The 57,058-nt window shown below is 71.0% G+C and carries 52 protein-coding genes (1 of these 52 cut by a window edge); 32 read left to right on the forward strand and 20 right to left on the reverse strand.

What is annotated here, in order from left to right:
* Window positions 1-237: 237 nt before the first annotated feature.
* Window positions 238-1,188, reverse strand: a complete 951-nt coding sequence (gene galU / locus ACFYXF_RS29310) for a UTP--glucose-1-phosphate uridylyltransferase GalU (RefSeq protein WP_389353947.1) — start codon at window positions 1,186-1,188, stop codon at window positions 238-240.
* 537 nt (window positions 1,189-1,725) lie between these two features.
* Here galU and ACFYXF_RS29315 point away from each other — a divergent pair.
* From ACFYXF_RS29315 to ACFYXF_RS29325, 3 genes are all read left to right on the forward strand, one after another.
* Window positions 1,726-3,633 carry an RICIN domain-containing protein gene (locus ACFYXF_RS29315; protein WP_389353949.1) on the forward strand — a complete coding sequence of 636 codons (1,908 nt, stop codon included), beginning with the start codon at window positions 1,726-1,728 and terminating at the stop codon, window positions 3,631-3,633.
* A 67-nt stretch (window positions 3,634-3,700) separates the two neighbouring features.
* On the forward strand, window positions 3,701-5,332 hold the full coding sequence (locus ACFYXF_RS29320; RefSeq protein ID WP_389353951.1) for a carboxylesterase/lipase family protein: 1,632 nt from the start codon (window positions 3,701-3,703) through the stop codon (window positions 5,330-5,332).
* A gap of 102 nt (window positions 5,333-5,434) precedes the next feature.
* A complete protein-coding gene (locus ACFYXF_RS29325; protein ID WP_389353953.1) occupies window positions 5,435-6,085 on the forward strand; it encodes a DedA family protein in 651 nt (216 codons plus the stop codon).
* Window positions 6,086-6,145: 60 nt separating this feature from the next.
* Here the strand turns inward: ACFYXF_RS29325 and ACFYXF_RS29330 are convergent, their stop codons facing one another.
* Complete coding sequence (locus ACFYXF_RS29330; RefSeq protein WP_389353955.1) at window positions 6,146-6,673, reverse strand: gamma carbonic anhydrase family protein; 528 nt, start codon at window positions 6,671-6,673, stop codon at window positions 6,146-6,148.
* Window positions 6,674-6,780: 107 nt separating this feature from the next.
* Here ACFYXF_RS29330 and ACFYXF_RS29335 point away from each other — a divergent pair, with 107 nt between their 5' ends.
* On the forward strand, window positions 6,781-7,548 hold the full coding sequence (locus ACFYXF_RS29335; protein WP_389353957.1) for an acyltransferase: 768 nt from the start codon (window positions 6,781-6,783) through the stop codon (window positions 7,546-7,548).
* 106 nt (window positions 7,549-7,654) lie between these two features.
* Here ACFYXF_RS29335 and ACFYXF_RS29340 read toward each other — a convergent pair whose 3' ends face one another.
* A complete protein-coding gene (locus tag ACFYXF_RS29340) occupies window positions 7,655-8,512 on the reverse strand; it encodes an EamA family transporter (protein WP_389353959.1) in 858 nt (285 codons plus the stop codon).
* Window positions 8,513-8,654: 142 nt separating this feature from the next.
* Between ACFYXF_RS29340 and ACFYXF_RS29345 the strand changes: the two genes are divergently transcribed.
* Together ACFYXF_RS29345 and ACFYXF_RS29350 are read left to right on the forward strand one after the other, a co-directional pair.
* Entirely contained in the window at window positions 8,655-9,227 is a 573-nt protein-coding gene (locus tag ACFYXF_RS29345; RefSeq protein ID WP_369032585.1) for an XRE family transcriptional regulator, read from the forward strand.
* Window positions 9,228-9,270: 43 nt separating this feature from the next.
* Window positions 9,271-9,834, forward strand: a complete 564-nt coding sequence (locus tag ACFYXF_RS29350) for a YbaK/EbsC family protein (protein ID WP_389353961.1) — start codon at window positions 9,271-9,273, stop codon at window positions 9,832-9,834.
* 29 nt (window positions 9,835-9,863) lie between these two features.
* Here the strand turns inward: ACFYXF_RS29350 and ACFYXF_RS29355 are convergent, their stop codons facing one another.
* Entirely contained in the window at window positions 9,864-11,099 is a 1,236-nt protein-coding gene (locus ACFYXF_RS29355) for a 4-hydroxybenzoate 3-monooxygenase (protein WP_389353963.1), read from the reverse strand.
* 145 nt (window positions 11,100-11,244) lie between these two features.
* On the opposite strand from ACFYXF_RS29355, the gene ACFYXF_RS29360 reads away from it, so the two are divergent.
* From ACFYXF_RS29360 to ACFYXF_RS29375, 4 genes are all read left to right on the forward strand, one after another.
* Entirely contained in the window at window positions 11,245-12,723 is a 1,479-nt protein-coding gene (locus tag ACFYXF_RS29360; protein ID WP_389354553.1) for an alginate lyase family protein, read from the forward strand.
* A gap of 217 nt (window positions 12,724-12,940) precedes the next feature.
* On the forward strand, window positions 12,941-13,453 hold the full coding sequence (locus ACFYXF_RS29365; RefSeq protein WP_389353965.1) for an SgcJ/EcaC family oxidoreductase: 513 nt from the start codon (window positions 12,941-12,943) through the stop codon (window positions 13,451-13,453).
* 130 nt (window positions 13,454-13,583) lie between these two features.
* Window positions 13,584-14,168, forward strand: coding sequence for a DinB family protein (locus tag ACFYXF_RS29370; RefSeq protein ID WP_389353967.1), 585 nt, complete (start codon window positions 13,584-13,586; stop codon window positions 14,166-14,168).
* A 193-nt stretch (window positions 14,169-14,361) separates the two neighbouring features.
* Window positions 14,362-16,860, forward strand: coding sequence for an AAA family ATPase (locus ACFYXF_RS29375; RefSeq protein ID WP_389353969.1), 2,499 nt, complete (start codon window positions 14,362-14,364; stop codon window positions 16,858-16,860).
* Between the two features lie 12 nt (window positions 16,861-16,872).
* Here the strand turns inward: ACFYXF_RS29375 and ACFYXF_RS29380 are convergent, their stop codons facing one another.
* From ACFYXF_RS29380 to ACFYXF_RS29395, 4 genes are all read right to left on the reverse strand, one after another.
* Window positions 16,873-18,555, reverse strand: a complete 1,683-nt coding sequence (locus ACFYXF_RS29380) for a hypothetical protein (protein ID WP_389353971.1) — start codon at window positions 18,553-18,555, stop codon at window positions 16,873-16,875.
* Window positions 18,556-18,896: 341 nt separating this feature from the next.
* Window positions 18,897-19,436: a hypothetical protein gene (locus ACFYXF_RS29385; RefSeq protein WP_389353973.1), complete on the reverse strand. Its 540-nt coding sequence runs from the start codon at window positions 19,434-19,436 to the stop codon at window positions 18,897-18,899.
* Entirely contained in the window at window positions 19,433-20,935 is a 1,503-nt protein-coding gene (locus ACFYXF_RS29390; RefSeq protein WP_389353974.1) for an ATP-binding protein, read from the reverse strand. Before ACFYXF_RS29390 ends, ACFYXF_RS29385 begins: the two co-directional genes overlap by 4 nt.
* Window positions 20,932-21,624 carry a response regulator gene (locus ACFYXF_RS29395; protein WP_389353976.1) on the reverse strand — a complete coding sequence of 231 codons (693 nt, stop codon included), beginning with the start codon at window positions 21,622-21,624 and terminating at the stop codon, window positions 20,932-20,934. Before ACFYXF_RS29395 ends, ACFYXF_RS29390 begins: the two co-directional genes overlap by 4 nt.
* 187 nt (window positions 21,625-21,811) lie before the next feature.
* Here ACFYXF_RS29395 and ACFYXF_RS29400 point away from each other — a divergent pair, with 187 nt between their 5' ends.
* Genes ACFYXF_RS29400 through ACFYXF_RS29415 form a run of 4 tightly spaced genes read left to right on the forward strand, consistent with a single transcriptional unit; the run spans window position 21,812 to window position 26,263 of the window.
* Entirely contained in the window at window positions 21,812-22,771 is a 960-nt protein-coding gene (locus tag ACFYXF_RS29400) for a hypothetical protein (protein WP_389353978.1), read from the forward strand.
* The gene (locus tag ACFYXF_RS29405) at window positions 22,768-24,249 is read left to right on the forward strand and encodes a peptidoglycan-binding protein (RefSeq protein ID WP_389353980.1); all 1,482 of its coding nucleotides are present in this window, start codon (window positions 22,768-22,770) and stop codon (window positions 24,247-24,249) included. Before ACFYXF_RS29400 ends, ACFYXF_RS29405 begins: the two co-directional genes overlap by 4 nt.
* Window positions 24,246-25,016 carry an ABC transporter ATP-binding protein gene (locus tag ACFYXF_RS29410; RefSeq protein ID WP_389353982.1) on the forward strand — a complete coding sequence of 257 codons (771 nt, stop codon included), beginning with the start codon at window positions 24,246-24,248 and terminating at the stop codon, window positions 25,014-25,016. The genes ACFYXF_RS29405 and ACFYXF_RS29410 overlap by 4 nt, the downstream gene beginning before the upstream one ends.
* The gene (locus ACFYXF_RS29415; RefSeq protein WP_389353984.1) at window positions 25,013-26,263 is read left to right on the forward strand and encodes an ABC transporter permease; all 1,251 of its coding nucleotides are present in this window, start codon (window positions 25,013-25,015) and stop codon (window positions 26,261-26,263) included. The genes ACFYXF_RS29410 and ACFYXF_RS29415 overlap by 4 nt, the downstream gene beginning before the upstream one ends.
* A gap of 58 nt (window positions 26,264-26,321) precedes the next feature.
* Here the strand turns inward: ACFYXF_RS29415 and ACFYXF_RS29420 are convergent, their stop codons facing one another.
* Entirely contained in the window at window positions 26,322-27,179 is an 858-nt protein-coding gene (locus tag ACFYXF_RS29420) for a helix-turn-helix transcriptional regulator (RefSeq protein WP_389354555.1), read from the reverse strand.
* A 153-nt stretch (window positions 27,180-27,332) separates the two neighbouring features.
* Between ACFYXF_RS29420 and ACFYXF_RS29425 the strand changes: the two genes are divergently transcribed.
* Together ACFYXF_RS29425 and ACFYXF_RS29430 are read left to right on the forward strand one after the other, a co-directional pair.
* On the forward strand, window positions 27,333-28,283 hold the full coding sequence (locus ACFYXF_RS29425; protein ID WP_389353986.1) for an NADP-dependent oxidoreductase: 951 nt from the start codon (window positions 27,333-27,335) through the stop codon (window positions 28,281-28,283).
* Window positions 28,284-28,824: 541 nt separating this feature from the next.
* Window positions 28,825-29,736 carry a hypothetical protein gene (locus ACFYXF_RS29430; RefSeq protein ID WP_389353988.1) on the forward strand — a complete coding sequence of 304 codons (912 nt, stop codon included), beginning with the start codon at window positions 28,825-28,827 and terminating at the stop codon, window positions 29,734-29,736.
* Window positions 29,737-29,888: 152 nt separating this feature from the next.
* Here the strand turns inward: ACFYXF_RS29430 and ACFYXF_RS29435 are convergent, their stop codons facing one another.
* Complete coding sequence (locus ACFYXF_RS29435; RefSeq protein ID WP_389353990.1) at window positions 29,889-30,923, reverse strand: Gfo/Idh/MocA family protein; 1,035 nt, start codon at window positions 30,921-30,923, stop codon at window positions 29,889-29,891.
* Between the two features lie 250 nt (window positions 30,924-31,173).
* On the opposite strand from ACFYXF_RS29435, the gene ACFYXF_RS29440 reads away from it, so the two are divergent.
* Complete coding sequence (locus tag ACFYXF_RS29440) at window positions 31,174-31,392, forward strand: hypothetical protein (protein ID WP_389353992.1); 219 nt, start codon at window positions 31,174-31,176, stop codon at window positions 31,390-31,392.
* On the opposite strand, the gene ACFYXF_RS29445 is transcribed toward ACFYXF_RS29440, so the two are convergent.
* On the reverse strand, window positions 31,389-31,802 hold the full coding sequence (locus ACFYXF_RS29445) for a CoA-binding protein (RefSeq protein ID WP_389353994.1): 414 nt from the start codon (window positions 31,800-31,802) through the stop codon (window positions 31,389-31,391). The two genes, ACFYXF_RS29440 and ACFYXF_RS29445, sit on opposite strands and share 4 nt — an antisense overlap.
* A 176-nt stretch (window positions 31,803-31,978) precedes the next feature.
* On the opposite strand from ACFYXF_RS29445, the gene mftR reads away from it, so the two are divergent.
* Window positions 31,979-32,572: a mycofactocin system transcriptional regulator gene (mftR, locus tag ACFYXF_RS29450; RefSeq protein ID WP_389353996.1), complete on the forward strand. Its 594-nt coding sequence runs from the start codon at window positions 31,979-31,981 to the stop codon at window positions 32,570-32,572.
* 324 nt (window positions 32,573-32,896) lie between these two features.
* Here the strand turns inward: mftR and mftG are convergent, their stop codons facing one another.
* Window positions 32,897-34,462 carry a mycofactocin system GMC family oxidoreductase MftG gene (gene mftG / locus ACFYXF_RS29455; RefSeq protein ID WP_389353998.1) on the reverse strand — a complete coding sequence of 522 codons (1,566 nt, stop codon included), beginning with the start codon at window positions 34,460-34,462 and terminating at the stop codon, window positions 32,897-32,899.
* A 43-nt stretch (window positions 34,463-34,505) separates the two neighbouring features.
* Between mftG and mftA the strand changes: the two genes are divergently transcribed.
* From mftA to ACFYXF_RS29510, 11 genes are all read left to right on the forward strand, one after another.
* Complete coding sequence (mftA, locus tag ACFYXF_RS29460; protein ID WP_389354000.1) at window positions 34,506-34,643, forward strand: mycofactocin precursor MftA; 138 nt, start codon at window positions 34,506-34,508, stop codon at window positions 34,641-34,643.
* A gap of 8 nt (window positions 34,644-34,651) precedes the next feature.
* Window positions 34,652-34,948 (forward strand): mycofactocin biosynthesis chaperone MftB, encoded by a 297-nt coding sequence (mftB, locus tag ACFYXF_RS29465; protein WP_389354001.1) that lies wholly within the window; start codon window positions 34,652-34,654, stop codon window positions 34,946-34,948.
* On the forward strand, window positions 34,945-36,189 hold the full coding sequence (gene mftC, locus ACFYXF_RS29470; RefSeq protein ID WP_389354003.1) for a mycofactocin radical SAM maturase: 1,245 nt from the start codon (window positions 34,945-34,947) through the stop codon (window positions 36,187-36,189). Before mftB ends, mftC begins: the two co-directional genes overlap by 4 nt.
* Window positions 36,182-37,384 carry a pre-mycofactocin synthase MftD gene (gene mftD, locus ACFYXF_RS29475; RefSeq protein WP_389354005.1) on the forward strand — a complete coding sequence of 401 codons (1,203 nt, stop codon included), beginning with the start codon at window positions 36,182-36,184 and terminating at the stop codon, window positions 37,382-37,384. The genes mftC and mftD overlap by 8 nt, the downstream gene beginning before the upstream one ends.
* A 2-nt stretch (window positions 37,385-37,386) precedes the next feature.
* Window positions 37,387-38,118 (forward strand): mycofactocin biosynthesis peptidyl-dipeptidase MftE, encoded by a 732-nt coding sequence (mftE, locus tag ACFYXF_RS29480; protein ID WP_389354007.1) that lies wholly within the window; start codon window positions 37,387-37,389, stop codon window positions 38,116-38,118.
* A gap of 223 nt (window positions 38,119-38,341) precedes the next feature.
* Entirely contained in the window at window positions 38,342-39,802 is a 1,461-nt protein-coding gene (mftF, locus tag ACFYXF_RS29485) for a mycofactocin biosynthesis glycosyltransferase MftF (RefSeq protein ID WP_389354009.1), read from the forward strand.
* Between the two features lie 124 nt (window positions 39,803-39,926).
* The gene (locus ACFYXF_RS29490; protein WP_389354010.1) at window positions 39,927-41,108 is read left to right on the forward strand and encodes a hydroxylase; all 1,182 of its coding nucleotides are present in this window, start codon (window positions 39,927-39,929) and stop codon (window positions 41,106-41,108) included.
* Entirely contained in the window at window positions 41,105-41,677 is a 573-nt protein-coding gene (locus ACFYXF_RS29495; RefSeq protein ID WP_389354012.1) for a flavin reductase family protein, read from the forward strand. The genes ACFYXF_RS29490 and ACFYXF_RS29495 overlap by 4 nt, the downstream gene beginning before the upstream one ends.
* A 101-nt stretch (window positions 41,678-41,778) precedes the next feature.
* Window positions 41,779-42,456 carry a hypothetical protein gene (locus ACFYXF_RS29500; RefSeq protein ID WP_389354014.1) on the forward strand — a complete coding sequence of 226 codons (678 nt, stop codon included), beginning with the start codon at window positions 41,779-41,781 and terminating at the stop codon, window positions 42,454-42,456.
* A gap of 173 nt (window positions 42,457-42,629) precedes the next feature.
* A complete protein-coding gene (locus tag ACFYXF_RS29505) occupies window positions 42,630-43,025 on the forward strand; it encodes a hypothetical protein (RefSeq protein WP_389354016.1) in 396 nt (131 codons plus the stop codon).
* Window positions 43,022-43,966 (forward strand): hypothetical protein, encoded by a 945-nt coding sequence (locus ACFYXF_RS29510; protein ID WP_389354018.1) that lies wholly within the window; start codon window positions 43,022-43,024, stop codon window positions 43,964-43,966. The genes ACFYXF_RS29505 and ACFYXF_RS29510 overlap by 4 nt, the downstream gene beginning before the upstream one ends.
* 9 nt (window positions 43,967-43,975) lie before the next feature.
* On the opposite strand, the gene ACFYXF_RS29515 is transcribed toward ACFYXF_RS29510, so the two are convergent.
* The 5 genes from ACFYXF_RS29515 to ACFYXF_RS29535 all read right to left on the reverse strand — a co-directional run bounded on the left by ACFYXF_RS29515 (window position 43,976) and on the right by ACFYXF_RS29535 (window position 50,647).
* Window positions 43,976-47,254, reverse strand: a complete 3,279-nt coding sequence (locus tag ACFYXF_RS29515) for a CHAT domain-containing protein (RefSeq protein ID WP_389354020.1) — start codon at window positions 47,252-47,254, stop codon at window positions 43,976-43,978.
* Window position 47,255: 1 nt separating this feature from the next.
* The gene (locus tag ACFYXF_RS29520) at window positions 47,256-47,768 is read right to left on the reverse strand and encodes a hypothetical protein (protein ID WP_389354022.1); all 513 of its coding nucleotides are present in this window, start codon (window positions 47,766-47,768) and stop codon (window positions 47,256-47,258) included.
* 139 nt (window positions 47,769-47,907) lie between these two features.
* The gene (locus ACFYXF_RS29525) at window positions 47,908-48,690 is read right to left on the reverse strand and encodes an SDR family NAD(P)-dependent oxidoreductase (RefSeq protein WP_389354024.1); all 783 of its coding nucleotides are present in this window, start codon (window positions 48,688-48,690) and stop codon (window positions 47,908-47,910) included.
* A gap of 13 nt (window positions 48,691-48,703) precedes the next feature.
* Window positions 48,704-49,468: an SDR family NAD(P)-dependent oxidoreductase gene (locus ACFYXF_RS29530; protein WP_389354025.1), complete on the reverse strand. Its 765-nt coding sequence runs from the start codon at window positions 49,466-49,468 to the stop codon at window positions 48,704-48,706.
* Between the two features lie 24 nt (window positions 49,469-49,492).
* Complete coding sequence (locus ACFYXF_RS29535; protein ID WP_389354027.1) at window positions 49,493-50,647, reverse strand: acyl-CoA dehydrogenase family protein; 1,155 nt, start codon at window positions 50,645-50,647, stop codon at window positions 49,493-49,495.
* 120 nt (window positions 50,648-50,767) lie between these two features.
* On the opposite strand from ACFYXF_RS29535, the gene ACFYXF_RS29540 reads away from it, so the two are divergent.
* Together ACFYXF_RS29540 and ACFYXF_RS29545 are read left to right on the forward strand one after the other, a co-directional pair.
* Complete coding sequence (locus tag ACFYXF_RS29540) at window positions 50,768-51,940, forward strand: thiolase family protein (protein ID WP_389354029.1); 1,173 nt, start codon at window positions 50,768-50,770, stop codon at window positions 51,938-51,940.
* A 5-nt stretch (window positions 51,941-51,945) separates the two neighbouring features.
* On the forward strand, window positions 51,946-52,707 hold the full coding sequence (locus ACFYXF_RS29545) for an enoyl-CoA hydratase-related protein (protein WP_389354031.1): 762 nt from the start codon (window positions 51,946-51,948) through the stop codon (window positions 52,705-52,707).
* A gap of 146 nt (window positions 52,708-52,853) precedes the next feature.
* Here the strand turns inward: ACFYXF_RS29545 and ACFYXF_RS29550 are convergent, their stop codons facing one another.
* Genes ACFYXF_RS29550 through ACFYXF_RS29560 form a run of 3 tightly spaced genes read right to left on the reverse strand, consistent with a single transcriptional unit; the run spans window position 52,854 to window position 56,367 of the window.
* The gene (locus tag ACFYXF_RS29550; protein ID WP_389354034.1) at window positions 52,854-53,585 is read right to left on the reverse strand and encodes an ABC transporter ATP-binding protein; all 732 of its coding nucleotides are present in this window, start codon (window positions 53,583-53,585) and stop codon (window positions 52,854-52,856) included.
* The gene (locus ACFYXF_RS29555) at window positions 53,582-54,427 is read right to left on the reverse strand and encodes an ABC transporter ATP-binding protein (RefSeq protein WP_389354036.1); all 846 of its coding nucleotides are present in this window, start codon (window positions 54,425-54,427) and stop codon (window positions 53,582-53,584) included. The genes ACFYXF_RS29550 and ACFYXF_RS29555 overlap by 4 nt, the downstream gene beginning before the upstream one ends.
* Window positions 54,424-56,367 carry an ABC transporter permease gene (locus ACFYXF_RS29560; protein WP_389354038.1) on the reverse strand — a complete coding sequence of 648 codons (1,944 nt, stop codon included), beginning with the start codon at window positions 56,365-56,367 and terminating at the stop codon, window positions 54,424-54,426. Before ACFYXF_RS29560 ends, ACFYXF_RS29555 begins: the two co-directional genes overlap by 4 nt.
* A 218-nt stretch (window positions 56,368-56,585) precedes the next feature.
* On the opposite strand from ACFYXF_RS29560, the gene ACFYXF_RS29565 reads away from it, so the two are divergent.
* Window positions 56,586-57,058, forward strand: partial view of an ABC transporter substrate-binding protein gene (locus ACFYXF_RS29565; protein ID WP_389354040.1) — the beginning only. 781 nt of this gene lie beyond the right edge of the window; the window shows 473 of its 1,254 coding nt (coding positions 1-473); it begins with the start codon at window positions 56,586-56,588; its stop codon lies off the right edge, out of view.

Here is a 57,058-nt window from a genome sequence, read left to right on the forward strand (position 1 = left end):
CCGCCGCCCCTACCCGTCCCATCCTTCTGGGGGCTGCGCCCCCCGGCCCCCCTTTCGGCCTGAACGGCCTCGTCCTCAAACGCCGGACGGGCTGGGTGGGGGCCCTCCGTCCTCAAGCGTCGGTCGGGCTGGGTGGGGGCCCTCCGTCCTCGAACGCCGGACGGGGTGGAGGGTGGCTCTCGGTCCTCGAACGTCGGCCTGGCTGAAAAGGCGCGCCGGCCGGGCCGGCGGAGTCTTTCAGGCCGCGAGTCGGTCTCCGTCCCCGGTTTTGGTGGAGTGGTCGCTTTCGTCCTTCAGGTCTGTTACGAACTCCTTGAGCCAGGACACGAATTCGGGGCCCAGGTCCGGGCGGGTGCAGGCCAGGCGGACGACCGTGCGCAGGTAGTCCGCCTTGTCGCCCGTGTCGTAGCGGAGGCCCTTGAAGACGATGCCGTGGACCGTGTCGCCGGCTGCCAACTCCTGGAGGGCGTCGGTCAGTTGGATCTCGCCTCCTCGGCCCGGCGGGGTGCGCTCCAGGACTTCGAAGACGGCCGGGTCCAGGACGTAGCGGCCGATCACGGCGTATCGGCTCGGTGCGTTCTCGAGGGACGGCTTCTCCACCAGGCCCGTCACGCGTACGACCCCGTCCTCGTCGGTCGGTTCCACGGCCGCGCAGCCGTAGAGGTGGATCTGCGCCGGGTCGACCTCCATCAGCGCGACGACGCTGCCTCCGTACCGGGCCTGTACGTCCAGCATCGAGGCGAGCAGGGTCTCGCGCGGGTCGATCAGGTCGTCGCCGAGGAGGACCGCGAAGGGCTGGTCGCCCACGTGGTTGCGGGCGCAGAGCACCGCGTGGCCGAGGCCCAGCGGGTCGCCCTGGCGGATGTGGTGGATGTTCGCCAGGCGGGCCGGATCGCGCACCGCGTCCAGCCGTACGGTGTCGCCCTTCGCGGCCAGCGCCTGTTCGAGCTCCGCCGCGTTGTCGAAGTGGTCCTCGATGGCTCGCTTGTGGCGTCCGGTGACCATCAGGATGTCGTCCAGTCCGGCCGCGGCGGCCTCCTCGACGACGTACTGGATGGCGGGCTTGTCGACGACCGGCAGCATCTCCTTCGGCGTCGCCTTCGTCGCGGGGAGGAAGCGGGTGCCGAGGCCGGCGGCCGGGACGACCGCCTTGCGGACGGTCCTGGGTGTGGTGTGGGGGACGATCATGCGGCTCATGCTGGCGCACGGGGATGAGAAACCCCCGAAGGAATGGTGGGAGCGGCCTGTGGGCCTGCCGTGGGTCGTTCACAGGTCGGCTTCCGCCGCCTACAGCTCTTACCGGGCCGGAAGTTGAAGATTGTGTGTGCCATCGGGGCGCTCATGCACACAACTTGGTGGCCGCCGGGGGTTCGATTTCGAATGCCGGTGCGGATACCGGTGGTAACACATCTGAATTCCCTTCGTTTTGAACTTCGGTCACTCGAACTCCTTGTTTCCTGTGAGACGTGTGTGCGAGTGTGAGCCTCCTCGCGCGGGGGCGGAGGTCAGACCCCCTTTTCCCCGCTCGGGATTACGTGCCGGTCGACCCGAAGTCCCGCAGGTGACGAGTCGTAGGTACGAACCAATCAGGCACCTGCTTTCCGGTGGATGTGCAATTCGCTCGCGCCGTCCTGCGGCTTGGAAGGAATTGGTTCTGTGCAATCCCCTCACCCACCGCGCCCGCCCTACCCGCCTCGTCCTGGCGCGAGCCCCGGGGAATCCGATATGAACCTCGCCGCGCGACTGCGCGGGCGGGCGGAGGGCGAGAGCGCGTACGCCGTCGCGCTGCTGCTGGCACGGCACTGGCAGGCGACGTACGACTACGCGGCCATCTGTCTCGCGGCCGAGGGGGACCTCGCCACCATGGCGGCCACGTCGGCCTTTCACCGGGTGCTCGGACGGCTGGAGCGCAGCGAGTCGAATCAGGCCGTGCGGCCCCAACTCCTCGTCGCGGTACGGGAAACGGTCCGCGAGTGGTCCGCCGAGGACGGAATTTCGGTACTGCTTCCGGAACTCCGCAAACCCACCGGCGCGCGTGGGCTACGCGCGGCGAGAGCCCGGACATCCGAAAAGCGGCAACTCGCCGAGCGGTCATTCGGCGTCCTGCCGAGAGCGGCCCAGTGCCTGCTCTGGCACACCGAGGTCGAGGCCGAGCCCATTTCCGTACCGGCCGGTCTGCTGGGAGTCGACTCCGGAAGCGCTTCGACAGCGCTGGAGCAGGCACGCGAGCAATTCCGGACCGCTCTTGTACACGCGCATCGCGAACTCGCGCCGACGAAGGAATGCCGCTTCTACAACCGTCTCCTCGACGTCCCGATCCGACGCGGCGGCGCCCTGCTGCCCGATGTCGAACAGCATCTGCTGGCGTGCCGTCACTGCCGGCACGCGGCCGAGCAACTCAGCCATTTCGAGGGCGAACTCGGCACGCTGCTCGCCGAAGCCGTGCTCGGCTGGGGAGCCCGCCGTTATCTCGACTCCCGCCCGGGCCGCGGCGGCCCGGGCGCCTTCCCCCGCAAGCAGGCCCGCCGGGGCGGTGGGCGTCCCGGCAGCGGTGGCCGCCATCGCCTCATGGCCCATCTCCCGCTGCCCGACGAGCGGTTCGGCCTCCCGAAGCGACGCACGCGGGCCGTGGCCGTCGGGGTCGGTGCCCTGTCCCTCGCGCTGCTGGCGACCGTGCTCACCGCCCGTAACTGGGCGGACGAGAGCACGGTGCCGATGGCCACCTGGGGCGCGGCGAGCGGATACTCGGCCGATCCGGGCTCCGCGTCCCCGGGTTCCACCGCTCGGGGCCAGGACTCCCGGCCACCGAGCGGTGACACGCCCTCGGCCACGGCCGCCGCCTACCCCGGCATGGCCGAACGCGGCAGGCTGCGCCACGTCGCCACGGGCCTGTGCCTGGACATCCGGGGCGGCCGGGTCGTGGCCGGCGCCGACACCCGGCTGGCCGTGTGCTCGTCGGCCGTGACCCAGCAGTGGTCGTACGAGTACGACGGCCTCCTGCGCAGCCTCGCCGACCCCAGCCTGTGCCTTGACTCGCATGCTGCCGACGGGGACGTCGTCCTCACGGCCTGCGTCGGCTCCGACGCGGCGGACGCCGACGAGGTCCGCTACGACCTCACCGTCCAGGGCGAACTGCTGCCCCGCTGGCGCGAGGAACTGGTCGTTGCGCCCGTCTCGCTCCGCGCCGGCGCGGACGTCGTCGTCAGGACGAGGTCCGGGGCGGCGGGGGAGACCTGGACGCTCGACTCCGAGTCGTCCGCGTCCGACGACTCCACCAAGAAGGGCGACGAGGCGAAGGACGGCAAGAACGGCAAGGACGACGAGGGTGCGAAGGGCGGGGAGGCCGGGCAGCAGGGGTCCAAGTCCGATGCAGGGAAGGGGAGTTCGGGGTCGACCGGGTCGCCCGCGCCGACCCCCACACCCACGCCTTCGGCCGAGGCCACTTCCGACGAGCAGTTCGAGACCCGCTACGTCGTGGACGACTGCTGCGACGAGCCCGCCCCGGACCCCGCCCCCGCGACGGCCGCAGCGCCGCAACCGCTGGACGCGGTGGAGCCCGTCGTCGCCTCGGTCGTGCAGACGGTCGGCTCGATCACGGGGGCTGTCGGGTCGCTCCTCGGCCCAGGTGATTGACACGAGTCACTGTCGGCCCTAGTTTCCCCGGCGCGATCACCTTCCCCCACAGAAGGAGCGACGGCCCATGACCGACATCGATCACTGGGACGAACGGGAACGGGAACGGGGCGGAGGTGGTCGCGGGCCGCGCCGGCTGGCGGTCGGGCTCCTGGCCGTCGCCGCCCTGCTCGTGGCCCCCGTCCCGGCGGCGCAGGCCACGCAGGGCGGAGGGACCCTCGTCCGTACCGACGCGGGCTGGGTACGAGGTGAAGTCACCGCCGAGGGACGGCAGTTCCTCGGCATCCCGTACGCCGAGCCGCCCGTCGGCGCCCTCCGCTGGCGGGCCCCGCAGGCGGTCGAACCGTGGCAAGGGGTGCGTACGGCGGGGGAGTTCGGCAACAGGTGCGTACAGATGTCGAGTTGGGACCCGGGCTACGAGCAGCCGAGCCACACCGAGGACTGTCTCGACCTCAATGTGTACGTCCCACCAGGCGCCGCACGCACTCCCGTGCTGGTCTGGCTGCACGGCGGCGGGCTCACCGCGGGCGCCGGTGAGGACGTCGTGCCGGACACCTTCGCCCGGCGTACCGGAGCGGTCGTCGTGACCGTCAACTACCGCCTCGGAGCGATGGGGTTCCTCGCCACGGACGCCCTTGACGGCGAGGCGCGCGACGGGGTCTCCGGCAACTTCGGCATGCTCGACCAGCAGGCGGCCCTGCGCTGGGTACGGGCCAACATCGGCCGTTTCGGGGGCGATCCGGGCCGGGTGACCATCGCCGGCGAGTCGGCCGGCGGCCGTTCGGTGTGCACGCAGCTGGCCTCGCCGACCTCAACGGGCCTGTACCGGGCGGGGATCGTGCAGAGCGGCGCGTACAACGACTGCTCGGCGCGACCGCACACGTCGGCGACGGCACAGGGCGCGGCCTTCGCCGAGAGGCTCGGCTGTACCGGTGCCGGGGCCCTCGGCTGCCTGCGGTCCAAGTCGGCCGCCGAGATCCTGGCCGCGCAGGGCGGCTTCGACTGGGCCCCGGTGACCGGCGGGGCCTTCCTGCCCGTGCAGCCCTTGGAGGCGTTCGCGAACGGGGCCGCCGCGCGGGTGCCGGTGCTCAACGGCGCCAACCGGGACGAGGGCAGGATGTTCGCCTTCGCCGCCTTCGACGCAAACGGCACCCCGCTCACCACCGAGCGGTACCCCACGGTCATGCGGGCGGCCTTCGGCGACCGCGCCCTGGCGCGCTACCCGCTGTCGGCGTACCCCTCGCCGAGCATCGCCTACGGCACCGCCCAGGGCGACGGACTGTTCGCCTGCCCCGCGCTCCGGCTCGACACGGTGCTCGCGAAGCGCGGTCCGGTCTACACGTACGAGTTCGCCGACCGGACCTCACCGCCCTTCGCCTCGCTGCGGAACCTGGGTACGGACTTCGACTTCGGGGCGACGCATGTGAACGAGGTGCAGTACCTCTTCAAGCACTTCGGCCTGGAGTCGCCGTTCGACGCCGAGCAGCGGGTGCTGTCGCGGCAGATGGTCCAGTACTGGGGGTCCTTCCTGCGGGGTGGTGTCCCGCGTGCGGAGGGGCAGCCCGCGATGCCGGATCGCCCTGGTCTGGTGCTCTCGCTGCGGACTGGGGCGGTGGGCGGGAATGTCCTGAGCGGGGATATTGGGCGGGAACATCAGTGCGACCTGTGGGACTCGGCGGCGGCCTCGGTGTCACCGTGACCCGGTAGGCTTCCCGGCGGGCGCCCGTGGGCGGGCGCCCGCCGGGAACGCGGAAGAACGCAGACGTACCGGGCGTACGGCGAGATCGGAAGGAAACCGGCGTTGCACGTGCAGGAGTGGCTGGAGACGATCCCGGCGGTCAGTATCTACGCGCTGGTGGGACTGGTCATCGGGCTGGAGAGCCTGGGCATTCCGCTGCCGGGCGAGATCATCCTGGTCTCCGCCGCGCTGCTCGCCTCCCAGCACGGTGAGATCAATCCGTTCGTCCTCGGCGCGTGTGCGAGTGCCGGCGCGATCATCGGTGACTCGATCGGTTATGCCATCGGGCGCAAGGGTGGGCGGCCGTTGCTGGCCTGGCTCGGCGGGAAGTTCCCCAAGCACTTCGGGGAGGGGCACATCGCGACCGCGGAGCGGTCGTTCGAGAAGTGGGGGATGTGGGCCGTCTTCTTCGGGCGGTTCGTTGCTTTGCTGCGGATCTTCGCGGGGCCCCTCGCGGGGGTGCTGCGGATGCCGTACTGGAAGTTTCTGATCGCCAATGTGCTGGGTGGGATCGTCTGGGCGGGTGGGACCACCGCCGTCATCTACTACGTCGGGGTTGTCGCCGAGTCGTGGTTGAAGCGGTTCTCTTGGCTGGGGTTGGTGTTGGCGGTGTTGTTCGGTCTTACGTCGATGCTGGTGCTGAAGCGCAAGGCGAAGAAGATGGGTGCTCCGCGGGAAGCCGAAGTGGAGAGCGCCGTGGGGGCTTCTGAGTGAGTTTGGGCGCGGGCCGTTCGTGGCTTGTCGCGCAGTTCCCCGCGCCCCTGGGTAAGCCGCCTACTCGTGGGATTTCTTATGGGCCTTGGCCAGCTGTGCGTAATGCGTGCCGTTCAAGGTGACTCCCTGTTGTTCCTCCGCCGTCAGTTCTCGGCGTACCTTCGCTGGTACGCCTGCCACCAGTGAACCCGGGGGGATCTGCATGCCCTGGGGGACCAGGGCCTGGGCTGCTACCAGGGAGCCTGTGCCGATTACCGCGCCGTTCAGGACTGTGGCGCCCATGCCGATCAGGCAGTCGTCCTCGACCGTCGCGCCGTGGACGACCGCGTTGTGGCCCACGGAGACGCGTTCGCCGATCGTGACCGGGAAGCCCGGGTCGGCGTGCAGGGTGCAGTTGTCCTGGATGTTGCTGTCGGCGCCTACCGAGATCCGTTCGACGTCGCCGCGCAGTACCGCGCCGTACCAGACGCTCGCGCCCGCCTCCAGGGTCACGTCCCCGATCACCGTGGACGTGGGTGCCACGAAGGCATCCTCGTCCACTTTCGGTTCCCTGTCGCCGATGCCGGTGATCAACGCCCTGTGCGTCATCTCGCCTCCTGGTCCTGGATTACCCCAGACCGTACGCCACCTCCGTGGGGTGAAGATCACAGGTCCCGCGCATGCTGGGCCCGGTCGGCCGTGAGTACGGTGAGCGGGTGCCCAAGCCCAAGAACACGTTCTCGTCATGGCGGCGTCGGCTGGCGCAGCGCGCGGTGCACGCGGGCTGGGCCTGGGTGCAGCGCACGGGTTCCGTGACCGCCGAGAACCCCGGGCGGCTGGCCTTCCGGGCGATGGGAACAGGTACCAGGCTCGCCTTCCCGCTGGGCACGGTCTTCGGTGAACCCTGGATCGAGCTGGGATCGCACTGCATCGTCGGGGAGCAGGTGACCCTGACGGCCGGGCTGATGCCCGACCTCGACATGGGCCCGGACGCGATCCTGCGCATCGGCGACGGAGTCGTCCTCGGCCGGGGCAGTCATGTCATCGCCGACACGACGGTCACGATCGGCAGCGACTGCTACTTCGGGCCGTATGTGTATGTAACGTCCACCAATCATTCGTACGACGATCCGCACGAGCCCATCGGCAAGCAGTGGCCGCGCATGGAGCCGGTGGAGATCGGCCCGGGCTGCTGGATCGGGACCGGTGCGGTGATTCTGCCGGGGGCGCGGATCGGGCGGAACGTGGTGGTGGCGGCCGGTGCGGTGGTGCGTGGGACGGTGCCGGACCACGCCGTGGTGGCGGGGGCTCCGGCGAAGGTTGTGCGGCGGTGGACGCCGGAGGGTGGGTGGCGGCCGCCGTTGCGGACGCCGGCGCCGATTCCGATTCCCGATGGGATCACTCCGGAGCAGTTGCGGGCGTTGGCGGAGTTGGATGCGGGGGCGGCGGCGAGGTTGGCGGAGCTGGATGCCGAGGAGTATTGACGCTGTGGGTTCGGTGTGAGGCTGCGGGTTCGGTGGGGGCTGGGCGCGCAGTTCCCCGCGCCCCTGACGAGGCGCCCCTTCGGGGCTGCCTCGTCAGGGTGCTCGTTCAGCCTGTCGCCAGTAGGAGTGTGCCCACCAGGGCCAGGCCCGCTCCCGTTGCCTGGATCGCGCGTAGGCGTTCGCTCAGGAAGCCGCGTGCCGCGAGGGCGGTGACCACCGGGTAGAGGGAAGCGAGTACGGCGGCCACCGTGACCGGGCCGTGTTGGGCCGCGATCGAGTAGGTGCCGTTGGCGGCGACGTCGGCCAGGCCGACGAAGGCGAGTGCCGGGAGGGACTGCCAGGGGAAGCCGCCCGCCGGGAGGGCCGCGCCGCCCCGGCGGACCGAGACGTACAGCGCGGTGCCGCCGACGGCCACGTTCGTCACGCGCTGCACGAAGAGCGCGAGGAACAGGCCGGTGAGGGTGGTCGACGCCTCCGCGATCAGGGCGAACACCGTGCCGAAGCCGAACGCCGCGAGGAGGGTCAGGAGGATCGCCTGCCGTTGTACGGGCGCGCCCCTGAGCTGCGGTCCGCCCGCGAGGACGACGCCGACGACGGCGACCGCGATCCCCGCGAACTGGATGAGCCCGGGACGCTCGCCGAGGAAGAGCCCGACGCTGATGGGGACGGCGACGCCGAGTGAACCGAGCGGGGAGACGACCCCCATCGGGCCCAGAGCGAGGGCCTTGTAGAAGGAGAGGAGGGCCACCGGTCCGACGAGACCCGCTGCGAGCGCGAACCACAGCCGGGGACCGGCCTCGCTCAAGCCGCCGGTGAGGACCACGATCGTGCCGAGCACGACCGCCGCGATCGACTGCGAGACCACGACCACCGTCAACGCGGACATGCGCCTGGTCAGGAGGCCGCCGCCGAAGTCGGCCAGCCCCCAGAGGAGGCTGGTGGCCAGGGCGAAGAATGCGGTCATCGGGACGCCTCGCAGTACAGTGGAGTGAACGATTCGGTTCACCACACAGTAGTGCAGTGAAGTGAACTCTGTCATTCATAATGTTGTACTAGTAGTCTCGTGCCTAGTCTTGTGCTCAGAATCTTGTCCTCAGGGTGGAACGTTGTCGGATCTCGACCTGCTGACCCAGTCGCTGGCGCGCAGCGTGAAGCGCTGGCGCGCCGAGCGCGGTTTCACCCTGGAGACGCTCGCCGCGCGGGCCGGGGTCAGTCGCGGGATGCTCATCCAGATCGAGCAGGCCCGCACCAACCCCAGCCTCGGCACGGTCGTGAAGATCGGCGACGCGCTCGGCGTCAGCATCACCACTCTGCTCGACTACGAACAGGGGCCGAAGGTCCGTATCGTCCCCGCCGACCAGGCCGTACGGCTGTGGCACACCGACGCCGGGAGCTACAACCGGCTGCTCGCGGGCACCGAGGCGCCGGGCCCGCTGGAGCTGTGGGACTGGCGGCTCATGCCCGGCGAGAGCAGCCCGTCCGACCCGCACCCCGCGGGCACGTTCGAGATCCTCCATGTGACGGCGGGCGAACTGACGCTCACGGTCGACGGGGTCGAGCACCGGGTCCCGGCGGGCGCGAGCGCCACCTTCGAGGCCAACGTCCCGCATACGTACGGCAATGACGGCGCCGTTCCGCTGGAGATGATGATGTCTGTGTCGGTCCCGCCGGTGAGCTGAGACACCGGGTGAGGGGGCCGTCCCTGGCTGTTAGCGTGCCGTCATGCGTGCACCCATCGGAGACTTCGACACGGCCACCCCCGCTCCCGACTGCCTCGACGAACTCGTCAGTCCGGTCGCCGACGCCGTACGCCGGTGGGCCGGCAGTACTCCCGCCGACCAGATCGTGTACGTCGACACCGACCCGGAGTGGGCCGACACCGCCGTCTTCGTGGAGCACTACGGGCGGGAGCTGCTCGAACAGTCGGCGAACTGTGTGGTCGTGGCTGGCAGGCGCGGTGGCGAGACCACCCTCGCCGCATGTCTCGTCCTCTCCACCACCCGGGTCGATGTGAACGGGGTGGTGCGTCGCCAACTCGGCGCCCGTAAGGCCTCGTTCGCGCCGATGGACACGGCTGTGGGGGAAAGCGGGATGGAGTACGGGGGCATCACACCGGTCGGACTACCGGAATCCTGGCCCCTGTTGGTCGACTCGGCCGTCGTCGACCTTCCCTGGGTGCTCGTCGGGAGTGGTCGTCGGCGCGGCAAGCTGCTGGTGCCGGGTAAGGCGTTCACCGAGCTGCCGGGTGCGGTGGTGCTGGAGGGGCTCGGGCTGGGCGTCAACTGACGTCAGGGGGCGCGGCTGGTGAGCCCCTGTCAGTGGTCGGCGTCCCTGCCGATGTACACGTCGGCGAACGCGGCCGCCGCTGCAGGGGAGTTGAGGATCCGGCGAAGGCGAGCGAGGGTCGTGCCGGAGCGGAACGGGTCGCCCGACGATGCCCCGTGGTAGATGTCCGACAGCCACAGGGAGAACTCCTGGTACTGCCAGACGCGGCGCAGACACGCGTCCGAGTAGCCGTTCAGGGCGTCCGGGTCGCCCTTCGTGAGGTAGTCGACGAGTCCGTCGCCGAGCAGGAAGGCGTCGTGCAGGGCGAGGTTCATGCCCTTGGCGGCGATGGGTGCGGTGAGATGGGCCGCGTCGCCGGCCAGGAACAGCCGCCCGAACTGCATGGGTTCCACCACGTAGTTGTGCATGTCGAGCACGCGCTTCTCGATCAGGCGGCCCTCGTTGAGCGGGGGCGCCCCCAACGCGCTCAGCCTTTCGTGGAGTTCGGCCCAGACGCGGTCGTCCGGCCAGTTCTCCGGGTCGTCGCCGGGTGGGCATTCGAGGTAGTAGCGGGTGACCTCGGGACCCCGGGCCATGTGCCCGGCGAAGCCGTTCGGGTGGATGCCGAACATGACGCAGTCGTTGGACGGCGGCGCCTCGGCGAGCAGGGCCAGCCAGCCGATGCCGTAGTCGTGCCGCGCGACACGGGCGTGCGCCGCCGGAATCGCCGTACGGGTCACACCGCGTGCGCCGTCGCAGCCCGCGATGAACTCGCCCGGTACGTAATCCCGTTGACCTGTCTCGGCCGAGATGTACGACACCGAGGGCCGGTCGGTGTCGAGGTCGTGCACGAGAACGTCCTTGACGCCGAACCGGATGTCGCCGCCGCGTACGTCCGCGTACTCGCGCACCAGGTCGGTCACCAACAGCGGCTGGGGATAGGCGAAGTGGCGGTGGCCCGACAGTTCGGCGTACTCGAAACGATGACGTCGGCCGCCGAACCGGAACTCGCACTTCGTGTGCGTACCGGCCCGCTCCAGCAACGTGTCGGCCAGGCCCCGCTGTTGGAGCGCGCGGACCGCCCACTCCTCGATGAACCCGGCCCGGGGGTGCTGCTCGATGAACGCCCTGCTCTCCGTCTCCAGCACCACACAGTCGATGCCGGCGGCCCGCAGGATGTTCCCGACGGTGAGCCCGGCGGGGCCGGCGCCCACGATCACGACCGGAAAGCGTTGCGTGGAGGGGGAGTTGGGCGTCGTGCCTGGGGGAGGTGAGGCGAAGGTCACTCCAGCATTATGTCGACCGCTCGCCCTGGTTGGGTAACCCGCACTTTTCGTTATCGGCGGTTCTGGGGCGCGTCTCCTCTCCGTACGCACCGCACCCCCCGATTCAAGGACCGCAGCTTTGAACACAAGGATCAGCCGTCGCGGCATGCTCAAGTTCACCGGCGCGACGGCGGGCGCCGTCGCCATCGGTACGACCCTCGCCGCCCCGCAGGCCACGGCGGCCGGCGCGAGTCTCGTACACCCGGGCCTGCTGCACACCCGTACGGATCTGGACCGGATGGCGAAGAAGGTGAAGGCCGTGGCGGCGCCGTACACGGCGGGCTTCGCACGGCTGACCGCCAACTCCCATGCGCAGAGCGGCTGGACGGCCAACCCGCAGGCCATCGTCTACCGGGGCGACGGCTCGCCGCAGAACTACCGGACCCTCTACAACGACATCCACGCGGCCTACCAGAACGCCCTGCGGTGGCACGTCACCGGCGAGAGCGCGTACGGCGACACCGCCGTTGCCATCCTCAACGCCTGGTCGTCGACGCTGACTTCGGTGCAGGGCTCCGCCGACCGGTTCCTCGCGGCCGGCCTGTACGGCTACCAGTTCGCCAACGCGGCCGAACTCGTCCGCGACCACGCCGACTTCGACCTCGCGCGCTTCCAGAAGATGATGCTCGACGTCTTCCATCCGCTCAGCGAGGACTTCCTGGCGAACCACAACGGCGCTGTCATCAGCAACTACTGGGCCAACTGGGATCTCACGGCCATCGCCTGCGTCCTGGCCGTCGGCATCCTCTGCGACGACCGCGCCAAGATCGACCGGGCCGTCGAGTACTTCAAGCACGGCGCGGGGATGGGCTCGGTCAAGAACGCCATGCCGGTCGTGTACGAGGACGAAGGCCTCGCCGAGTGGGTCGAGGCGGGCCGCGACCAGGGCCACGCGCTCCTCGGCGTCGGCCTGATGGGCACGATCTGCGAGATGGCCTGGAACCAGGGCATCGACCTGTACGGCTACGACGACAGCCGGTTCCTCAAGGGCGCCCAGTACGTGGCCAAGTGGAGCATGGGCGGCGAGGTGCCGTACACGGCGAACACCCGCAGGAAGGGTGCGATCAACGGCTGGTCGGGCAGCGAGACGGCAGCGGCGGCAGCCGCCGTGGACCCGGCGATGACCCGCCCGATCTGGGCCATGATCGCCAATCACTACACCAAGCGGCGGGGTCTGTCGGCGACCTATCTGACCCGTGTCGCCGCACAGGCGGCACCCGAGGGCGGTGGCGGAGACTACGGGCCCAACAGTGGTGGATACGACCAACTGGGCTTCGGGACACTGGTGTTCAGCCGGGACAGGGCCAGTGCGAGCGAGAGCGTGGGGGCGGGCGCGAGTCCGAGTCCCGCTGCCAGTGCCAGTGCCAGTGCCAGTGCGAATTCGGGTGCGGGGGCCGGCTCGGGTGTTAGCCCGAGTGCCAGTGCGGTCGGGGGTGCGGTTCCTCAGGGCGGCGAGGGCGATGACCTCGCCGCGACCGGTTCGACGGATGTCGTCGCCTGGACCGCCGCGACCGGTGTCACCGCGCTCGCCGGCGGACTTCTGCTGCTGCGCAGGCGCAATCGATCCGGCGGCGCTGCACAGTAGGGGCGCCGAAAAGTCGAACTTTGGTCAACTCGTGGAGGAATTTGGAGTGATTGAGAGGGATTTCGGCTCTGTCCCTAGGTGTTCACATGATCGCTGTCCGTCATTTGGAACTTACTTGCCCATTTACAGGACATGCGATGGTCCGGCCTTTACCGCGGCTCCGTGAAAGTGACAACCATTCCTGCCCCCAACAGGAGTCCCTCGAACAGGAGTTGTGATGAAGCATCACCTGCGTGGCCGTGCCGCGATAGCCACCGCCGCAGCGCTCGTTGCCGCGGGCACCATCACGGCCGGTGTGAGCGCCGCGTCGCCCGAGCACCAGAGCAAGCCGAAGAACACGCTGCCGACCAAGGCCCAGATCGCGGGTCTCTTCGACCACTGGAACGCCGCGCTCCAGACCGGTGACCCGGAGAAGGTCACCGCCCTCTACGCGCCGAACGCCGTGCTCCTGCCGACGCTCTCGCCGAAGATCCGCACCACGCACGCCGAGATCGCGGACTACTTCGTGAGCTTCCTGAAGAAGAAGCCGGTGGGCGAGAAGCTCCAGACGATCATCAACATCCTCGACGACAACTCGGCGATCGACACCGGGCTCTACGAGTTCCACGTCACCGACCCGACGACCGGTGTGAAGTCGACGGTCGAGGCGCGCTACACGTACGAGTACGAGAAGATCGGCGGCAAGTGGCTCATCCAGAACCACCACTCGTCGGTTCTGCCCGCGGAGTGAACCTCGTGGGGTGAACCGGCCCCCGTGTCATCCGAGCCCGGCCCACCGGTCCGTACCGGTGGGCCGGGCTCGTGCGTCCCGCGCGTACGGATCTTGAGGCCACGAGCAGCCCATGGCAGGCTCAAGCCGCATGATCGATGAATTCGCGAAGGACACCCTGCACGGGCGACTGCGGCGGGACCGCGAAGCGCTGCTCTGGAAACTCGACGGCTTGTCCGAATACGACGCCCGCCGGCCTTTGACAGCGACCGGGACCAATCTCCTCGGCCTCGTCAAACACGTGGCCTCCGTCGAGGCCAGGTACTTCGGCGAGGTCTTCGGCCGCCCTTCCCCGGAACCGCTGGGCCGGTGGCAGGACCACGACGGCGGCGATCTGTGGGCGGCCGAGGACGAGACCCGCGATCAGATCATCGGGTTCTACCGGCGCACGTGGGAACACTCGGACGCGACGATCAGCGAGCTTCCCCTCGACGCCCCCGGCCACGTGCCGTGGTGGCCGGAGCCTCGTCCCAACACGAACCTGTTCGCCGTCATGGTCCATGTCCTAGGCGAGTCCATCCGGCATACCGGGCACGCCGACATCCTGCGCGAGGGCCTCGACGGCCGGACCGGGGTGCGCGCCGAATACGAGTCGCAGATCGACGAGGAAGCCCGTGCGGCCTACTGCGCGAAGATCGAGCAGGCCGCCAGGTCGGCCGCACCGATCAAGGCTTAGAGGGGCTTGGCGGTTGTCTCGGGTGACTTGAGGTTCGTGCGGCATGACGCCGGTCGGGGGTGCTGATCCATCGAAGCGTCGGGTTCCTGATGAACTCCGGGAGCGGGCGAGGCGTGACTGGGCAAGCGGCCAAGATCTCCTTACGGTTGGATCCGACCGCCCCGCAGGGGCACCGGGGTACGAAGGGGGCTCAGTGGAAGCCGAGTTGACGGCGCTCGCGGCGACGGCGGTGACAGCTCTGACCGGGCTGATGGTGACGGAGTCGTGGGAGCAGGCCAAGCTGGGACTCGCCCGGTGGTTCCGGCGCCGTGGCGTGGACGAGGACCCGCAGGGCGAACTCCAGGCCGACAGCGACGAGTTGGCGCGTGCCCGCGCCGACGGAGACGAGCGGGCCGCCGAACGGGTCGAGGAGCAGCTGCGTGAGCGTCTCCTTCGCGTTCTGCGGGACGACCCGGAGGCTCCGGGGGAGCTGGCGCGGCTGATCACCGAACTGGCGCCGGACACACCGGTCACGTACGTCAGTTCGGTCAGCGGGGGCGTGCATCACGGCCCCTCCTTCCAGGGCGCGCACATTCACGGTGACATCACCTTCACCGTGCCGGTGCCGGCGGGGACGGGACCGCGGCCGAACCAACTGCCCGCTCGGACGTACAGATTCGTCAACCGGGACGAGCAGATCAACGAGCTGCGCCAAGCGTTCCCCGCGGCCCGGACCGGCTCCGACCACGTCGATCTCGTGGTGGTGTCGGGAGTCTCCGGAGTGGGCAAGACCGCGACGGCCCTTCGGTTCGCGGAGACGGTTCAGGACCTCTATCCGGACGGTCAGTTGTACGTGCCCTTCGCCGGTCTGCGCGACCAATCGGCATCTTCGCCCTCGGTCGGTACGGGCGTCGCGGATGTCAGCGAGGCCCTGGCCATGTGCCTGAGTGGCCTGGGCGTCGGAGAGGACGCGATGCCACGGACCGTCGAGGCACGCGCCAACCTGTTGCGGTCCTGCTCCGCAGACCTGCGCATCCTGCTCGTACTCGACGATGTGACCGAACCCGCACACGTTCGCGCGCTGATCCCGAAGGGGCCCGGCAGCGGGGTGCTGGTCACGGCTCACGGGACGCTGGGCGAGCTGGTGGCTCAGGACGACGCGACACCGGTCGGCCTCAAACCGCTCGACGAGCACGGCGGTCTGGCCCTGCTGGCGGACCTCTGCCAGAGTGCCGTGGACGCCGACCAGGCGGACGCCAAGCAGCTGGTGGAGCTGTGCGGCGGACTGCCCGTCGCCCTGCGGATCGCCGCGGCCCGGCTCAAGACCGAGGAAGGTCTGACCACGGCCGAGCTGGTGGAGGAACTGTCCGACGAGACGGACCGGCTGGCCGGTCTGTCCCTGCCCGCCGAGGAGCTCTCCGTGTCCGCCGCCCTGGGACCTTCCTACCGGCTCCTGCCGCCCGACGCGGCCCGGCTCTACCGCCTTCTCGGCTGGCTGCCCACCAGCCGTTTCGACGCCGGGGTGGCCGCGGTCGCCGCCGATGTCGACACGCGGGTGGCCAAGCGGCTGCTCCGCGTACTCGCGGCCGCGAGCCTCGTACAGCGAGAGGAGGACAACCGCTACGTCATGCACGACCTGATCCGGCTGCACGCCCGGGAACGCGCGGACCAGGAGGAGCCCGCGACCGGGGAAGCGGAACTGATCGGGCGGGTGGCCACGCACTACCTCGTCCTCACCGCGTTCGCCGACCGGGCGATCAAGAGGAAGCGAAAGCGGATCGCCGACCTGTCCGCACTGCTCCGCGATGCCGACAACCCCTTCGCCGCCCCCGACGGTCCGGCACCGCTCGTATGGCTGGACACCGAGCGTGCCGCCGTCCTGGGCGTTCTGCGCGCGGCCTCCCGGCACGGGCTGCACACCCTGGTCTGGCAGCTGGCCGAGGCGTTCACGGTCCTGTTCCTCCACCGTCGTTACCTCGACAGCTGGCGTGAGTCGCTGGAACTGGGCGCGGAGGCCGCTTCGGTCGCCTCTGCGGAAGCGGCCGAAGCTCGGCTGCGCAGCCTGCTGTCCCGCCCGCTGATGGACCTGGACCGGCACGACGAGGCGCGCACCCAGCTGGAGCAGGCCCTCCGGCGCGCCGAGACGGTCGACGACCTCGTGCTGCGCGCCTCGGTCCTGGAGTTCCAGGGACGGTATCTGGACCGGCACGATCCCGAGAACGCGGCGGCGGCGTACCGGCGTTCCCTCGCCCTCAACGAACAGGCCGGGGAAGCACGAGGAGCAGCCATCGCCCGTGTCTTCCTCGGCAGCGCGCTGTCCGTCGGCGGGGAGCACACCGAGGCGCTGGCCGTACTGCGCCGGGCCCACGACGACCTGCTGGCCGACGAGGAGCCGGATGTGCGGATGGCGGCCCGGGCACTGGCCGCGATCGGCCTCGTACGCGATCGTCTGGGCGACACGGAGGCCGCGGACCGGGACTTGCAGGAGGCGGTCCGGATCCTGCGGGAGCGGGACGCGACGCACTACGCGGCCGAAGCCCTGGTGGGGCTTGCCGGCATCGCCCAGCGGACCGGTGCCGACACGGCCCTGGTACGGGGTCACCTCACCGAGGCGCTGGAGATCTACGAGCGTGACGGCAACCCGGCGGCGGGGGAACTGCGGCGGCGCCTGGACGAGTTGGACAGCGAGGACGCCCCGGACGTCGGCGACTGAGGGCCGCGGTGTTCAGCGGGCGACGCCCGGGCGGAGGCGCAGGACGACGTCCTCCTCCCGCAGAGCGCCCACTCGCGCGGTGACGGGGGAGCCGTCCATCGGGAGGCCCGCACGTAGGGCGGCGTAGACGACCGAGGCCAAGACCCCTGGGTCCCGGGCTCCTCCGGTGGCGGTCGCCTCCACGATCCGGCCGTCCCGGAGCCCGGCCAGGCAGGTCTGTCCTCGTACGTCCGACACGGCCAGGAGACTTCCCGGAAGGCGGGCGAGCGTGTCCTGGATCCACCGCAGCGCACCGGCGGCCGTCGGGTCCGTCCGGCGCCGGACGATCACTGAAGCACTTGCGGCCACTCGTCCGTCGCGTTCGTCGTCTGTGCAGGCGAGATGGGAGAAGAGTGTGGGACCGTCGGGTGCCGCACCGGCGTATCCGGCTACGGCCGACGGAACACGCCGTACGGCAACGGTCGGCCCGCCGCTGTCCTCGCCGACCTCGGTGGTCACCCGCCAGGAGGTGACCGGCGCGGTGGGCGTGTCGGGCAGGGGTACGGCCAGCGGGTGCGGCGGCTCTGTGGCGGGCTCGGGGAGCCGGAGCAGGCGGTAGAGGGCGGTGCGGAGGCGTGCCAGGGCATGGCCGGGTTCGGCGAAGGCCCGCGCGGCGACCGGCGCGTAGCGCTCGGGTGTGTGCTCGCGTACGGCGTCCTCGATCTGTTCGTGCAGGTTGCCGCGTGGGTCGAGCCGGGGTGCCAGGTCCGCCATGGTGTGGACGGCGGTGCCCGGTACCGCGTCGGCGCCGAACGCGGCGAGCAGCAGCGGCGTACCCAGGGAGGCGCCGTACAGACTGACCGATCCGTGGTCGCCGACCAGGACGTCGGCCGCGACGAGGGCGGGGCGCCAGGCGTGCACGGCGGGCATCAGCAGCAGACCGGCGTCCAACGCGGCGGCCTGCAACGTGCGCAGCTGCCAGGAGCCGTGCGCCGACCAGACGTTGGGGTGGACGATCGCGCCGACCTTGTAGTCGTCGTAGGGGAGTTGGGCGAGGAGGCGGGCGGGGAGGTCCGGCTGGGTCCCCAGGAGGGACGTCGGTCCCCAGGTCGAGCTCACCATGACCAGCTTCTGGTCCACCCGGACACCCAGTGCCTCCCGGTAGGCCGGTCTCATCGGTCTGCTGCTCAGCAGTTCGTCGAGACACGGATCGCCCACCAGGAGAGTGCGTCCCGCGGCCTTCGGGTGGGTGGCGAGCAGTTGCTCCTCCTGCGACGGATGGGAGACGGCCAGCCAGGCCCGGCCGGATTCGAGCAGGGAGTCAGGGACGACACCGGACAGTCGCTCGTGCGGCCCGCGCGAGTCCGGGACGAGCTTCTGGAACCCCACGCCGTGCGGCAGCACGAGGACGGGGCAGTCGCCCTCCGGTACGTCGATGTTCTCGCTGGCGGACAGGATGAGATCCGGGGCCACCTCCGCCAGCTGTTCCCAGGGCATGACACGGCACCCGGTCTCGTGCAGGAGGCTGAGGACGCCGGAGTCGAAGGCCGAGGTGGGGTCGTACGCGAAGACGACGGTGACGCGGTGGTCGCCGCGCAGCAGTGCCGGAAGCGTTTCGAGGACGCGTACGGTCGAGGTGACCGTGCGGGCGGCCACGACGAGGGTTCGTTCGCCGTGGAAGGTGCTCCACCGGTGGGCGTCGTGCCCCACGGGCACGCGAAGCGGCCGGCTACCGGACAAGGCACCCGCCTCTAACAAACCCGCTCCTCCAGCCGGCTCGCGGCTCGCGGCTCGCGGCTCGCGGCTCGCGGCTCGCGGCTCGCGGCTCGCGGCTCGCGGCTCGCGGCTCGCGGCTCGCGGCTCGCGGCGACGATCTGGTATCACACATCAAGCCGCGCTTTCCACCCTCCATGTCGGGACCACCTCGCCGGTCGTGAATGGGTACACGGTAACCAGACTGCTGGTCGGTCCCGAAGCGGGGCGGTCGTCCGTTTTCGGGGGTGCACGGCGATTCGTCATACCGACCGCCTTCTTGGGTGCGCCGTTGGCCTCCTGGTCTATGCGGGGCAGGTCGCGTCGCGGCCTTCGGCGCTCCACTGGGGCTTGGTGCCTCTCACAGTGGCCGTGATGACCACCTCCACCGATACGACGTCCGGGTCTTCGGCGTGGCGGGCGCCGGCGGCCGTACAGACCACCTGCGCGAGGGCATCCCCGACCAGCGGCTTGACGGTGGCCGGGAAATCCGCCGGATCGTCGAATAGTAGTTCGATAGACACCTTGGCGTCATCGGCCCGGACCGTCGGATCCTTCTTCAGCTTCCGCAGCAGGCTGCCCACACCTCTGCTCAGTTCGGATCTGGTCGGGCCCTGGAACAACAGCCGTACGGCCGCCGCGACGTCGGGCCGCTGGGGGAGCCTGCGGGGGACCGCGACCAGGCCGTCCTCGCCCGTGAAGTAGAGCGTGGTGGTCGACCGGATACCGGTGGCGGGCTCCCCCGAGCCCACGACACCGGTCGTGGGGATGCCGCAGGCGCCGAGCAGGAGCGCACCCGCGAGCAGAAGCAGCGCGGGCCGGGCGGCCCGGTGGACAGGGCTCACGGCTGGCTCCCCTCGGCCGGATCGGCCGGTTCCGGTGGTGGCTCGTTCTGTCGCAGCGGGAGTTCCACGGTGAAGACGGCACCGCCGTGCGGACCGTTCGCCGCCTGGATGGTGCCGCCGTGCAGGTGGACATTTTCCGCGGTGATGGCGAGTCCGAGGCCGCTGCCCTCGGTCCTGGTACGGGCCGTGTCCGATTTGTAGAAGCGGTCGAAGACATGGGGCAGGACGCTTTCGGGGATGCCCGGTCCGCTGTCCAGCACTTCGATGACCGCCCGCCGCCCGTCGTCCGGGTGTTCCCACTCGTAGAGGTTCAGCCGTACGGGGCGTCCGCCGTGGCGGAGGGCGTTCCCGACCAGGTTGGCGACGATCACGTCGAGGCGGCGCGGGTCGAGGCTGCCGCGGAGTGTGCCCGGCGGTGGAAGCCGGGTCTCGACCGTGTCCAGCCAGGCGCGGGAGGCGAGGGTGCGCCGGACGGAGTCCGCGAGGTCGATCTCGTCCAGGTGCAGACCGGCCGCGCCCGCGTCGAAGCGGGAGATCTCCATCAGGTCCTCGACCAGGCGGGCCAGCTTGACGGTTTCCTCGCTGATGAGCCGTACGGCGGTGGCGGTGTCGGGGGCGAGATGTGCCGCGTCCTCGTCGAGGATGTCGGTGACCGCAGACATGGCGGCCAGGGGGGTGCGCAGTTCGTGCGACACGTCGGCGGCGAAGCGGCGGGCGCGTGCCTCCATGCGGCGCAGTTCGGTCACCGACTCCTCCAGGGCGGCGGCGGTCTCGTTGAAGGTGTGGGAGAGGGCGGCGAGTTCGTCGGAGCCGTTGACGGCGAGCCGGGTGTCGAGGTGGCCCTCGGCGATGCTGCGGGTGGCCCGGCGCAGCTCGCGTACCGGCCGCAGTACGCCGCGGGCGGCCAGCAGCGCGAGCAGGACGGCCAGGACCAGCGCGGGAACGGTGGCTCGCTCGATGGCGGGGACCAGGGCCTGGACGTAGGCCTGTTCGGTGGTCTGCGGCACCGTCAGGAAGACGGCGAGCCCGGACGGGTCGGACGTGGGCCGCTCCGCGGTGCCGAAGGTGACCGGCAGGCCGACGACGAGTGCGGGGCTGCCGTGCCGTGTCACCCGCTGGAAGACGGTGCTCCCGTCGGAGGCCACGGCGGCGCGCAGGTCGGACGTCAGCTGTTCGAAAGGATCCTGTGGTGTGGAGGTGGCGCTCAGGCCCCCGTAGGTGGCCAGCACACGCCAGTCCTTCGACGGTTCGGAGCGCGCCAACTGCTGCGCGAACATGTTCAGTTGGTTCTGGTCCGGGGGAAAATCGAGGTCGGCGGCGAGGGTGCCGACATGGTCGCGGAACTGCGCGATCACTCCGTCCTGGCTCTGCTGGAGCACCCCCGTGCGCGCCTCCCGGAACGTCAGGGCGCCGGTGGTCAGGGTGGCGACGCCGGCGACCAGCAGGAAGGCCACCAGCAGTCGGACGCGCAGGCCGCGCAGCGGCGTTGGCGCCTTCACCGGGTTCTGAACTGGTAGCCGAAGCCGCGCACGGTCTGTATGTAGCGCGGCTGTCCCGGAGGCTCGCCCATCTTGGTGCGCAGCCGCTTGACGCAGGCGTCCACCAGCCGTGAGTCGCCGTGGTAGCTGTGTTCCCAGACGGCTTCCAGGAGCTGCTGCCGACTGAACACCTGACCGGGCGAGGCGGAGAGGGTCAGCAGGAGCCGTAGTTCGGAGGGGGCGAGGGCGACCGGTGCGCCCTGGTGGGTGACGGTCAGCGCGGCCCGGTCGATGGCCAGTTCCCCGTGCGTCTCGGTCTTCGGCGCGGCTCCGTCGGCGGACGTGCCGCCGACCCGGCGCAGGACGGCACGGATACGGGCTTCGAGCACGCGGGCCTGGACGGGCTTGACGACATAGTCGTCGGCTCCCGCTTCGAGTCCGACCACGATGTCCACGTCGTCGCCCCGGGCCGTCGCCATGATGATCGGAACCTGGTCGTCGGCCCCGCGGATCCGGCGGCACACGTCGAGCCCGGACATGCCAGGCAGCATCAGATCGAGGACGACGACGTCCGGCCGGAACGACCGCAGCCGTTCCAGCCCGCCCTCACCCGTCCCGGCGGCGGCCACGTCGTGCCCCTGGCGGCGCAGCGCGAGTTGGACACCCTCACGAACGGCGCGGTCGTCTTCGATGAGCAGGACACGTGGCATGTGCTCAGTATCCGTACAACACCAGGCCGGGCCGGTGCTGTTACCGGACGATCACATACTCGCGGGCGGGAGTGCGGACCCGGCGTCCTGTCGCCGGCGCATCGGCTGTTGCCGTTTGATCACACTCCGGGCCAGTTCCCATCACACCGCGGGGCCAGCCTGATCCACCATGAACACACACCCGAACATGCCCAAGAGGCTCCGTGTCTCCGTGGCCACCGTCCTGGCGATCGGCCTGCTGCCGCTCCTGGCCGCCTGCGGCGGTTCGGACGACAAGACCGGCGCGAGCTCCGGTTCGTCGGGCGGCAGCGAAGCGAACGCGGCGAACGACAGTACGACGAACGCCGACGGGGCGGTGCAGCTCACCGTCCCGTCCGGCGCGGACGACGACACCAAGAAGCTGTACATCAGGGAGAACACCATCGCGGCCTGTATGAAGAAGCAGGGCTTCACCTACACACCGCACGTGGTGACGGTGAGCGGCGACGACTCCTTCGCCGGGCTGGACGCGGAGGACTACGCGGCGGCGAAGAAGTCCCGGGAGAAGTACGGGTTCGGCAACTACGCCGCCGCCGTCTACCCCGACGACCCCAATGCCCCCTTCAGCAACCCCGGAGGGAAGGCGGGACAAAAGCGGACCGACGCCGTCGCCGACGACGACGAGAAGGGGCTCACCCCCGCCCAGCAGAAGGCGTACCAGGAGGCGCTGGCGGGCCCCCAGGCCGAGTCCAAGGCGGACGAGAAGATCGGCGGCTGCGAACTCAAGGCGTCGACAGCCGTGAACGGACACGCGCTGAGCGCCGCCGAGCAGAAAAAGGCGGAGAACGCCAAGGCGGAGGCGAACCGCGCGAACGGTCTCGAGCTCAACGGCGACGCCCAACTGGTGCAGCTCGCACAGGACTTCGCCGCCTGTCTGAAGGCGCAGGGCATCCCGGTCAGCACCACCCAGCCGACCGGCATGTCCGACATGGTGCGGCTGGAGCAGAACGTGCCGGAGAACCACTTCAGCATGTCCAAGGCGGAGGCGCTGCCGCTGCTCACCAAGGAGATCGACCTCTCCCTGAAGGACCTGGAGTGCGGCAAGAAGTTCCGGGCCGCGTACTTCCCCAAGCTGAAGGCCCACCCGTACTGGGGTGACAACGCATGAGCCGACTCAGCAGCCGTAGGCAACTGGGCGCGCTGGTCGGCGCGGTGGTCCTGGTCGGTGCGGGCGGATGGATCGCCGGTACGCAGGTGCGCTCGCCCGCCGACGCCGCCGCCGCGCACACCGCGCCGAAGGCCGGCCCGGTGACCGTGGCCGTCCAGCGGCAGTCCCTCACCGCGACCGTGGTGGCGTCGGGGTCCGTCGAGTTCGCCTCGCCGCGTCCGCTCGCGCTGGCCGGCGCCGTCGGCACCGGGGCGGCCGCGTCCGCGGGCGGCGAGGGCGCGGAGCAGCGGATCACCAAGGCACCGGTCGCCGGTACCAAGGTGAAGGAGGGCGACGTACTGATGACGGTCAACGGCCGTCCGGTGTTCGCGTTGAGCGGATCCGTACCGATGTACCGCGCGTTGGGCCCGGGTGCCTCCGGCGACGATGTGAAGCAGCTCCAGAGAGCGTTGCGGCGGCTCGGCTTCGATCCCGGGTCGATCAGCGGCAACTACCGCCAGGGCACCGCGGCGGCGGTCACCAGCTGGTACACGAGCAAGGGGTACGAGGCGCAGAAGCCCAGCGCGGACGACGAGCAGCAACTGGGCCAGTTGCAGCAGGCGGTGTCCGCCGCCCAGCAGACACTGCTCACGACCAACAGCGCGAGCGGCGGCAGCGGTGGCACGGAGACAGGGACGGGGACGGAGACGGGGGCGAACGCCAGTACGGGCTCGCCGAACCCGCAGTCCAGCACCGACGCACAGATCCACCAACTGCAGCTCGAATCCGCGAGGAAGTCGCTGAACATGGCGAACGCCGCGCTCAGCACCTTCCAGGCCTCCTACGGGACGAAGGTCCCGGCCGGTGAGGTCGTCTTCTTCCCGAAGCTGCCCGTACGGCTGAACAAGGTGACCGTGAAGACGGGGGACACCGCGTCCGGTCCGATCGGCACCGTGACCAGCTCCGACCTGGAGGTGCAGGCGGTCGTCCCCGGCGCGGACGCCGAACTGCTGAGGAAGGGCATGGCCGTCGAGCTGACGACGACGGACGGCAAGAAGGCGGCGGGTACGGTGTCGGCCCTCGGCGCCGACGCCGCGTCCTCGACGACGACGGCGACGGGCTCGGGCGAGGAGGGCGAGGGATCCGCCGGGACGACCTCGGGGGACACCGGGGACGAAGCCGCCGGCACCTCCGCCTCCGGTTCCTCGGCCCCGGTCCAGCTGCGGATCTCCGTGCCCGACTCCGGCGAACTGGCCGACGAGGCCGAGGCCGCGGTGAAGGTGACCATCAAGATCGGTGCGTCGGACGGCAAGGTGCTGGTCGTGCCGCTCGCCGCGATCCGTACCTCGTCCGACGGAAAGGTACGGGTGCAGGTCGAGCGTGGCGGCAGGCTGAGCGACGTCCATGTCACCGTCGGGCTCTCCGCGGCCGGTCTCGTCGAGGTGAAGGCGACCAGTGGCACGCTGGAACAGGGCGACAAGGTGGTGGTGGGCGAGTGACCTCGGCCCCCGGTCCCGGGCTCGCTCCCGCCGTCCCCGGCCCTGCCGATGCCGACGCCGTCCCTGGCCCCGCCGATGTCGACGCCGTCATCCAACTCACCGGTGTGGAGCGGACCTTCGACTCCGACCCCCCGGTGCACGCACTGCGCGGCGTGAACCTGACCGTTCGGCGCGGCGAGCACCTCTCGATCGTCGGCCCTTCCGGCTCGGGGAAGTCGACGCTGCTCAACACGCTGGGCCTGCTCGACCGGCCCACCTCCGGCACCTACCGGCTCGACGGCGTCGAGACGACCGGGCTCGGCGACCTCGAACGCACCGCGCTGCGCGGCAGCCGCATCGGCTTCGTGTTCCAGTCCTTCCACCTCCTCCCCTACCGCACAGTCGACGAGAACGTCATGCTGGCCGAGGCGTACCGCAGGCCACGCCCGGGACTCGGGCGCGGTACCCGGCTCGCCCGTGCCCGGGAGGCGCTGGAGCGGGTCGGGCTCGGGCACCGGTCGGGCTTCAGGCCCGACCGGCTCTCCGGCGGCGAACGCCAACGCGTCGCCATCGCACGGGCGTTGATCAGCGATCCCGCGCTGCTGCTCTGCGACGAACCGACCGGCAACCTGGACAGCGAGAACACCCTCTCCGTACTGGAACTCTTCGACGACCTGTGCGCCCAGGGCATGACCCTGGTGCTCATCACCCACGACGAGACGGTCAGCCGCCGCGCGGGCCAGCGTGTCCGCATCACCGACGGCCGCCTCACCCTGGAGAACGAGTGAAACCCGCATCGGCCGGGACCGGGGCGCGTATCGAACGCCCCTGGATGGACCCCCGTGACCTGTGGACGGAAGCCCTCGCGGGCGTCATGGCCCGCCCCGTACGGTCCGCCCTGACCACACTCGGCACCGTGCTCGGCATCACCACGCTGGTCATCACCATCGGGGTGGCCTCCACGGCCGGCAACCAGATCGTCGGCCGGTTCGACGCGCTCACCGCGACCTCGGTGACCGTGACCGTGCCGCCCGCGCCGGCCGGTTCGGACGACGAGCCGCTGGTGGACTGGTCGGGGATCGACGCGGTCCGGCGGCTGGCCGGTGTGGACTCGGCCGCCGCCCTTGCCGACTCCCCGCCGACCAACAGCGTCCAGGTGCGGTCCAACGACGTGAAGGCGCCCGGTGACGTCTCCGGCCAGACCCTGGCCGTGGTGGCCGCCTCGGCCGGTCTGCCCGCCGGGGTACGCGGCGCGATGACCTCGGGACGGTTCTACGACGCCGGCGACATCGCCCGGCACGCCCAGGTGGCGGTCCTCGGCGACCAGGCGGCGCGGTTGCTCGGCATCAGCCGGGTGCAGGACTCCCCGGCGATCTTCTTCCAGGGCCAGTCGTACACCGTGATCGGCATACTCGGTGGCGTGCAGCGCGAGCAGCGCCTGTCCACCGCGGTGATACTCCCGCCCACCACCGCCGCGGACCGCCTCGGCCTGGAGAACGTCACCCAGGTGCTCATCAACACCGCGCTCGGCGCGGCCCGGCAGGTGGCTCGCCAGGCGCCGATCGCCCTGGCCCCCGGACAGCAGAACTCCCTCGCCGTGGCGGCGCCGCCGGACCTGTCCAAGGCCCGCGACGGTGTCCAGAACGACGTCAACGGCCTCTTCCTCGTCCTCGGCCTGGTCTCGCTGGTGGTGGGCGCGATCGGCATCGCCAACGTCACCCTGGTGACGGTGATGGAGAGGGTCGGCGAAATCGGGCTGCGGCGGGCGCTGGGCGCCTCACGACGGCAGGTGGCCGGCCAGTTCCTCCTCGAGTCGACGACGATCGGCCTCCTCGGCGGCATCGTCGGCGCGGCCCTGGGCATCGCCGTCGTGGTGGGTGTCGCCGTCTTCAAGGAATGGACCCCGGTCCTGGACCTGAACCTCGCCCTCGGCGCCCCGCTCGCCGGAGCCCTCGTCGGCCTGCTCGCCGGTCTCTACCCGTCGCTGCGCGCGGCCCGGATGGAACCGGTGGACGCGCTCCGGGCACCTTCCTGAGGAACGGGCAGGGAACGGCCGTTCTCCCCGAGCAGGCCGTGCGTCGTCCGGTGAGCGGTCACGACTGTGATCGCGGCCCAGGTGACAACAGGCCGGCGAGGAGTTGGAGTCGTTCGGCGTCGGGGCTGTTCTCGGCGGCGGTGCAGACGATGAGCACGGGGCCGGGGTTGCCCGGTATCGGGTAGGCGTCCCAGTCCAGGTTGAGTTCGCCGACCAGGGGGTGGTTGATGCGCATGTGGCCGCGGATGGCTTCCTCGACGTCATGGCGGGCCCACAGGGCGGCGAACTCGTCGCTGTGGACGGCGAGTTCACCCACCAGCTCGACGGCGCGCGGGTTCCCGGGATCGGCGGCGACCTGTGTCCGCAGCATCCCGATCAGCTCCGCGACGGTCGCTGCCCGGTCCGGGCAGGTCTGGTCGGCCTCGGGATGCAGGAACAGCGACAGGAGGTTTCGCCGGGTCTGGGGCTGGTGCGTGAACTCGCCGAGCAGGGCGCCGGCGAGCGGGCTCCAGGCCAGCACGTCCAGGAAACGGCCGACGACCAGAGCGGGTGAGGGCATCGTGCGCAGCAGTCGCAGGGTGGTGTCCGGCACCTCCTCCGGCACGTACGGACGCGGGCTGCGGGCCGGGGTGCGTGCGGCGGCGGCGAGGCTGTGCAGGTGCCGGGACTCCTCGGCGGAGAAGTTGAGGGCGCGCGCGAGGGCGTCCAGGACCTGGTCGGAGGGCCGTACGTCGCGTCCCTGCTCCATACGCTGGTAGTAGTCCGAACTCACTCCGGCCAGCAGCGCCAACTCCTCCCGCCGCAGCCCGGCGACGCGTCGCCTCGGGCCGGGCTCCAGGCCGACGTCCTGCGGGCGCAGGCGGGTTCGGCGGGTGCGCAGGAACTCGGCGAGTTCACGCCTGGGATCGTCGCTCATGACGAAGGGGGCATCGGTCACGGCGTCAGTATGCCGTGGGTGCGGCTGATGAGGGTGGGTCTGCCAGACCCAGGAAAAGGGGAACGACCGAGATGCCGCGTGGAGGGTCCAGCATCGGATCAACCACACAGCGGGTCACGGAAGGACAGCGACATGAAGGCCGTTCAGATCACGAGTTTCGGTGCTGCGGATGTCTTGCGGGTCAATGACGTCGAGCGTCCGGCGCCCGGAGCCGGCGAAGTCCTGGTGGCGGTCGAGGCGTCCAGCGTGAACGGGCATGACGTGATCGTCCGGGCGGGGGAGCTGAAGATGGTGTCGGGACGGCGGTTCCCGATCGGGGTGGGCCTGGACTTCGCGGGCACCGTCGTCGAGGCCGGCGCCGATGTCGCGGGTTACCGGGTCGGGGACCGGGTGTGGGGCATGGTGCATCCCCGGCAGCGGCACACCACCGGTGGAGCGGCCGAGTACGTCGTGGTGTCCGCGGATCGCATCGCGCATGCCCCGGTGAACATCTCGTCGGTCGAAGCGGCCTCCCTGGTCGTCACGGGAGCCACGGCGCTGATCGCGCTGCGGGACAGCGTGCACGCGGTGAGCGGGGAGAAGGTCCTGGTCCGGGGCGCGGCCGGCGGTGTCGGCACGGCCGCCGTACAGCTGGCACACGCGCTGGGCTGCCACGTGACCGCGCTGGCCCGTGACCGCCACGCCCCGCTCCTCACGGAACTCGGCGCCGACGAGGTCCTCGACTACGGCTCCACCACCTCGGACCGGATCGGGCCCTTCGACGTGATCGTCGACACCGTCGGCTCGGAACTGCACTGCTACCGGAGCCGGTTGGCCAAGGGAGGCCGGATGGTCACCGTCGGACTGTCGGCCGGAGCCCTGGCCGCGATCGCCGCGTCCAGCGTGCACGGCTCCCGCCGCATCCGCACCTTCAGCGCCAACCCCGACACCGCCGTGCTGCGTGACGTGGCCGGCCATGTCACGTCGGGTGCGCTGCGCCCGGTGGTCGACAGCGTGTACCCGTTCGCGGACATCGCCGCGGCGCACCAGGCGTTCGAGCGCGGCGGCGTCGTCGGCAAGCACGTGGTCGCGGTGTCCGCGTAGCTGACGGTCGGCGCCCGGGCGAGTCCCAGGGGCGCTGGTGAATCCGGCAGAGGCCCGGCCGGAGAAGGTGGGGCGCTTGCAGGCGTACCGGTACCAGGGCTTGAGCTTCCGCGCGGTGTCCGGGTCGGTGACGGTCCGCTCGACGCGGGAGCGGAGTTCGTTCATCTTGGCGGCGTCGGCGGCCTCGTAGGCGGCTTCGAAGGCCGGCCCGGTTACGGGCGGCAGCCTTCGGCCCTGGTTGGGGGGCCGCGGCTCGTCCGGCGTGAGGCGCGCTCGAGATTTACTCGGCGGTTGGGACAAATGACCCTGGCCTCGGGAGTGCTCCGCCTCCGAGTATGTGGCCTGTGGGGTTGCTGTGCTTCAAGGTGCTGGTGCAGCAAGGCCTGTATGCAGCCCCTGCCTTTGCGCGGTGTCGTCCGCCTCTCTCCTCACCCCCCGATGTGATGCCTCGCGGAGATCACGGAAGTGCCGCCCGTCCGCCGGATGGCCGGCGCGGCCGTCAAGCCCACGGTCAACAAGATCACGAGCCAGGGAGCAAGCAATGGACATGACCCCACCGCCCGGCGCCGGACGGGCGTCCGGCGTGCGTGCGCACAAGCGACGATCCCGGTGGCTCAGCGGGAAGTTCCTGGCGCTCTTCCTCGCCGTGGCGACACTGCTGGGCGGCGGAACGTGGTTCGTCACCTCCCAAGGGCAGCAGGCGAGCGCCGCCGTCGACGACGGCAAGGTCTTCCAGTTCCCGACGGAGAAACTGGACACCGCGATCGCCTACTGGATGAGCCGGGGCTTCCCCTTCGGCAGGCGGACCGACCGGATCGACATGTCCGACCCCAACGACCCCACGAACTCGGCGACGAACCGGGTCGGCTTCATCATGCGCGGAGGCTTCTTCCTCGACGCCGCGTCCGGGGATCTCACCGAGTTCATCCGGAACATCCCCGGGACGCAGGAGCCGCAGCTCCTCGAGTACGACATCGACATCCGGCCGACCCGGGGCACGAACCGCGGTGACGAGCGGATCGTCCGGGACAACGTCAACGGTTTCATCTTCTACACCCCCAACCACTACACGGACTTCCACCTCTACCAGTACCTGGAGGGCCCGAACGCATCGGACGTGACCATGCCCGTGCCCGCCCCCGTGTGCCGGGAGAGCGGGGGTGCCATCACCTGCCCCAACCCGACGGCGGGCGCGGCGGATCTGAAGGTCACGGAGGAGACGCCCACCACCGAGGAGCTGGCCGACCAGCCCGCCGAAGGGCCGACGACCCCCGGCCCCGACAGCAACGACGCCCCCGTCAACAACCCGGAGTTCGAATCAACGAACAGTGACCTGCTGGGGATAGCGCAGCAGAGGGGCGACAACCAGGCGTCGGAGTGGGCGGTCCTCATCACCGCCCTCTGGAAACTGTTCCTGGACCCCAGCAACAGCAGCCCCAAGACCGAGCTCTGAGGCATCACCGGGCCGGGTGATCCCGACCGGCGCGGCGCACGACCGCAGGGCCTCCTGACAGCTCGCGGATGTCGACGTCCGCGGTACCGGGAGGCCCTGCGGCGCTCGTTGCCGGAACTGTTGTTCACACTCGGGCGCCGCTGCCTGCGGGGTCAGGGCAGGCGTACGACCTCGCCGGTGGTGGCACTGGTGCGCGCGGCGTCCAGGACGGTCGCGGTGGTCACGGCGTCCCAGGGGTCCACGGGCAGCGGACGGGTGCCACGGAGCGCGGCGGCGAAGGCCGGGTAGAAGAGGTCCCACGCGCCGCGGGCGGACGGTGCGGGCTCGGCGTGGTCGCCGCGCAGCACCTGGCCCCAGCGCCCCTCGGGTTCGATGCCCCAGCGCTCGCCCTCCGAGGCGGGGGTGGCACCCGCGATGAGCTGGTCCTCCTGGCCGTCCACGCCGTCGACCACGTACGTCCCGGTGGTACCGGTGGCGCGGAAGCGCGGGCCGGGTGCGCCCTGGCACCAGCTGCCGGACAGATGCGACTGGGCGCCGCTGCGGTGGGTCAGCGCGACGAAGACGTCGTCGTCGAGCCCGTCGCCGCCGTCGCGGCCGCGCATCTCCGCGTACACCCGCTCGACCGGCCCGGACAGTACGAGTGCCTGGTCGACCAGGTGGCTGCCGAAGTCGAGCAGGGTGCCGCCACCCGCGGCCGGCGGGCCGGGCTCGGGCTGGAACCGCTCGAAACGTGACTCGAAGCGGGTCAGGGTGCCGAGCGCGCCCTCGGCCACGAGCCTGCGCAGGGTCAGGAAGTCGGAGTCCCAGCGCCGGTTCTGATAGACCGTCAGCGGAATCTTCAGCCGCTCGGCCAGCTCCGTCGTCTCCCGCGCCGAGGCGGCGTCGAGCGCGAACGGCTTGTCGCAGACCACCGCCAGACCCAGCCCCAGCGCCTCCTGGGCCAGGGGAACGTGCGTGTCCGCCGGGGTGGAGATCGCGACCGCCTCGGCTCCGGCCCGGGCCAGTGCCTCCAGCGAGTCGTACGCCGGCCGGCCGAGCTCGTCGGCGACCTGCTTGCGGCGCTCGGGGGAGGTGGTGACCACCCCGAGGAACTCGCAGTCCGGGGTGGAGGCGAGCAACGGCGCGTGGAAGTACCTGCCGCCGAAGCCGTAGCCGGCCAGTCCGATCCGTACGGGAGCGTCCGTCATGTGTGGTCCTTGCCGTCGTTCTCGTGAAGCCGGGCTGAGTAAGGCTTCAGCAGGCCATGCTAGTGACGACCACCCTGTCCTTCGCAGGCGGACTGATCGTCCTGAACCCCGAGTTCCTCAGTCCTTGGGTGACCGGGCGGTCCGCCGACATCCATCTGGCCGAGAAGGCCCGCCTCGCTGACCCGGCTGGGCTTCACGCAGTACGAAGCGCAGGCTTACGCGGCTCTCGTCGGCCAGGCGCCGCTCACCGGTGCCGAGGTTCGACGCCGACCTCGGTGCCGCCGAGGCGGCACTCGACCAACTGCCGGTCCAGCAGGAGCCCGGCCTCGTGTGGTCGCCGAGCGGCAGGGAGGCGATCGTCCAGGCGTTCGCACGCACCGTCGCCGACGCGAAGACCGGCATCTTCGCCGGGATCTGGGACCACGTCGCGGTCTACGGCCACCGCACGCTCACGGGCCCGCACACCTAACGTGCGGAGTTGATTTCGATCGCCGGGCAGCGGTCCATGACCATGTCGAGCCCGGCGGCGCGGGTGCGGTTGTACGCCGCCTCGTCGATCACTCCGAGCTGGAACCAGACGGCCTTGGCGCCGATGGCGGCGGCCTCGTCGGCGACCGGACCCGCGAGGTCGCTGTTCACGAACACGTCGACGACATCGACGTCGATGTCGGAGGGGATGTCGGCCAGCGAGGCGTAACCCTGCTCGCGGTGGACCGTCTCGGCCTTCGGGTGGACGGGGATGATCCGCTTGCCGTAGCGCTGGAGGACCTTGGCCACGCCGTACGCGGCACGCTGCTCGTTCGACGACAGGCCCACGATCGCCCAGGTGTCGCCGGACTCGGTCAGGATCTTGCGGATGGTCGCTGGGTCGCCGTACACGCCCGGCCTCCTTGGGATTCGTGCAGCCGTTGTCGTGCGGGACAACAGCGGTCGGCCTGCGATGATTCCCCGCGTTGCCCTGGGGGCGGGGTGTCCGGGGGCTTGCCCGATGCATGATGTGCGGTGTGGTTGCAGACACGGGACGGCGGGAGAGCGTGGCGGGCGGAGCGACGGGGGTGAGCCGTACGGGCCGGCCCCGGGTGACCTCGCGGGCCGCGCTCGAACAGCGCGGCTTCGAACTGTTCGCCCGGCAGGGGTTCGACGCCACGACCGTCGATGACATCGCGACGGCCGCCGGCATCGGCCGACGTACCTTCTTTCGCTATTTCGCGTCCAAGAACGACCTGGTGTGGGGCGACTTCGAGGACCAGCTGCTGAGGTTCGAGGAGTTGCTGGCGGCGACCGATCCGGGCGCTCCGCTGATGGATGCGCTGCGCGGTGCGGTGGTCGAGTTCAATCGCTTCGATCCGGCGGTGGTGCCGTGGCATCGGCAGCGGATGACGCTCATCCTGCGGGTGCCGACGCTTCAGGCGGACTCGGCGGTTCGGTATACGACGTGGCGGGCGCATGTCACTGCGTTTGCGGCGCGGCGGATGGGGCTGCCGGTGTCCGATCTGCTGCCTCGGTTGTTGGGGCATGCGGCGCTGGCTGCGTGTATTGCCGCGTATGAGCACTGGCTGAGTGATGAGGAGGCCAGTCTTGGGGGGCTGTTGGATCAGGCGATGCGGCAGCTTGCGGTGGGGTTTGAGGGGGTTGGCGTGGGGGGTTGACGGTCGGCTGCGGCGCCGTCGTGGCTGGTCGCGCAGTTCCCCGCGCCCCTGAAAGACCCGTCTGTCCCGAGTCGTTTGGCTGCGGGCCCGGTGGGGGCTGGTCGCGTAGTTCCCCGCGCCCCTGAAAGACCCGTCCGTCCCGAGTCGTTTGGCTGCGGGCCCGGTGGGGGTTGCTCGCGCAGTTCCCCGCGCTCCTAAAGGCAAGGACCCGGCCCTGCGGGCCTGAAAAGCACGGGGCGCAGCCCCTGCTTTTCAGGGGCGCGGGGAACTGCGCGACCAGCCCCCACCGGGCCCGCAGACGAAAAGCCGCCCAACCAACGGAGTTCACCGCATTGAGGCCGCCACCAGCTCGCCTATGAGGACCGAGGTCGCCGCCGGGCCGCGCAGGGGAGCTGACGGCAGGATCGACGTGTCCGCGACCCGTAGCGCGCGTACGCCGTGCACCCTGCCCTGCGGGTCGACCGCCGGGCCCATCGGGACCGTGGCGCAGGTGTGGTGGGAGGTGCCCAGGTGGGCGTGGATCCAGGTGTCCAGTGAGCGGTCGTCGTCGAGTATCTCGGGGGCCGGCTCGACCAGCCCGGCGGACACCTTGTCGAAGGCGGGGGTGGTGAGCAGCGCGGCGGTCGTGCGTATCGCCTCGCGCATTCGGCGGCTGTCCTCGGGGGTTTGCAGGTAGTTGTAGTCGAGGAGTGGGGGTACGGCCGGGTCGGTCGAGCGGGTGCGCATGCGGCCCCCGAGGCCGGGGGACTGGACCGACACGAGGAACGCGAGGGGGGCGAGCGGCTCGCCCGGGACGGTCACCGTGCCGCCGGTCAGGGCGGGCAGGGGGACCAGCGACTGCAGGATCTCCAGGTCGCCGTCCGGATGGGCGCCGTCCGACGACGGCAGGTGCAGGGCGCCGCCGAGCCAGGAGTCGGCCGGTTCCGGGAGGGGCGAGCGGGGCGTCCACTCCAGGGCGACCTGGGGGTGATCGCCGAACCGGACCCCGACGGAGGGGGCGTCCCGGACGACGGGGATGCCGAGACGGTCCAGGTCGTCGCGCGGTCCGATGCCCGAGAGGTGCAGGAGGTGCGGGGAACGCAACGCCCCTGCGCACAGGACGACTTCGCCGCACCGCAGGGTCTCGATGCACCCGTCGCGTTCGACGACCACGCCGGTCGCCCTGCCCTGCTCGACCACGATCCGTTGGACCGTACTCCCGCCCCTCACCGTCAGGTTGGGCCGGTCGAGCGCCGGCAGCAGATAGCTGACGCCGGTGTTGAGGCGTATCCCGTCGACCGTGTTGCACGGGACCGGGCCGAACCCCGGTGCCTGCTGGGCGTTCTTGTCGGGCTCCGGAGGAAAGCCCAACTGGTGGGCCGCCTCCCGGAACGCGTCGGCTGCCGGGTGCCGCAGGCCCGTACGGCGGACCCGCACCGGGCCGCTCGACCCGTGCAACTCGTCCGTGCCGAGGTCGAGATCGGTCTCCAGCGCCCGTAGGAACGGCAGCGCGCCCTCGTACGACCAGGCCGCCGCACCGCCCGCCGTCGTCGACCACCGGTCGAAGTCCTCGCGTCGGGCCCGGACGAAGTAGCCGCCGTTGACGGTGGTCGAGCCGCCGAGGAAGCGGCCCCGGACGACCGTGTACGGCCGGCGGGGTGTGAGGTGTGCCGGGTACGGCTGGACTGCTCCGTTTCCGGGCTGTGCGCCGGGCACGAGCCGTGCGTCCAGCAACTCCGGTGGGAACGCCGAGAGTTGGCTCGGCACCGGGCCGGACTCCAGTACCAGCACGGTCCGTTCGGGGTCCTCGGTCAGCCGGGCCGCGAGTGCGGCGCCGCTGCCGCCGGCCCCTATCACGATGACGTCGGGGTGGGCCCGTACGGACTCTTCACTTTCGGCACTTGGTGCCATTAGTCTCCAGGGGTCCGATGGGAGCGTTGTCAAGGAGAGTCGCATGAGCCAGCTTCACGCCACCTCGTCCGTCCCGGCCACCGAGATCCAGGACGAGGAGATCCCGGACGAACAGTCGCTGATCGAGGCGGACGACCTGATCGAAGAGGTCTCCATCGACGGCATGTGCGGCGTCTACTAGGCCCCGCCATGACCGCGACGGACTCCGCGACGATCGTCATGGATCTCGACCGTGCCTGGGACCTGCATCCGCAGGTCTCCGTGCGCCCCGAACCCTTCGGGGCGCTGCTCTACCACTTCGGGACCCGCAAGCTCTCGTTTCTCAAGGACCGCAGGCTGCTGGCCGTGGTGCAGGCCCTCGGGGAAGCGCCCACGGCCCGCGCCGCCTGTCTGGACGCGGGCCTCGGTGAGGACGAACTCCCGCGCTACGGGCGCGCGTTGGCCGTTCTCGTCCAGTCATCGATGGTCGTCGGAAGGACCCCATGACCGCGCCCAAGTCACCGCCGCTGGTCGACCTGTTCGAGCGCGGGCTCGACGCGCCGATCTGCCTCACCTGGGAGCTGACCTACGCCTGCAACCTGGCCTGCTCCCACTGTCTGTCCAGCTCCGGCCGACGCGATCCGCGTGAGCTGAGCACGGCCGAGGCCAAGGCCGTCATCGACGAACTGGAGGCCATGCAGGTCTTCTACGTCAACATCGGCGGCGGCGAGCCGACCGTCCGCGCCGACTTCTGGGAACTCCTGGACTACGCCACGGCACATCACGTGGGCGTGAAGTTCTCCACCAACGGCGTCCGCATCACCCCCGACGCCGCCGCACGCCTGGCCCGCAACGACTACGTGGACGTCCAGATCTCCCTCGACGGCGCGACCGCCGACGTCAACGACGCGGTGCGCGGGGCCGGTTCGTACGCCACGGCCCTGCGGGCGCTGGAGAACCTCGCCGCCGCCGGAATGCGGAACTTCAAGATCTCCGTGGTCTGCACCCGGCACAACATCCCCCAACTGGACGCCTTCAAGGCCCTCGCCGACCGCTTCGGCGCCCAACTGCGTCTGACCCGGCTGCGGCCCTCCGGACGCGGCGCCGACGTCTGGGACGAACTGCATCCGACGGCCGCACAGCAACGCGAGCTGTACGACTGGCTGTTGGCCCGTGGCGAGAACGTGCTGACCGGGGACTCCTTCTTCCATCTCTCCGCGTACGGCGAGGCGTTGCCCGGTCTCAATCTGTGCGGTGCGGGGCGCGTCGTCTGTCTCATCGACCCGGTCGGTGACGTGTACGCCTGCCCGTTCGCCATCCACGACGAGTTCCTCGCGGGCAACGTCCGTACGCCGGGCGGCTTTTCGGGCGTCTGGCGCGACTCCGAACTGTTCCGGCGGCTGCGGACTCCGCAACACGGCGGGGCCTGTGCCTCCTGCACGTTCTACGACACCTGCAAGGGCGGCTGCATGGCCGCGAAGTTCTTCACCGGGCTGCCGCTGGACGGGCCCGACCCCGAATGCGTCCAGGGATACGGCGAGGAGCTTCTTGCCCGCCGCGACGGAACCGGGGTGCCCAAGCCGTCCGGGGACCACTCCCGCAGGAGCAGGACGACGACCGTGGATCTCGTCCTCACCCGCAGAGAACCGGCCAGGTCACCAGCCAGGCCGCCGGTGAGCGACTGCGCCGAAAATCCGCTCGCCGGGCTGGACTTGACGACCACCGGAAAGGACACGGCACATGCCTAGGAACCCCTGGTTCGAGACGGTCGCCGAGGCGCAGCGCCGGGCCAAGAGGCGGCTGCCGAAGTCCGTCTACGGCGCGCTCGTGGCGGGCTCCGAGCGCGGGCGCACCATCGACGCCAACCTCGCGGCCTTCGCCGAACTGGGCTTCGCCCCAAGGGTCGTCGGCCACCACGCCGAGCGCGACCTGTCGACGACCGTCCTGGGCGTGCCCACCTCGCTGCCCGTGCTCATCTCGCCGACCGGGGTGCAGGCTGTGCACCCGGACGGAGAGGTCGCCGTCGCCCGGGCCGCCGCGAACCGGGGCGTCGTCATGAGCCTCAGCTCGTTCGCCAGCAAGCCGGTGGAGGAGGTCTCCGACGCCCAGCCGGACCTCTTCTACCAGCTGTACTGGAGCGGCACGCGCGACACGATGGTCCAGCGGATGGACCGGGCCCGGGCAGCCGGCGCCAAGGCCCTCATCGTCACCCTGGACTGGTCGTTCTCCCACGGCCGCGACTGGGGGAGCCCTTCCATCCCGGAGCGGCTCGATCTCCGGACCGCGCTGCGGTTCGCCCCCGACGTACTGCCCCGTCCCGGGTGGCTCTGGCAGTACGCCCGGTCCGGCCGCCTCCCCGACCTCACCGTGCCCAACCTGCGCGCCCCCGGCGGCGCGTCGCCCACCTTCTTCGGCGCCTACGGCGAGTGGATGCAGACCGCGCCGCCGACCTGGGACGACGTCAAGTGGCTGCGTGGCGAGTGGGGCGGCCCCTTCCTGCTCAAGGGCGTGACCAGGGTCGACGACGCCAGACGGGCGGTCGACGCCGGGGTGACGGCCCTGTCCGTGTCCAACCACGGCGGGAACAACCTGGACACCACCCCGGCCACGATCCGCGTACTCCCCTCCATTGCGGAAGCCGTCGGCGACCAGGTCGAAGTCCTCCTGGACGGCGGCATCCGGCGCGGCAGCGACGTCGCGAAGGCCCTCGCCCTCGGCGCCCGTGCCGTGCTGATCGGCCGCGCCTATCTGTGGGGCCTGGCGGCCAACGGGCAGGCCGGTGTCGAGAACGTGCTGGACATCCTGCGCGGCGGCCTCGACTCGGCGGTCCTGGGCCTCGGCCACTCCTCCGTCCACGAACTGTCGCCCGAGGACCTGGTGATCCCGCCCGGCTTCCCCCTGACCCTGGGCGCCGGCGAAGCACCGGCCGCCCCGGTCGGCTGACCATGACGGCGTACGTCCTCGCCGACGCCGTCTGGCCCGCCGTACCGTCCGGTGCGCTGGTCCTCGTCCCGGTCGGGTCCACCGAGCAGCACGGTCCGCATCTGCCGCTCGACACGGACACCGTCGTCGCGCGTGCCGTCGTACAGCGCACGGCGGAGCGCCTGCCCGAGTCATGGGTGGCACCGCCGATCGCGTACGGAGCCAGTGGCGAGCACGCGCACTTCCCGGGCACGGTCTCGATCGGGCAGGAGGTGCTGAGGGCGGTGGTCGTGGAGCTGACGCGCTCCTTCTCTCTGTGGGCGGGCCGGGTCGTGTTCGTCAACGGCCACGGCGGCAACACCGTCACCCTCGACACGGCCCTCGGTCAACTCCGTGCCGAGGGCCACGACATCGCCTGGACCGCCTGCGAGACACCCGGCGGCGACGCCCACGCCGGCCGTACGGAGACCTCACTGATGCTGCACCTGGCTCCGGAACGCGTACGGCTCGCCGCCGCCGTCGCGGGGGACACCCGCCCCCTGCCCGACCTCCTGCCGGACCTCATGACCCACGGCGTCCGCGCCCTCTCACCGTCCGGCGTCCTCGGCGATCCCGCCGGGGCCTCGGCGGAGGAGGGCCGCCGGACGATGGACGCGATGGTGTCGGCGACGGCTCGGCGGATCGGCGCGTGGACGGTCGACGGGCGGGGGCGTCTCGCCGATCCGGCCCGGCGGTCCGGGACGGTGCGCCGATGAGGCCTTCCGCCGGCGGCGTCGTCGGTCGACGGATGGGCTGTCCTGGCCGGTGGGTTTCCGGCGTGGAGGCGCGTGATGGTGTCGGACACCGTTCGTCGGATCGATGCGTTGTCGGTCGACGGCCGGGTGCGTCCTGCCGATCCGGCCCGAGGGATGGGAAGACGCTTCTCCCCGACAGCGGGTCTCCGGCGGCGAGGCGTGTGATGGTGTCGGCCGTGGTCCGGTGGATCGGCGATGGCAGTGGCCGACGTACGGCCTCGGCCCGCCGACCCGGGGCCGTACGCCGATGACGCTCCCCGTCGGCGCGGGCGTCGTTGTCGTGTTCGACCGGCATACCCGGGTCGTCGACGGAGGGCGTGCCCTCGTCGGGGGGTTCCCGACCCGGCTGCTGCGGCTGACGCCGCGTGCCCGCAAGCTCCTTGTCGGGCGGACGGTTCCCGTGCGGGACGCGGCGAGTGCCCTTCTCGCCGACCGGCTGATCGACCGCGGCATGGCCCATCCCGTCGTCCACTCGCTGCCCGTGCCCTCCGACCCCCGCTACACGGTCGTGATCCCGGTCCGTGATCGTCCGCGTCAACTGGAGCGGCTGCTGCGCAGTGTCGGCGTCGGGCCCTCCGTGATCGTGGTCGACGACGCCTCGCGGCATCCGGCGCCCGTGGCGGCCGTCGCAGCCCGGTACGGGGCCCGGCTGGTCGTCCTGGGCACGAACGTCGGGCCCGCCGGTGCGCGCAACGCCGGGCTCCGCCTTGTGACCACCCCGTACGTGGTCTTCGCCGACTCCGACATCGTGCTGGACCCCGACACCGTACCGACCCTGCTCCGGCACTTCGCCGATCCCCGGGTCGCCATGGCCGTACCCCGCATCACCGGGCTGACCGGCGCCGCCACGACCTGGATCGAGCGGTACGAGAACACCCGGTCCTCCCTCGATCTCGGGGCGCATCCGGCCCCGGTGCGCCCCGGCACGCCCGTCTCCTGGGCGCCGACCGCCTGTGCGGTGGCGCGAGTTGACGCCCTGCGGGACGCGGGCGGGTTCGACGGGAGCATGCGGGTCGGGGAGGACGTCGACCTGTGCTGGCGGCTGGTCGGGGCGGGGCTGCGGGTGCGTTACGAGCCCGCAGTCCGGGCCTCGCACGAGCACCGGACGCGTGTGGGGGACTGGTTGATGCGCAAGGCCGTGTACGGGACGGGGGCTCATCCGCTCGCCCTCCGGCACCCCGAGAACATCGCGCCTGCCGTGTTCGCGCCCTGGAGCGCGGTGTTCGCCGCCGCTCTGCTCGCCCAACGGCGCTGGTCGGCGCCGGTCGCGGGAGCCGTCCTCGGGGGCGTCGTCCTGCGCATCGGCCGTAAGTTCGACGGCACCCGGCATCCGTACAGGCTGGCCGTCCCGCTCGCGGGCAACGGCGCCGTCGCCACCCTGGCGCAGACCTCCGCGCTGCTCACCCGGCACTGGTGGCCGCTCACCGCCGTCGGCTGCCTGGTGTCCCGCCGGATACGCCGGGCCGCAGCGGTCGCAGCCTTGGCCGATATCGCACTTGAGTACCGGCGCGGGGACGACTCGCTCGACCCCCTTCGGTACGGCGTCGCGCGGCGGCTCGACGACCTCGCCTACGGCGCCGGCGTATGGCTCTCCGCCCTCAAGGGCCGCTCCACCGCCGCGTTGCGACCTCGCACAACCCGCTGACGAGGCACTGTCCCGGTCACCGGAAAGCCCGCAGCGGGCCCCGGGCCGTATCCCGACACTGAGGACATCCCGCCGCCGGGACGCGCGGCGCATGCGATGGAACTGTCACCAGGAGGTGTGCGGCGTGACGCATGAAGTGGTCGGTCGTGTCGAGGAGCTGGGTTCCGAACTGGCCGCACTCGCCGACGAGAACGAGTCACTCGGCAAGCTGAGCGACCGGACCGTCGAACTGCTCAAGTCCGCAGGGGTCATCCGGCTTCTGCAGCCCAAGGAGTACGGCGGATTCGCCGCCCATCCCCGGGACTTCGCGGAAGCCGTCATGGAGGTCGCCCGGCACGACGGCGCCGCGGGCTGGGTGTGCGGGGTCGTCGGTGTGCACCCCTGGGAGCTGGCCCAGATGGACCCCCGCCTCGCGCACGAGGTCTGGGACGAGAACCCCGACACCTGGATCGCCTCGCCCTACATGCCCAACGGCATCGCCGACCCGGTCGACGGCGGCTATGTCCTCAGCGGACGCTGGCCGTTCTCCTCGGGCAGCGACCACTGTCAGTGGGACTTCCTCGGCGCGCTCCTCGGCGACGGCAAGGGGAAGCCCGCCGGGCCCATCACCGTCCTGCACGTCGTGCTGCCCCGCTCGGACTACGAGATCATCGACGGCACGTGGGACGTCGTCGGACTGTCGGGCACCGGCAGCAAGGACGTCGTCGTCGACAAGGCGTTCATTCCCGAACACCGCGTCATCAGGCAGGAGTCGGTCCAGGACGGCGCCGCCGCCGAGGCCGTCGGGCTCACCGACACCCTGTACAAGCTGCCGTTCAGCTCGATGTTCCCGCTCGGCATCACCGCGGCGGTCGTCGGCATCTGCGAGGGCGCCCTCGCCCTGCACCTGGCCCAGCAGAAGGAACGCGTCGCCGTGACCGGCGTCCAGGTGCGCGACGACCCGTACGTCCTCTACGCCGCCGGCGAGGCAGCGGCCGAGATCGCCGCCTCCCGGGTCCAACTCCTCGACGGCATCAGTCGGTTGTACGACCAGGTCGAGGCGGGCAAGCCGATCAGCCTGGAGGACCGGGCCAACGTACGGCGCAACCAGGTCCGTTGCGCCTGGCGGGCCGTATCCGCCCTGGACGAGATCTTCGCCCGCTCCGGCGGCAACGCGATCCGCAAGGGCAACCCGATCCAGCGGTACTGGCGTGACGCGCATGTCGGACTCCAGCACATGATCCATGTGCCGGGCGCCGCCTACCACGCGAACGCGCTGGCCGCGATGGGCCTCGAACTGCCCGAACCGATGCGCATCCTGATATGAGCGAGGGCGCGACGCACTCCCGGACGGCGGACGCGGACGCGATCGACGGGCGCCAATTCCGCGACGTCCTGGGCAACTTCCCCACGAGCGTGGTCGCGATCACCACGACGGACGGCGAGGAACGGCCGCACGGCATGGTCGTCGGCACCTTCACCTCGGTGTCGCTCGACCCGCCCCTGGTGTCCTTCCTCGCCGACCGCTCCTCCACGACCCTGCGGACGATCAGGGCCGCGGGCCGCTTCTGCGCCAACGCCCTCGCGGGCAACCAGGAGCGCCTGTCACGGCAGTTGGCGACGCGTCCGGCCGGGCAGCGCTTCGAGGACGCCCTGTGGCGGGCGTCGGACCTGGGCAATCCCGTGCTGGACGGGATCGTCGCCTGGGTCGACTGCACGGTGGAACAGGTCGTCGAGATCGGCGATCACCTGCTGGTCGTCGGGCGGGTCCGGGACCTGCGCGTCGAGTCGATGAAGACCCCGCTGCTGTTCTTCCGGAGCGGATACGGCGACTACCTGTCGAGCACGACCGTGCTCATGGACAGGCTCGTCGGCTGGGACGAGATCGGTCGGTAGACACCGGTGGAAACCGGTCGGCACACAAGGGAGCCGCAATGAAGAAAGACCTCCACATAAGACTTCAGAGAATATCGGCGTGGTGTGGCGTCCTGCTCTTCGTGGGATTCCTCGTCGCGTTCGGCGTGGGCCACCTCACGCCGCCGATGAGCCCGACGGAGAGCCCCGAGGACGTCGTCGCCTTCCTCAAGGACCATCGCACGGGGATCCTCACCTGTGTCGCCCTGATGGTTCTGCTCGTTCCGTTCGAATACCCGTACGTCGTCGTGACCAGCATGCAGCTGCGCCGGGTCGAGGGCGGCTGGGGACTGCTGTCCATGATCCAGCTCACCACGGGCGTGGTGGCGCCGATCGGGTTCTTCTTCCCGCTCGCGATCCTCGCCGCCGCGGCCTACCGGCCGGAGGCCCACTCCGTCGACGTCCTGACCGCCATGGTCGACACCTTCTGGCTGATGTTCGTGGGCAACGCCTGCATCTTCGTCCTCCAGGTCTGGTCGATCGGATACGCCGCGTTCATCGACCACACCCGGGCGAAACCGCTCTTCCCGCGCTGGTACGGCTGGCTCAGCGTCGTGCTGGGAGTGACGCTCATCCCGGGCGCCTTCGTCTTCCTCAACCAGGACGGACCGCTCGCCTGGAACGGCCTGCTCGCGAACATCATCCCCTCGGTCGCGTACGCCGTGTGGAAGATCGCGACACCGTACGTGCTCCTGAAGGCGATCACGGACGAGGAGAGAGAACTGGCCGACAAGCCGGCCAACGAACCGGTGACCGTGTAGGACAGGCCAGTCACGAACATGCCTGTGGCCCCGCGACGACGGTCGCGGGGCCACAGGAGCGACCGCCATGTCCGTCGCGGTGCCGGCTGCCGACTTGGTGATTTTCCGTCGCCCGGCTGTGTCCCTGCGTGCCACACTCGTGACCCGCTCGTACCAGTGCTGGGGGACACGTCGTGGAGGAGACCACCAGGCTGCGGGTCCTGGCCCGGGAACTGCTGTCGACGCTGCCGCGAATCGTGGGCGCGGACGCCGGGCGTATCGACCGCGAGATCCGGCAGGCGCTGACCGCGTCGGGGGACGAGGCGCTGCGCCGCGTGCTCGTCGCCGACCACCGCCTGGTGGCGTGGATACGGGCGCGGCCGGGCGGCGAGGACGAGTACCGGGCTCTGCCCAGCGGTTACTCGGCGCCGCTCGGCCGAGCGGAGGCCGCCGGTGTGTCCGGGGCCACCTTGTTCACCTGCCGGACGTCCGACTGCCCGGCGCCCGAGTCCTTCGTCCGTAGGAGCCTGAGACAGGACGTTCCTTACTGCTCGTCCTGCAACCGCCTGCTCAGCCGGGCTCCCTCGTGACGGTCTTCTGGAACGCCGCGGCCGGCAAGCTCGTCGAGCGCTGGCTCGCCACCGGCTTCGCCGCCTCGGTCTACTGGCTGGTGCTGTGCGTGCTGTGGCTGCTCGGCACGGGTCGTCCCCGGGAGGAGGCCGCCCGGCGGCTCCGTGACTTCGGTGGGCTGGAGTCCGGGGAGCAGGTGGCGCTGCTCCTGATCGGCCTGGTGGTACTGGCCGGTTCCAGCCTGCTCATGCAGCAGTTGACGCTGCCCGTGCTGCAACTGCTCGAAGGGTACTGGCCCCGCTGGGCGGAGCCGCTGAGCCGCAGGCTGCGGGAGCGTCACATCCGCCGGGCCGCCGCGTACGAGGCGGAGGCGGATCCGCTGCTGCGGCGGCGCCTGGGGCTTCCGGCGGCCCAGGGCGGAGGCCCGCCACTGGACCGCGACGAACTGGTTCGGCTCGGCCGGCTGGAGGAGAGGCTGCGCTGGACGCCCCGCGCCGAGCGCACCCTGGCCACGCCCCTGGGCAACGCGCTGCGCGCCGCGGAGACGGAACCCCTCGACAAATACGGCCTCGACGCGATGGTCCTGTGGCCGCACTTGTGGATCCTCCTGCCCGACGTGCTGCGTCAGGACCTCGCGGCGGCCAGACGACGTGTCGACAGTGCGGTGGCGGCGGGGGTGTGGGGCCTTCTCCTGCTGCCCGCCGTGTTCCGCACCCCCTGGGCACTGCTCGCACTCCCGTTCGTATACGTGATGTGGTGCGGCGTACTGCCCGGCGCGTGCCGGGAGTTCGGCGTGCTGATGGGCGCGGCGTTCGACCTCCACCGTGGGGACCTGTACCGGGCGCTGCGGCACCCGCTCCCGCCCGATGCCGCCGCGGAGATCCCCGCGGGAGAACGCCTGACGGCGGCGGTGCTCAGGGGGTCCGACGACCCGGCACTGCGGTACGTCCCCGATCCCTGACCGGTGTCCTCACGGGCCGTAGTGCGTGAACGGCGCCCACGCGTACGGTTCCGGATGCGACCGGCGAGCTTCCCGCACGGCCTCGTGCAACACGACCCCGGGTTCGACGCCTCCCGTCGGCGCGGCGGCGACCCGGCGGTGGAACGCGGTGGCGACCTCGGCCGCCACCTGGTCGCGCACGGTCCACTGGGCGGCGACGACATGGCGAAACCCCGAACCCAGGAGCATCCCCGCCACATGGACCTGGTCGTCGGCGAGGGCGAGCTGACCGGTGGCGGTGCTGCACGCGGAGAGGAACGCCAGTTCCGCGTGATCGAGGTCCAGGGCACCCAACGTGTCCGCACCGATGCCCCCGTGCAGCGCGTGATCGTGCGGCACGAGGTGCGCGCTCCCGGCGACCTGGACGTTCTGCGAGCCGTGCCCGGCGAAGTGGAACCAGGAGTGCCGTGGCAGCTCCGTCAGGATGCGGTCCTTCGTGGCTACCGGCCCGGTCAGCTCCGTACAGCCCGGGTAGAGCTGCCGTAGAGCCTCCAACTCCTGCAGGGCTTGGGAGAGTTCGAGGTCCGGGGTCTGTGGCGTGACCACGAGAGGGTTGCCGGGCGGCGGGGCGAGGACGCCCGATCCTCTGTGCGCCGCCACGCGCAGGGCGCGGAGCGTGGTCGTGTAGGACGAGATGACGCGGTCCGCCGCACACTCCCCGCCCCTGCCGCCGTACGAGGAGGCGTACTCTCCGGCCGCGTGCAGCGGGAGGAAGGACAGCATGCCTGTCGGGCACCACCAGATCCGCGGCAGCCCGTGGGGGCCGTCGGGCCGCACCGCGTCGAGAACGGGACGGACCGTGGTGTGCCACAGCCAGCGCAGTGCGCCGTTCACCGCGACGCGCGAGCCCTTGTCACGTTCCTCGGACGGGCGCAGGCGATCGGCTCCCCGCTGCGCGCCCCACAGGAACGTGCCCGCCTGCCGGTTGACGGCGTCGTGCGTCACCTGGGGCAGCGGCACCACGGTGACCTGGCCGTCGCGGACGAGCAGCGCGTCGCACCGGTAACGGCTCACGTTGATGATCGCGACGGTCCGTCCGGCGGTGTCCAACACCGCGTCGGGTGACTGCGCGGAGGGCAGGAGAAGCCCACGTCCCCGTTCCAGCAGGGTGACGGCGGCCACCGGGTCACCGGCCGCCAGCGCGCAGGCGGCGGCCTGTGAGGCGAGACCGAAGAACGAGGCGACCCCGTGTTCCCGTACGGCGCTCTCCCGGTCCGCGAGTCGGGCGGCCAGCAGGTCGATCGCGTCGGCGAAGGCGTCACGGGCAGACCGCCACTGCCCCGCGTCGGCGTACAGCCGGCCGAGCGTGACGGCCGCGGAGACCCGTTCCGCGCCCGTCGTCCCGCCGCCCGCGGTGATGTGGGCCCGCAGCAGGTCCACGGTCTCGTCCGTGGGGGCTCCGGCTCGCAGGGCGACGCACCGGGCGAGTGCCGCGGTCACCGTGGCGTGGTGGCGTTGCCCGGGCGGTGCGGCACGCGCTGCGGCGCGCAGGAGAGGCTCGGCCTCGTCGAGGAGATCGGGGTCCCGCTCGGTCTCGAACAGGTCGAGCAGCGTCGCTCCCAGGTTGAACGTCGCGAGCTGGACCGGCCCGGTTCCGGGATCCCCCTTGCGCAGGATGTCCCGGTACATGTCCGCCGCACGGCGGAGGACCGCGGGGTCGCCTTCGCTGCGCCGACGCGCCACCGCGGCGGCGTTGTTCATCGCCGTCAGCTGATCGGGACCGGGCGGACAGGCGTCGACGGCCAGCCCGGCCACCTCCTCCGCCTCGTCGAACGCGGCGCGGCGCGCCCCCACGTCCGCGAGCACCGCCGCACGCAGCATCAACGCGTGGCCCAGGTGCAGCAGCGCCAGCGCACGGGAGCGGCTGCCCGGCGGGCACAACTCCTCGGCATGCCGGAACCGCTCCACGGCGGTGTCCAGTTCGCGCGGGTCGCCGTGCACCTCGTAGCACCGGATCAGAATGCGGGCGACGGTGTCGAGCATCGGCGGGTTGGCCGTGTCCCCGGGCTGCAGAACCTCCACGGACGCCAGCGCGCTCTCGCGGGCCGCACGCAGCAACTCCTCGTCCCCGGTGCGGAGATGGTGCTCGAACCGCGCGTCCGCGAGGTCGCTGAGGTGCGCGGCGCGCATGGCGTGGCCGTGCGGCAGTGACCCCACCGCGAGGGTGAGCGCCTCCACCGCGCGCACGAGGGCGTCGAGGTCGCCGGTGCGCTGGCCCAGCAGGAACAGCAGCCGCCCGTGGCGCGCGTACGCGAGGTGCCGCTCGCCGTCGTCGGACAGGCCGGTCACCGCCGCCTCCGCCGACACCAGAGCCTCCTGGAGCAGCGCCAGGTCCTGCCCGACCACGTACTGGTCGCCCAGGACGCGGGCGGCCGTCGTGTGGACGAACGGTGCCACGGGGTTGTCCGGACGAAGGCGCCGAACGGCCTCCCGGCACAGTTCCGTGGCCTCGCTCAGCAGTCCCTCGGCGGAATCGACGCGGGCACGGGTGCACAGAATGTCCGCCCGCTGCACGACGAGCCGGGGGTAGTGGGCGTGTGCGGGGCTGATACTCCGCAACGCCAGGCCGGACGCCTCGGTGGCCTCTTGCAGCTTGCCCGTGTCGCCGGTCGCCTCGAAGTGGTCGAGGAGAGTGACACAGAGGTTGTAGGCGGGCAGGTGGGCGAGGACGTCACGCGGAGGCATGGCGCCGACCGCGGTCCGCAGACAGTCCGCGGCCTGCTCCAGGCGCCAGATCTCCTCCGGATCGCAGGGAAAACGGCGGCGCAGGAACCTGCCGAGGAGGTCGAGGAGGGAGTGCCGCCTGCCCTGCTCGGCGGCCGTCCGGTCGAAGGCGCGCAGTACGTCGATCCACTGGTCGAGGGCGACCGGGTCAGTCGCCGTCGCAGGGTCGTCCAGGGCGTTCTCCGCGTCGGTCAGCAGCTGCTGCAACTGCCCGGCGGGGGCACCTTCGGGCGCGGCGGCGGCCCGCAAGATCGCCTCCACATGCGCGGGCAGCTCGTCGGGCAGCACCTTCGCGATCTTGGAGAACAACTGGAACGCCAACTGGGCGTCGGGGCCGCCGAGGTCGTCCGACGCCGCCGCGCGGTACTGGTAGAGCCAGGCGACCGCGGCCACGGACTCGGGGGTGGGGTGCTCCACAGCACGTGCCGCGTCCTGCTCGGCCTCCGGGGCGAGCACGGCCAGGGCGTCTCCGGTCCGGAATCCGTCCAGCCGTGCCCGCACCGCGTCGAGAGCGGAACCGGGCACGTCAGGTGTCCTCCCACATCCCGAACGGCAGCTCGTCGCCGTAGAGCCACAGCCTGCTTTCGGGCGCGGCGAGATCGCTTTCGAGGCGGGGGATCCACTCACGCAGCGCGTCGCGCGCCCTGGGATTCCAGTCCCACAGGAAGTCGATCATGTCGTCGGGGACCTTCTCGAGCGCCTGTCCCTCGGGGCCCCCGCCACGGAAACGCCGGCTGAAGCGCGCCTCGGCTGCCGCGTCGCCGAACTGGTGGAACCAGCCGTAGGCGTTGGCGCTGATCATCTGGGAGACGTACTCGGACAGCGCCAGCAGGTTCTGCGGAGTGGGCTCCTTGCCGACCGCGAAGAGGACCCCGTGGAGGAAGTCCGGGAAGAGCGGCGGAATGTCGCGCGGTTCGCCTGGAGAATCGGTCCCGGTCCCGGTCGGTGCGGGCGAGTCGTCGTTCTCGCGGGACGCGCGGAGCGAGACGACGCCGAAACCCACGATGCCGAGCACCACGAGCACGATGAAGAATGCCATGCCATGTCCCCCTTCAGGCAGCCTTCCTCGCTCACTATGACGGACAGTTGGGCCGCGAGTGTAGGGATATGACTGAGAACGCCGGCACGACCGACCTCGGACGCGGACAGTGGCCTTGTCCGCGTCCGACCCGCCCTCGCTAGACCGAGAGCGCGAAACCGCCCGTCACGCGCAGCGTCTCGCCCGTGACGAAGGACGCCTTCGGTGACACCAGGTACAGCAGTGCCTCGACGATGTCCTGCTCCCGGCCCTCCTGCGGCAGGATCTGCTCCCCGAGGACGCGCTTCGCCTCGGCGGGGGACAGCTGGTCCCGTACGGCGTCGGTGAAGATCAGGCCCGGTGCGATCGCGTTGACGCGGATGCCGTCGGCGGCGAACTCCCGTGCGAACGACACCGTCAGGCCCCGTACGGCCAGTTTGGAGACGCCGTAGATGCTGCGGTTCGCGTAGGCCGCCGACGACGAGATGTTGACGACGGAGGCGCCGGGGCGGCCCCGCATGGCCTCCTGGGCGGCGAGTGTGCAGATGACGGTGCCCATGACGTTGACGTCGAGGACCCGCCGCACCTTGGCCAGGCCCAGTTCCGTGAACGGCTTGTTGTAGGCGGCGTGCAGGCCGGCGTTGTTCACCAGGATGTCCAGCCCGCCGTGGCGTTCGACGATCCCGCTCACGACCGTGCCGACCTCGTCCTCGTCGGCGACGTCGCAGGTGACCCCGGTCGCGCCCAGGCCCTTCGCGGTGAGTTCGGCGGCCGCCTCGGTGGCGGCGGCGCCGTCGATGTCGGCGAGCACGACATGCGCGCCGAGGGCCGACAGGGCCTCCCCGAACGCCTTGCCGAAGCCCCGGCCGCCGCCGGTGATGAGGGCGACCTTGCCCTGGTGTTCCGCGGCTTGAGAGATTTCCGGCACAGAGATTTCCGGCATCAGAACCTCGACCTCACTTCGGGCCGAACCGCTGGCCCGCGTCGAGACGCAGGCACTGGCCGTTCAGCATCGGGTTGTCGACGACGGCGAGCGCGAGTTTGGCGTACTCCTCGGGGCGGCCCAGGCGCCGGGGGAACGCGGCGTCCTTGACCAGCGCGGCCCGTACGTCGGCGGGGATCTTCTCGGTGGCGCCCGTCTCGAACAGGCTGGGCGCGATGGCGACGACGCGGATGCCGAGCGAGCCGAGATCGCGGGCCATGGTGAGGCTCATACCGGCGATCGCCGCCTTGGCCGCCGAGTAGGCGACCTGGCCGATCTGCCCCTCGAAGGCGGCGATCGACGACGTGTTGACGATGACACCCCGTTCGCCGTCCGGCTCCTCGGGCTCGTTGCGGCTCATGTGCGCGGCGGCCAGGCGGCTGATGTTGAAGGTGGCCACGGCGTTGAGGTCGAGCACTCGCCGGAAGGTCTCCAGGTCGTGCGGCCCGTCCTTGCCGAGCGTGCGCCGTACGCTGCCGCCGCCCGCCGTCGTGACCGACACATGCAGCCCGCCCAGGGCCTCCACGGCGGCGCCCAAGGCGCTCTCCGTCGCCTCGAAGTCCGTCACGTCGACGGGATGGAAGCTCCCGCCGAACGCGCCGGCGACCTCGGCGCCCGCCGACGCCGGCCGGTCGAGCACGGCGACCTCGGCACCGCGGGCCGCGAGCAGCTCGGCGGTGGCCCGGCCCATGCCGGACGCCCCGCCGAACACCACGGCCTTCTTGCCCTTGATCTCCATCGGGAACCTTTCGGGTCTTCGCGCTCAGAAGGACGCGATCGCGGACGCGCTTGCCGGTGACGGCCGCAGAAGGGTGCACAGCCGGTCCCGGTGGACGGCCGCGTCGCCGTACAGCACGCTGTCGGCCCTCGCGCGGCGCAGAAAGAGGTGCAGGTCGTGCTCCCAGGTGAAGCCGATGCCGCCGTGCAGTTGGAGCGCCCGGGCCGCGACCTCGCCCGCGCCCGCCGAGACGTACGAGGCGGCGGCACAGGCCGCGCGGGCCGCGTCGTCGGTGCCCGCGTCGGTGGCCATCGCCGCGTAGTAGGTGGCGGCGTGGGCGCCGTGCACGAGGAGTGCCATGTCGGCGGCGGAGTGCTTGACGGCCTGGAAGGCGCCGATCGGCTGCCCGAACTGCACACGGGTCGTGGTGTGTTCGACGGTCAGCTCCAGCAGCCGCCGCATCACCCCGAGCGCGTCGGCACACCGCAGCACCGACGCCTCGTCGAGCAGCCGCTGGATCTCGACGGGCCCGGCGGTGAGGCGACGGTCGTGCGGGACGCGTACGCCGTCCAGGCGCACCTCGTAGAACGCGCGCGTCGGGTCGAGGGTCCGCTGGCGTCGGACGGTCACGCCCGGCGCGGCGCGCTCGACGAGGAACGACGCCGGGACGCCGTCGTGCAGTGCGGTGACGAGGAGCCAGTGGGCGCCGCCCGCGTCCTGTACGGCCGTCTTCACGCCGTCGAGGACGAACGTGTCCCCGTCGTCCGTGCGGGCGGTGGCGCGGATGCCGTTGAGGGACCAGGGGCTCCGCGGTTCGGCGAACGCCCAGGTGGCCCAGGCCGATCCGGCGGCCAGTTCGGGCAGCACCTCGGACCGCAGGCCGGGCGAGCCCGTCGCGGTGAGGGCCCGGCCGACGATCGCGGTGGGCGCGAACGGCCCCCGCCCGAGAGCGCGCCCCATCTCCTCGGCGACGAGCGCGAGTTCCACCAGCCCCTGGCCGCTGCCGCCGTACTCCTCGGGCAGCCCGAGCCCGGGCCAGCCGAGATCGGCGGTCAGCCGCCATACCTCGGGATCGACGTCCCCGTCGTCCGCGTCGCGGTCCATCCAGGCCCGTACGTGTTCCATCGGGGCCCGGTCCGACAGCAGGTCGCGCGAGGCTTCGCGCAACATGCCCTGCTCCTCGCTGAGCTGGAAGTTCACCCGAACAAGGTATCCTCTTTTCTGGTTCGGGTCGAGATCGTGGGTCGACGAATGGCTGATGGTCGGCCGATTTCCCGGTGAGCCTGTTGATCCCTTCCAGATTTAAGTACTCTGAATTACATGGTTGATGCCGTGCTTCTCTCCGCGTGCCGTACCGCGATCGGAACCGCCCGCCGGGGAACCCTGCGGGACACCAGCGCCTTCGATCTCGCCACCCTCGTCGTACGCGAGGCCGCGTACCGCAGCGGGCTGCCGCTCGACACGATCGACGACGTCGTCCTCGGTGAATCCCTCGCCGGAGGCGGGGACATCGCCCGGTACGCGGCGCTCCAGGCCGGGCTGACCCACGTACCGGGTCTGGCGCACAACCGGCACTGTGCCTCCGGGCTGGCCAGCGTGGCGACCGCCGCCGGGAGTGTGCGGGCCGGCATGGACCGGGTGGTCGTCGCGGGCGGTACGCACTCCTCGTCCACGGCGCCGGTGGCCCGGTGGCGGACTCCGGGCACCGACGACTGGCAGGACCCCTGGATGGCGCCGACCCATGTGTCGACACCGGAGGCCCCCAACAACGACATGGGCGTCCTCGTCGGCTGGAACACCGCCCGGCTGGCCGGCCTCACTCGCGAGGAGATGGACGCGTGGGCGCTGCGCTCGCACGAGCGGGCCGTACGGGCCATCGACGAGGGCCGGTTCACCGATGAGATCGTGCCGGTGAAGGTCACCGGCCGGGACGGCGCGACCACCGTCTTCGACACCGACGAGCACCCTCGGCGCGACACCACTCGGGAGAAACTGGCCGCGCTGAAGGTGCTCCACCCCGAGATCGAGGGCTTCTCCATCACCGCGGGCAACTCCAGCGGGGTGAACGACGGCGCGGCGGCGGTCGTGGTCGCCGGTTCGGACATCGCCGCCGCACACGGACTGACGCCGCTGGCGACCGTACGGTCCTGGGCGAGCGTCGGTGTCGACCCGGTCGAGACGGGGCTGGCGCCGATCGCCGCGATCCGCAAGGCACTCGACCGCGCCGGACTCGGCGTCGACGACGTCGACCTCTTCGAGGTCAACGAGGCCTTCGCCGCGGTGGCCGTCGCCACCACCCGCGAACTGGGTCTCGACCCGGAGCGGGTGAACCCGTTCGGGAGCGGGTGCAGTCTCGGTCATCCGATCGCGACCACCGGGACTCGCATGGTGGTGACGCTGGCGCACGAGTTGCGTCGCCGGGGCGGTGGGACCGCGGTCGCGGCCATGTGCGCGGGCGGTGGCATGGGGTCGGCCATGGTCCTGACGGTCTGACGGCCGTGATCGCGGTCGGGGCCGAGGGGCTGACATGCCACTGGGCGGACGGCGTGCTGTGGCTGACCCTGGACCGTCCGCAGGCGCGCAACGCGATGACGATCGCGATGCGGCGGGGACTGATCGAGGCGGTGCGGGCGGCTGACGCCGATGCGGGGACCCGGTTGGTCGTGGTGACCGGTGCCGATCCCGCGTTCTCCGCGGGCATCGACCTCAAGGAGGCGCTGGGGAATGGGGCGGGGTCTCCTCGTGGTGCGCGCACGGATCCTGCGGAGGTGGTGCGGGCGGCGCGGACGCCGGTGCTCGGTGTGATCAACGGTGCTTGTTACACGGGGGCGTTGGAGTTGGCGTTGTCTTGTTCTTTCCTTATCGCCTCCGACCGGGCCGTGTTCGCCGATACGCATGCGGCGATCGGGCTGACGGCGGGGTGGGGGATGAGTGCGTTGTTGCCGCGGGCGGTGGGGGTGCGGCTGGCTCGGCGGATGATGGTGACGGGGGAACCGATCGATGCGGAGCGGGCGTTCGGGGCGGGGTTGGTTACCGAGGTTGTGCCGCACGATCAGTTGATCGTGCGGGCGGGGGAGATTGCTGCGCAGGTGTGTGCGGCGGAGGCTGGTGCTGTGGGGGAGACGCTTGCGCTGCTTTCGGCGGGGGAGGGGACGAGTCTTGCGCATGCGCTGGCGTTGGAGGCGCAGGCGAAGTTGGGGCGGTGGCGGGATGTGGGGGAGGTTGTTCGGCGGTTTGGTTCTCGGGTGGACGGTGTGTGAGGGGGTGGGGGGTTGTTGTTTGTGGGCGGGTGCGGGTTCGTTGTGGCTGGTCGCGCAGTTCCCCGCGCCCCTGAAAGGAAGGCGGCTGCGCCGCCTCCTTTCAGGGGCACGTTGGTCACCATGCCTCCTGTATTGCGCGTGAACGGTCAGGCTGCCGTTGCCTCTCCCAAGTAGCGGCGTAGTAGTTCCGGGCCTGCCTCTATTGTTGGGCCTGTCCAGGCTGTTCGGCCTCGTTGGAGGAGCAGGCAGGTGTCTGCGAAGGCCAGGGCTCTGCCGGCGAACTGTTCGATCATGATGACGGACACGCCTGCCGCGCGGGCCCGGTGGAGGCTTTCGAAGACCACGTCGACCATCTTCGGGGCGAGGCCCAGGGAGAGTTCGTCGGCGATCACCAGGCGGGGGCCGATCATCAGGGCGCGGGCCAGGGACAGCATCTGCTGCTCGCCGCCGGAGAGGGTGCCTGCCGCCTGGCGTTGGCGGTCCCGTAGCGCGGGGAAGATCTCGAAGGCCCTGTCGATGGCCGCCGGCCTGCCGCGTCGGTCGCCCGCGGTGGCCATGCGCAGGTTCTCCATGACCGTGAGCGAGGGGAACACGCCCCGGCCCTCGGGGAGATGGACGAGGCCGGCCCTGCGGATCGCGTCCGGGGGACTGCCCGTGAGGTCGCGGCCGTCGAGCACGACGGAACCGGCGACCGGCTGGACCAGGCCCGAAAGGGCTCGCGCCAGTGTGCTCTTGCCGGCGCCGTTCGCGCCGAGTACCGCCAGCGCGCTGTTCGGCGGCACGGCGAAGGACACGTCGCGCAGTGCGTGGGCGGTGCCGTACCGGACGGTCAGATTCTGGACGGTGAGCAGGGGAGACGTCGTGACGGTGGCGGTCATGCGGAGGCCCTTTCGTCGTCCTCTTCCTCGTGTACGTCCCTTTCGGCTTCGCCGTGTTCCGCCCCCAGGTACGCCGCGCGTACCGCCGGGTCCGCCCGTACCTCGGCCGGAGTGCCCTCGCTGATCTTGACGCCGAAGTCCAGGACATGGACGACGTCGCTCATCCCCAGGACGAGTTCGACGTCGTGTTCGACGAGCAGCAGGGACACCCCGTGTTCGGCCACCAGGCCCGTGAGCGTCGACGCCAACTCGTCCGTCTCCCGCGCGTCCAGTCCCGACGACGGCTCGTCCAGCAGCAGGACGTTCGGATCGACGGCCAGTGCACGGGCGATCTCCAGCAGGCGACCGGTTCCCAACGGGAGCCCGGACACGGGGAGATGGACGTGCGGGGTCAGTCGCAGGGCCGCGAGAATCTCGTCGACCCGCCGGTCCTCCTCGGCGCCCGCGCGCCGGAAGCCGCCGGCGGTGACGAGGTCGGTCCAGACCCGCCGCCGCGCATGCCGCAGCCGGTACGCCAGCACCACGTGCTCACGCACCGTCAGTCCCGGGAACAGCTCCGGATGCTGGAACGTACGGGCCAGCCCGCGCCTCGCCCGCGCCTGCGCACTGACCGAGGTGACATCCCGGCCGTCCATCAGCACCGCGCCCGAACTCGGCCGCAACAGCCCCGACAGTACGGCGAACAGCGTGCTCTTGCCCGCGCCGTTCGGCCCAACCAGCCCCACCACCGCACCCTGCGGCACCGCCAGGTCCACCGAGTCGAGGGCCACGAGCCCGCCGAAACGGACGGTCACGCCCCGGGCCTCGATGCGTGGTGGCGTCGTACCGGCGAGGGCGGTCATACGAGTTCTCCCTGAGGCGTCGAAGAAGACGACTTCTCGGCGGCTGGGGCGCGTCGGGCCCGCCACCATCCGCTCACCGCGCGCACCTGCCGGCCGTGCATCGCGAGGACGCCCTCGGGATCGCGGGCCAGCATGACCGCGCCGAAGCCGAACATGATGACCGGGATCTCCGCCCACCGCGTCGGCAGATACGTCTGGAACACACTGGGCAGCACGGCGAACGCCAGACCGGCGACGAGTGCGCCGACGACCGGCCGCGCCCCCACCGTGACCAGGACCGCCAGCCAGACCAGGCCGGTGAACGGGCTGAACGAGTCGGGCAGCGCCGACTGGTAGGCCAGCGCGAGGAATCCGCCGCCGACCGCGGCGACGAAGGTCGCCACGGCGGAGACGAGCACCTTGACCGGTACGACGCCCAGGCCCAGTGTGCGGGAACCCGTCTCGCTCCACCGGACCGCCGTCACGGCCAGCCCGGCCGTCGATCGCCGCAGGTTGACGACGAAGGCGCCGAGTGCGCAGAAGACCGCCAGCGCGAGCAGGGCGAAACTCCTGTTGTCCAGGGCCCATTCGGGGCGGGGCATGTAGATGCCCTGGCCCGAGTTGTAGAAGCGGTCCCGCATGAAGACCAGGTTCTGCGCGAGGAGCCCGAAGGTCAGCGTCACCAGGGCGACGTACAGATTGCCCAGCCGGATCGTCAGCAGCCCGAGCACCACACCGATCGGGACCACACACACCGCGCTCACCAGCACCGCAGCCAGCGGGGGCCACCCGGAGTTCGCGGCGAGGTCGGCGGCGAACAGGGCGCCCAGGCCCGCGAAGGTGATCTGGCACAGCCAGATCATGCCGCCCTCGCCGGTGACGAGCGTGCAGGACAGGAGTGCCGTCGCCAGGGCGATGCCCGTCGCGACGAGCCCGGTCCAGAAGTCGTCGAGGATCAGGGGGAGGCACGCCACGACGGCGATCGTCACCAGGGGCGCGACGAATCCCGATCGGGTGGTGGAGGTGGGCGCCGTACTGCTCTCCGTACGGATCGCCCGGTCCAGCACCCCGCCCGTGGGCGCGTCGCCCGCCCGGCCGCGCAGGGCGTGCGCGAGCAGGAACGCGAGCATGAACAGGAACGGCACGCTGGGCACGATCTGTGCCGACAGCGCGCTCTCCGGATCGAGATAGCGCTGGATCACGCTCGTGACCACCCCCATCGCCAGGGCCACCCCGACCGCCGTCGGCAGACTGCGCAACCGGGCCGCGACCACCGCCGCGAACGCCGCCGCCATCAGGAAGGTCATGCCCTCGACGGACAGTCCGGCCGTCGGCGCCACCAGCACTCCGGCGAGCCCCGCCAGCAGCGCGCTGAACGCCCACACCCCGAGGGAGACGCGCGCGGGGCTGACCCCCGACATCGCGGTGAGGGCGGGGGAGTCGACCAGCGCGCGGACCTTCAGTCCGGTGTCGGTGAACCGCAGCAGCGCGGTGCCGACGACCAGGACCAGGGCCAGTCCGGCGTACGTGATCAGCTGGTTCGCGTCGACGACCGTGCCGAACGGCCGGAACACCGCGACCGGTTGGGGCGCCAGGCCCGGAGCCGTGACGTTCACCAGCTGCCCGAGGGCCAGGTTGACCAGGGGCGGCAGCGCGACCGACAGACCGATCGTGGCGGCGATCTTCACGAGTGGTGAGCGCAGCCGCAGATGGCGGAAGAGCACCGCGTACAGCAGCACGCCCAGCGCCGGGCCGAACAGGCCGATCGCGACGACGGCCGCGAGCGGCAGCGGCCAGCCCTGCTCGATGTACAGGAAGTAGTAGAAGCGGGCGACGGCGAACGCCATGGCACCGAACGCGAAGTTGAAGACGCCCGACGACACATGGGTGACGACGAGCGAGGCGGCGGCGATGGCGTAGATGGCCCCGAGGGCGAGGCCCGCGACGACGTAGGAGAGCAACGACGGCCTCCTGGAAGGTGAAGCTCGGGAGAGACGGGAGGGAGACGGGAGGGAGAGCGGATACGGATTAAAGTGCGCTCATATGGTGTCCTCGTCAACCCTGAGGGGCGATATCGCCGCTTCAACCGGTGACAAAGGATACTTAATATGCTGCACTGTGCCTCGCGGACCACCTGTCGGAACCGTCGTACGACGGGCCGAGGACGTCAGGAGTGCACATGGGAAGAGTCAGTGCCATCGCCACCTGGACCAGCGCCGCGGTACTCCTGCTCGCCGGATGCGGCAGCGGCGGTTCCAGCGGGGTGGACAACACGAGCGGCCCCATCAAGGTCGGCGTCCTGACGGCGCTGAGCGGCGCGGCCGGCGCGCACTACGCCGGTACGGAGAGCGGTGTCGAGGCCCGGTTCGCGGCGTACAAGGCGGCGGGCGGCAAGTGCGCGGCGCGCGGCTTCGACGTGGTCATGGCCGACGACCAGTCCACCCCGCAGGGCGCGCTCACCGCGGCCCAGCGCCTGGTCCAGCAGGAGCACGTGTACGCCGTACTGCCCGTGAGCACGTACTTCTACGGCGCCGGACAGTATGCCGGTACGGGCGGTGGCGGCACACCGTTCCTCGGGGGCGCGTTCGACGGCGGCGAGCAGTGGTTCAACCCGAAGTACGACAACCTCTTCCCGGCGATGTCCGGCACCGA

Origin of the sequence: Streptomyces sp. NPDC002680, assembly GCF_042889145.1 — a bacterium.
In the GTDB taxonomy this organism is placed as follows: Bacteria; Actinomycetota; Actinomycetes; order Streptomycetales; family Streptomycetaceae; genus Streptomyces; species Streptomyces adonidis.

Coding starts and splice junctions, on each gene's coding strand:
- galU (WP_389353947.1), bottom strand. CDS start 1,188: ATGATCGTCCCCCACACCACACCCAGGACCGTCCGCAAGGCGGTCGTC.
- ACFYXF_RS29315 (WP_389353949.1), top strand. CDS start 1,726: ATGAACCTCGCCGCGCGACTGCGCGGGCGGGCGGAGGGCGAGAGCGCG.
- ACFYXF_RS29320 (WP_389353951.1), top strand. CDS start 3,701: ATGACCGACATCGATCACTGGGACGAACGGGAACGGGAACGGGGCGGA.
- ACFYXF_RS29330 (WP_389353955.1), bottom strand. CDS start 6,673: ATGACGCACAGGGCGTTGATCACCGGCATCGGCGACAGGGAACCGAAA.
- ACFYXF_RS29340 (WP_389353959.1), bottom strand. CDS start 8,512: ATGACCGCATTCTTCGCCCTGGCCACCAGCCTCCTCTGGGGGCTGGCC.
- ACFYXF_RS29350 (WP_389353961.1), top strand. CDS start 9,271: ATGCGTGCACCCATCGGAGACTTCGACACGGCCACCCCCGCTCCCGAC.
- ACFYXF_RS29360 (WP_389354553.1), top strand. CDS start 11,245: ATGCTCAAGTTCACCGGCGCGACGGCGGGCGCCGTCGCCATCGGTACG.
- ACFYXF_RS29365 (WP_389353965.1), top strand. CDS start 12,941: ATGAAGCATCACCTGCGTGGCCGTGCCGCGATAGCCACCGCCGCAGCG.
- ACFYXF_RS29370 (WP_389353967.1), top strand. CDS start 13,584: ATGATCGATGAATTCGCGAAGGACACCCTGCACGGGCGACTGCGGCGG.
- ACFYXF_RS29395 (WP_389353976.1), bottom strand. CDS start 21,624: ATGCCACGTGTCCTGCTCATCGAAGACGACCGCGCCGTTCGTGAGGGT.
- ACFYXF_RS29400 (WP_389353978.1), top strand. CDS start 21,812: ATGCCCAAGAGGCTCCGTGTCTCCGTGGCCACCGTCCTGGCGATCGGC.
- ACFYXF_RS29405 (WP_389353980.1), top strand. CDS start 22,768: ATGAGCCGACTCAGCAGCCGTAGGCAACTGGGCGCGCTGGTCGGCGCG.
- ACFYXF_RS29420 (WP_389354555.1), bottom strand. CDS start 27,179: ATGAGCGACGATCCCAGGCGTGAACTCGCCGAGTTCCTGCGCACCCGC.
- ACFYXF_RS29425 (WP_389353986.1), top strand. CDS start 27,333: ATGAAGGCCGTTCAGATCACGAGTTTCGGTGCTGCGGATGTCTTGCGG.
- ACFYXF_RS29430 (WP_389353988.1), top strand. CDS start 28,825: ATGGACATGACCCCACCGCCCGGCGCCGGACGGGCGTCCGGCGTGCGT.
- ACFYXF_RS29435 (WP_389353990.1), bottom strand. CDS start 30,923: ATGACGGACGCTCCCGTACGGATCGGACTGGCCGGCTACGGCTTCGGC.
- mftG (WP_389353998.1), bottom strand. CDS start 34,462: ATGGCACCAAGTGCCGAAAGTGAAGAGTCCGTACGGGCCCACCCCGAC.
- mftA (WP_389354000.1), top strand. CDS start 34,506: ATGAGCCAGCTTCACGCCACCTCGTCCGTCCCGGCCACCGAGATCCAG.
- mftB (WP_389354001.1), top strand. CDS start 34,652: ATGACCGCGACGGACTCCGCGACGATCGTCATGGATCTCGACCGTGCC.
- mftC (WP_389354003.1), top strand. CDS start 34,945: ATGACCGCGCCCAAGTCACCGCCGCTGGTCGACCTGTTCGAGCGCGGG.
- mftD (WP_389354005.1), top strand. CDS start 36,182: ATGCCTAGGAACCCCTGGTTCGAGACGGTCGCCGAGGCGCAGCGCCGG.
- mftE (WP_389354007.1), top strand. CDS start 37,387: ATGACGGCGTACGTCCTCGCCGACGCCGTCTGGCCCGCCGTACCGTCC.
- ACFYXF_RS29495 (WP_389354012.1), top strand. CDS start 41,105: ATGAGCGAGGGCGCGACGCACTCCCGGACGGCGGACGCGGACGCGATC.
- ACFYXF_RS29520 (WP_389354022.1), bottom strand. CDS start 47,768: ATGGCATTCTTCATCGTGCTCGTGGTGCTCGGCATCGTGGGTTTCGGC.
- ACFYXF_RS29525 (WP_389354024.1), bottom strand. CDS start 48,690: ATGCCGGAAATCTCTGTGCCGGAAATCTCTCAAGCCGCGGAACACCAG.
- ACFYXF_RS29530 (WP_389354025.1), bottom strand. CDS start 49,468: ATGGAGATCAAGGGCAAGAAGGCCGTGGTGTTCGGCGGGGCGTCCGGC.
- ACFYXF_RS29540 (WP_389354029.1), top strand. CDS start 50,768: ATGGTTGATGCCGTGCTTCTCTCCGCGTGCCGTACCGCGATCGGAACC.
- ACFYXF_RS29550 (WP_389354034.1), bottom strand. CDS start 53,585: ATGACCGCCACCGTCACGACGTCTCCCCTGCTCACCGTCCAGAATCTG.
- ACFYXF_RS29555 (WP_389354036.1), bottom strand. CDS start 54,427: ATGACCGCCCTCGCCGGTACGACGCCACCACGCATCGAGGCCCGGGGC.